The following is a 57,671-nucleotide window of genomic DNA, read 5'->3' as shown; positions in this document are numbered from 1 at the left end:
GGATAGAGATTGAACTGCTGGAACACCATGCCGATCTGGCTACGCTGTTTGGCGATAGCACGGTCTGACAATGGCAGCAGGCGGTCGTTTTTATATTTATAACCGATCTGCTGCTCATCGACAAAAATCGAACCTTTGTCGATGGTTTCAAGCCGGTTGATACAACGCAGGAAGGTGGATTTGCCCGAACCGGAAGGCCCGAGAATGACCACAACCTCGCCCGAGCGCACTTCCAGATCAATGCCGCGCAGCACTTCAATACCGTGAAAGGCTTTGTGCACATTATGGGCATGAACAAGAGGTTTTTGCATATTGGTGGTCTTATCCATCATGCATTCTCCTGTATCTGAACCGGTGTTTCATCTTTGACCGCATCGCCGCGTTCACCACGGTTATAATGACGTTCAATTGCACTCTGTCCGACATTCAGCACGGATGTAATCAGCAGATACCACACAACCGCCACCAGCAGCATCGGGATAACCTCGAATGTGCGGTTATAGATCGACTGAACGGAATAAAGCAGATCAGCCATGGCGATAACACTGACAAGTGATGTCGCTTTAATCATACTGATCAGCTGGTTCCCTGTCGGCGGTACGATAGAACGCATAGCCTGCGGGATGATGATACGACGCAAAGCGCGTGCCCGTGTCATACCAAAAGCGGCTGCGGTTTCGCCCTGTCCTTTATCAACAGACAACAGGCCGCCACGGATAATCTCCGCCATATAGGCCGCTTCATTCAGCGCCAGACCAACAATCGCAGCGGTCAGCGGTGTGATGAGGTCGTTGGTATTCCAGCTGACAAGTGTCGGGCCGAACGGGATAGCCAGCGAGATTTTCGGAAACAAGGTTGAAAGATTGTACCAAAAGATCAACTGCACCAGCAGCGGTGTGCCGCGGAAGAACCAGATGAACAGATTGGACAGCGAGCTTGCCAGCCTGTCCTGCGACATGCGGGCAATTGCCAGAATAAGACCAAGCGCGACACCGATAATCATCGCCACAACGGTCAGGCTGAGGGTGATATACAGCCCTTCCATCACTGTTGAATCAAAGAAATAAGCGGCAACGACCGGCCAGCCGAAATTCGGATTATTGGCAACAATAATCCCGAAATCGAGTGCCACACCCAGAACAACAGCCCACAGGATCACACGTTTCAGCGGAAAGGGTGCGCGCGCACGGGCGACGTCGAAACGTTCGACATCACCCACGGCTGCGCCTGAACCACGCAACTCACTCATTGCGCGGTCTTTCCAGCGAGATTGATACCGGCCTTGTCAATCATGTTCTTTTCCAGACCCCATTTTTTCATGATCGTGGCATAGGTGCCGTTGTCGATCAGCATCTGGATACCATCGCGGAACACTTCGCTCAGCGGGGAGTCTTTTGGCAGAACTGCGCCCTGATACAGGTCGTCAAAGCCGTTTTTCTGGCCGGTTGCAGCCAGTTCCAGCTGACCATTGGACTGCTGAACAAAATAGGTCAGAGGTGCCTGTGATGAGAAAAACGCATCGGCGCGGTTTGAGCGCACAGCCAGAATGGAGCTTGGCTGGTCATTATAAGACTGCACTTCAATCGGCTTGCCGTCTGCTGTGCATTTCTCATTCTGCTCCTTGATCACTTTTTCAGCCGAACCGCCTGCCATTACAGCAATACGCTTGCCGCAGGCTGTATCCAGCGATGTGATGCCTTCCGGATTGCCGTGCTTCACCGCGAAAACCACATATTCACGCACCCAGTCGACAAAATCATTGGCGCCCTGACGGGACGGGAAGTCACCGTTCGGCCCAAAGCCAAGCTGGTAACGTCCGGCAGAAATACCGCTCAGAACCGATGGCAGACCGCTGACTGTCGAATGGGTGATTTTGATACCGAGCAGCTGACCGAGTGCATCGGTCATGTCCGTCGCAGCGCCGTTCACGTCCTTACCATTGATGATCTGGTAAGGAGGGAAGGAACCGGAATTCACATCATTAATAACACCGGCCTTGATGATGTCTTCCGGCAGACGGGCGCGCAGCGCCTCATTCAATGCCTGTTCCGGAATTTTCACATCCTCGGCCAAAGCCTGTTGTGCAAAAACGCTGCCAAATACAGCAGCTGCCAGTATAGTTTTTTTCATCTCACTCTCCCAATAGTTCAGAGCATTTCCAGCTTATCTTCCATGACAGGAAATGCTCTGTCTGTTTGTTTTTACGCGTATCTTATCCGAAAACCGCTTCGCACTTTTCGGGATACGCTTTGGCTGGCGCAATCACGCCTTGTTCGCATAAAACGGAAACAGTTCTTCAACGCTCAGTTTGCGCTGCAAAATACCCTGCAAATGCAATTCCTCAGCAAAATCATTGATCATCGCCTCATTGGCGGCGATACCGCTGACATTCCAGTTTTCCGGCAGATCCTGTGCGCATTTCAGCAATTCATCGAGCATCCAGGGCGTGGTTTCCGCATATTTGCGGCGCTTTGCTGTCCACACACGCTGGCTTTCATCCAAGAGATCGCTCAGTTCCTGCGCCGCCCACGGATGTTCTGCCAGAATTTCCGGCTTGATACCCATCAAATGCATACCCGGCACGTAACCGACATCATTATAATAGGCCAGTTCCGCACTGCGGAAATCGGCCAGCACCTGACGGAAACCGGAATTTTTGCCAAAATAGCCATCTGGCATAAAGGGTGTGAATACCGCATCCAGCACACCTTCGCGCAGGGCATCCATCATCGGTTGCTCACCCGGCATAGCTTCAATCCGGCCTGCACGGCCAAAACCGTCCAGACGATCTGTAACCGGATGCGCTTCTGTCAGACGGCCTGCATACCAATAGGCATCCTCAACCCCGATACCATGACGGCGCAGTGCCGCACGTGTCCATGTATTGCCGGAATCACGCCAGCCGGTGACGCCGATCTTCTTGTCTTTCAGCTGTTCAAAACCGGTAATACCGCTGTCTGTACTGGTGATGATGCAACGATGACGGAAACCGCGCATGATGAAATTCGGAATGCCGGTAATGCTGGTATCACCCTCATCACGCAAAGAAACGTAACGGCTGAATGACATTTCGGATGCTTCATGAGCCTCATCTTCTCCCGGATGAGAAACCAGCGTGCCCACACGATCAACAATCACATCAAGTTTGTCAGAACGCACATCACCCAAAGCCAGCGGTGTCAGATAATCCCAGTCACGCACAGCGATACGCAATTTAACCGGCATAAATATTCCCTCAAAATTTCCTCTGTACAAATGAAGTTAAATGTTCAAATTGAACCGATCAAACGTTATTATGTTACTGAACATTAAATCGGATAAATAGTTATGGTGCCTGATTTCTCCAGCGAGTGGTTTGCCCGCCACCTTGAAGACCGCACGATGCGCGGCATTGCCCGCGACATGGCAGGATTAATCAGACGCGGCGCATTGCCGGTCGGCACTAAATTACCGCCGATCCGTGATCTGGCTTATGTTCTGGGGATCAGCCCCGCCACTATTTCCGAGGCCTTGAGCGAATTGCGTAAGCTCAAGATTATCAATGGCAAAGGCCGCAACGGCACATGGGTCAGCGGCGATCATTTTGCAGCAAAACCGGCACGATTGATGAGCTTCGGCAATTACGGTGATGATGTGCTGGATCTTTCAATGGCCATACCGGACACAGCTTTACTGCCATCACTGGAACAGGCTTTGCGCCATGGTGCGCAGGCGGATGGTCTCAACAGCTATCAGCGTGTGCGCATATTACCTGAGCTTGAAGAGGCTGTGCGCCGCGACTGGCCTTATGAGCCGGAAGCCTTTCTGGCCACCAATGGCGGATATAATGCCACTTATACGCTTATTCATGCCCTTGTAACGCCCGGATCATCCATCGCCATTGAAGATCCGACAGCGATGCGCCTTCTTGATATTCTTGAAGATTTCGGTGCTAAAATCATCCCAGTCACCTGTGACGATCAGGGCCCGCTACCCTCTTCTCTGGCATCCGCTCTGGAGCAGAAACCTGCCGCGTTTCTGTTTCAGCCACGGGTTCATTCCGTGACCAGCCACTGCATGAGCAAAGAACGGTTGATGGCATTAGGTGATGCTCTGGAAGGGCATGATACACTCATCATTGAAGATGACGGTGTTGCCGATATTGCTATGGCTCCACGGCAGACACTCGGCGCACGTTTTCCTGATCGGGTGGTCCATATTCTGTCTTATTCCAAGACTTTAGGTCCTGATTTGCGTCTGGCAGTTCTCTCCGGCTCAGCCAGCCTTGTTGAACAAATCCAGTCTTACCGTAGTTTCAGTTCCGGTTGGACAAGCCGTATTCTGCAATCGGCAGTGGCATGGCTGCTCAAAGATGAGGCAACGCAACATAGTCTGGAACAGGCAAAACAGATTTACCGGCAGCGTGCCAGCTATTTTCAGCAAGCATTGGCCGCTCACGGCAAAAACATTCCGGACAATCATGGTCTGTGCTGTCTGATGCCGGTAGAATCCGAACAATTTGCACTGATTACGCTGGCCGCCCGTAATATTGCCGTGGCACCGGGTTCCAAATTCTCCGTCCGCCCGCTGGCAGCCGTGCGTATTGCAACCAGCACATTACAGGATCATCAGGTGGAGGATGTCGCGCGAGCTGCATTTCTCGCCAGCAAACCGGTTTAGAAACAGCCGGACTTCGCTATACTCATAAGACCTCTGCTCTCTGACATTCAGCAAAGGTTCATAAAACGTGAACTAACCATTTCCTCATATCGCCGAAATTTGCCATAAATCAGCAAATAATAAGCACCGGCAATTAAGTGTTATTTCGATCGGGAATTGACGAAATGCAACCTATGCAATTTCTGCCTTCCTAAGGAGAGGGATTATGAGTTTTCGTTCTAAACTGCTCGCAACAGTTGTTTTTCCGGCTTTCTCGGCTTCCATCATGATGCAGCCTGTTCAGGCCGGCACATCAGAAGCCCCGATCATCCTCGCACAGGAAAACAGCGAACAGCCGGCTGACGACCAGATGCTGCGTCAGCAACAGGCTGAGGAACAACAACGCGCAGCCGAAGAGGAAGCGCGACGGGCAGCTGAAGAGCAGCAAAGAGCTGCTCAGGAAGAAGCTGAACGACAGGCTGCAGAACAGCAACGTGCCGCCGAGCAACAGCGCGCAGCTGAAGAAGAGGCAAAACGCGCAGTTGAAGAGCAGCAAAAAGCCGCTCAGGAAGAAGCTGAACGACAAGCTGCAGAACAGCAACGTGCCGCTGAGCAACAGCGCGCAGCCGAAGAAGAGGCAAAACGCGCAGCCGAACAGCAGCAAAAAGCCGCTCAGGAAGAAGCTGAACGACAGGCCGCTGAACAGCAACGTGCCGCCGAGCAACAACGTGCGGCCGAAGAGGAGGCAAAACGTGTAGCTGAAGAGCAGCAAAAAGCAGCGCAGGACGAGGCTGCCCGACAGGCAGAAGAACAAAAACAGGCTGCAGAACGGGCACAGCAGGACGCTGCGGAACAGCAGAAAAATGCTGTCCAGCAAAAAGCTATAGACGAAGAAGCAGAAAAGCAGGCCAAAGAGGCAGCAGAGCAATCCAAGCCCAAGGAAAGCCCGGAGCCGAAGCCAACGCCAGAACCAAAGCCTGACCTTAAACCGGAGCCTGCGCCTCAGCCTGCTCCATCCGAAGAAACACCTCCTGCACCAACCGAACAGGAGCCTGTAAAACAACCGGAAGAACAGCCTGTCCCTCAGACAACACCTGAGCAACCTGCCCCTCAGCCGCCTGAGACGGATGAAAAGCCTCAGGAACAAGAGGCTGAACCGGCCAAACAACCGGATCAACCGGTGCAGCAACCACAGCCGGAGCAGGAAGTTCAGCAGCCTGAAAACACACAGCCTGCCGAACCTAAAGCTGAAATTATTGACGAGCGTACACCTGAGCAAAAACAGGAGATTGCCAAAGATCCTGCCAGCACAGATGAAACCATTGTTCTGCCCGTTGAAAACGGAGCCGCCATTCTTGACAGTGATAAGGATGCGGATAATTTCGGCGGCAACCAATCCAGAGAAGAGCGCCGTAAACAGCGTGAACAACAGCGTGCAGCCGAGGAGCAGAATACGCCTCTGCCTGTGAATGATGCCGCTGCTCAGGTTGAAATTCCGGCCACGATCTCTGAAAACCTGCCGCAGCAGATTGAAGCCAATCTCAAAGAAGAAGGCACGCGCATCAAAGATGCACCAGCCTTTGTGGTTCCGGACACTACAAATATCATCAATAATACGGTTGTGAATAATACCGTTATTAACAACACGACAATCAACAATATCACCAATGTGAAAGTTGTTGAGGAAGTTGATAACCGTATCATTCTGGAGACCGGCGACCGCATCTTCGTCCGTGGCGATGATCGTCCCCGCCTGCGTCGTGATGCCGAGCGTTCCTATTATGATGAATTGCCGCGCGGCCGCCTGCGTGAAACCATTGTGCGTCCCGGTGGCTACGAGATCGTAACCATCTATGACCGTTACGGTGATATTCTGCAGCGCTCACGTATCGACCGTGACGGCAATGAATATCTGATGATTTATGCACCTGAATATGATGACACTCCGCGTGCGGCGATCTTCGATGTCGGATATGATCTGCCGCCGATGCGGCTGACCATTCCTGTCAGTGACTATATTATTGATGTCGCTGCAGATCCGGAACGTGACTTCTATGACTTCCTTGCTCAGCCGCCTGTAGAACGGGTTGAACGTGTCTACACGATTGATGAAGTCCGTCACTCAGCGCGTCTGCGTGACAAGGTGCGCCGTATCGACCTGGATACAATTCACTTTGCTACCGGCAGTGCCGAAGTTTCACTGTCGCAGGCCAAAACCCTGCGCAAAGTTGCAAGTGCAATGCAAAAAGTGCTCGCCAAAGACCCTGGTGAAACCTTCTTCATTGAAGGGCACACAGACGCTATCGGCTCTGACCGCTCAAATCTCGTGCTGTCCGACCAGCGCGCGGAATCTGTGGCCAGCCTGCTGACAGAAGTCTATGACATTCCGGCAGAAAACCTTGTAACGCAGGGATATGGCGAGCGATTCCTGAAAATCCGCACGCAAGCTGCCGAGCAGGAAAACCGCCGTGTCACCATCAGACGCGTGACACCATTGGTCCGCCCAGTCGCACGCAAATAAAATGCAAAAACAAGCCGGTCAGGCGTCAATTCCTGACCGGCTTTCTGAAATTTACACCGCATCCTGCAAGATTCTACAGTAGTAAGAGCGACCACAACCCGTAAACTTTAGCCAGTAGATTTCACACTGACAAAGCTAAGCGGGATAAACGCCATGACTATTAAGAGTCTTCTTCTTGGCTCTGTTGCTGCACTTATTGCGGCAACCGGAGCGCAGGCCGCCGACGCTGTTATTGCGCCGGAACCGGAAGCCGTGGAATATGTGCGCGTTTGCGATGCTTACGGCGCGGGCTATTTTTACATTCCCGGCACAGAAACCTGCTTACGCATCGGCGGTTATGTTCGTTATCAGGCAGCTGGCGGCGATGATCCCTACACCGGCAGCAAGCTCGGTTATGTTGATGCGAATGGCGACCATCAAGACACTTGGGATAAACTCGCACGTTTCACTCTGCGCACCTATACCACTTCGGAAACCGAACTGGGCACGCTTAAAACTTTTACTGAAAACCGCTTCAACTTCTCAAATGGTTCACAGGGCGCCCATACGCTGAATTATGCTTATATACAGCTTGGCGGCCTGCGGATGGGGCTGGATGAATCCGCATTTCATACTTTCACCGGATATCTCGGCGACATCATCAATGATGATGTGGTTGCAGCCGGTTATTACCGCACCAATCTGATCAGCTACACTTTTGCCGGCGGCAATGGTTTCTCAGCCATCATATCGCTCGAACAAGGCGGCGATAAAGGGCAAGATAATTATTATGATGATGCCTCCGGTGTTTGGCTGCAGCGCGATTTCAACAACCGTATCGACAGCTATATGCCGCATGTGGTTGGCGGCCTGAAATTTGAACAGGGTTGGGGTGCTATTGCAGGCACTGTCGCCTATGACTCCAATCTTGAAGAATGGGCCGGTAAAGTTCGCCTTGATGTGAATGTAACAGACACACTCTCCCTGTGGGTGCAGGGCGGTTACGCTTCTTATGAAGAGAATACCGGCATGTATGGAAACTGGGGTGGGGACTGGGCTGTCTGGGGTGGTGCGCAGTACAAAGCAACCGACAATGCGACTTTCAACATTCAGGCTGCTTATGAAGATTGGGGCAAAACTGCTTTTGCTGCGAATGTCGCCTATCAACTGGTTCCGGGTTTCACCATCACTCCGGAATTCAACTACACCACATGGAAAAAAGACCATCCTGTTCGTATTCTCAGTGGTGAAAAAGATGCTGTCGGCGGTGTGGTTCGTTTCCAGCGCTCCTTCTGATGAACAGTATTAAGGAGATTTTTCAACGACAAGTCTCTTTAACAAACGTGGATATTTAATAGTTGTTCTGACCTCCAGTCTTTGAAAAACTAATAATGAAAGCCACGTTGGGAGGACACGGTGAAAAGGAGACTTTTCACCGTGTTCTTTTGTATCTGCCCCCTGCCGATCATTTATCTCCGGCGAGGCATTTATTAGCTGGATACAAATACATAGATTAACTTGATTATTTAAGTCATATTTACTACACACATAAAATTCCTGACAGAATCCTTTATGCGGTAGCGGTAGTTTTTGACCTGATAATGTGGAATTTCACCTCCCTTTTTAGAAATTACAGCGCAGAACTGCAACGTTTCCTGCGCCGCCGCGGTGCTGCGCAGGATGTGGCGGCAGACCTGACTCAGGAGACGTTTCTGCGCCTGATGACAGCAGCGCGTAAAAATAAATTTGCAACCCTGCCCGATAATCACAAAGCCTATCTTTTCCGTGTGGCGGCAAATTTGCAGACCGACCATGCCCGCAGCCAGAAACTGAACCCGCTGGCAGGCCACACCGCCGCATTAAGCGAAACATTTGCCGATCCCGCGCCGTTGGCCGATGAAATTTTGATCAGTGCTGAATTCATGCGCATACTCGAACAGGCTTTGTCGGAAGTGCCGGATATTCCGCGTCGGGTTTATCTCATGCGGCTTGACGGCAAGACATTTTCTGACATTGCCCGTGAATTGCATCTGCCGCTGCAAACTGCCTATAGCCAGATGAACCGCGTGATGATCCATCTGCAATATCGCATCAGTCAGGCGGAAAACGGCCTGACAGGTAAGCGCGCATGACCACCAAATCAGATATCAGCGACAATGAACACTGGAGCGCAGAGGCCGAACAGGCACTCGATCCGGTGATGCGCAGGGCAATCGACTGGTTTACAGTGCTGAGTGACGGACAAGCCGATACCGAGACAATAGCCGCGCATCAGCGCTGGATTGCAGCCGATCCGCACCATGCCGAAGCCTATAGAAAAGCGGAAATACTCTGGGCAGGTACAGCGCAGATGCACCGGATGCAAAAACGCAAGACCACACGCTGCATGAACCGGCGTAATTTCGGCAAGCTGTTGTTGCTCGCCGCTTTTGGTGCAGGCAGCTATGGCGTGATGAAAACAACCGCACCGGATTTTCAAACTACCAGCGGAGAGCGTCGTATTGTGGACTTAGCGGATGGCTCACAAATTCATATGTCCGGCGGCACTGCTCTGTCCGTCAAAATAACAGAGACACAGCGCAATATTATCCTGCACCACGGCGAAGCCTATTTCAGTGTTGCACGCGGTCAGGCACCTTTCAGTGTTCAGGCAGCTTCCGGCCGCGTGACAGCGCTTGGCACAAAATTCAATATTGCTTTGCTCAATGATCTGGCTGAAGTTCTGGTGACCGAACATGCAGTGCGCATTGATTATGCTGCACAGTCTGTCACCTTGCAGCAGGGACAAAAACTCACCTATGAAAAGCAACAGATCAGTACCCCGCTACCTGCGGACGATCAGGTTGATTTGTCATGGCTGGAAGGACGACTGGTTTTCATCGACCGGCCTTTGAGCGAGATTGTTCAGGTGCTCAATCGCTGGTCGGCAGAACAGCTGATATTAATGGATAGCAACCTTGCGCAACGTCCGGTGACACTGATCATCAATATTCAGGACATCGACACGGTTCTGACGCAGCTCACTCAGACCTTGCCGATTAAGACCCGCCATATACCGCTATGGGGCACGCTGATTTATAGCGCCTAGAGCGCCATGTGCCAGATTGGGCACACATAGGTCGCTCTAACACTTTCAAATTAGCGGAAAACTGCGCTTTCAAATTATTTATTAAAATATGATTATTTTTATCAGAAAATCACAAAAGCTTTCCGTCTTACAGTCAGAACCTGTTTGCTGATCTGGAGAAACGGAATGCCATTGCCGGTAAAAAGCGGAAAACTTAAAAAGCGTATGATTTTGCGTCCGCAAATCTGGGCCTGTTCTGTGGCGATTGCTGCACTCATCATGCCTGCGGCTCATGCGCAGCAGCCTGAAGCAACTGCGACGGCTGCCGCAGAAGCAAAACGTGACTTTTCACTTGCTGCACAACCACTGTCTTCCGCGATTGTGCGCTTTGCAGCGCAAACCGGCACGAATATTCTTGTTGACGGCACCCTGCCCGCCAATATCCGCACCGCACCCGTGCGAGGCAAGCTGAGTGTCGATGCGGCACTTGCACAAATGCTCAGCGGCACAGGCTATTCCTATCGCCGCAATGATGCGCGCTCTTTCACCCTGATCCGCCCCGGCGCACAGAATGCAGTAAAGGCAGGTGATGCGGGTGTGCAGCTGAATGTGATTACCGTCAACACCGGCACGCCGAGTGTCAGCGGTCTGGTTGCCGGTAAAGATGCTCCTTATGAAACAACTGCGGCGGTAACCTCCATTGATGCGGCTACACTTCAGGAGAAGAATGCCGGTAATATTGATAATGCCCTGCGCGCATCTGCAGGCACATTTACCCGCAAGGCAATGTCCGGTGCCGGTGTTGCGGTCAATATACGCGGCATGGAAGGCTATGGCCGTGTGAATATGATGATTGACGGTGCCCGCCAGAATATCCGCGTGATGGGACATGGCGTGTCCGGCGGCTCTGCTTTTGTCGACAGTGATCTGCTGGCCGGAATGGATATGGGGCGTGGCTCTCTGGGTGGTGCTGCCGGTGTCGGCACGCTGGGCGGGGCGGCCAATTTCCGCACTCTGGGTATTGATGATGTGATCTTGCCCGGCAATTCCTATGGCGCCATGTCGACCATTAAATTCGGCAATAATGCCTATGACTGGTCAAGAATGGCTGCAGCCGGTGCACGCACGCAAAATGGTATCGGTTTTATGGGCGCTTTCAACCGTCGCGACTCCGGCGCACCGAAAAGCGGGGTGGATGAAAAAGGCCGCCGCCTGATCAATCCCAACCAGCAGGAAGATCTGAAGTCCGGCCTTGCCAAACTGGAATTTGGCAATGGTGAGGATCACAAGCTGCTGCTGGGCGGTGTCTGGTATAATAATAAATCCACAATCCGCAGTGAACCGCAGACCTATCGCAATCAGACTTATACGGCGCGTTATGATTTCACGCCCGATAATGACCTGATCGATCTGACCGTTAACGCCTATTATAATGATGCGCAGGTCAGATTTACGAAAGGAAATTATGCAGGGCAGTTCACCCGCGATAAGGGTATGGGGATTGATGTCACCAATCGCAGTCATCTGGATCTGACCAATGATATTGCGCTGAAACTGACCTATGGCGGCGCATACTACCATGATGATGTGACCAATGGTCAGTCCTGGGGCACAGGCGGCCCCGGAGACGGCAAAATCGGCATTGGCAGCCTGTTTACTGATGCGACTTTTTCCTATGGCATGTTCGATCTGACAACCGGATTCCACTATGACACATTCCGGCTGCAGGGTGATGTTGCCAGAAAACGCGGCAGCGAAACCGTGCTTGAAGCGATCGATCGGTCTGACAGCAGCCTCAACCCGCGGGTAACACTGGCTGTAACACCTGTGGACGGCATCCAGCTCTACAGCACCTATGCGAAAACCTTCCGTCCGCCGACTGTGACTGAAACTTTCTTCCCTGGCGCACATGGCAAGACACCAAACCCGACCAGTCCTAATCCTGACCTCGAAGGCGAGACCAGCAAGGGTTGGGAATTCGGTGTGAATGTGCTGGAGAAGGATGTGCTGGCTTCCGGCGATGCCCTGCGCATGAAAGCCAATTATTTCAGCAATGATGTTGAAAATTACATCACATCGGGCCCTTACTCGATGAAGAATATGCCGATGCTGAAATTCATCAATATACCGGGTAAAACCCGTATCAAAGGTTTTGAACTGGAAGCCAATTATGACAGCGGTTTTGCTTTTGCCGGTATTTCCTATTCAAAAACCAAAACAGATCTCCCTTATGGCATGTGGTCGGACGGTTTTGGTATTGGCGAGCTGAACGGTCTGCCGGACTATACTGTGACCATTAATGCCGGTTTCCGCGCATTGGATGAAAAACTGACAATCGGTGGACAAATCCGCCGTGTCGGCAAGACCAAAGCGGTGAAACCGCCGATGGGACCTCAGCTGATTGATGTTGAAGGCTATATGCTTGCAGATGCCTATGCATCCTACAAATATAATGAAAATGCGACCTTCTTTCTCAATATTGAGAATATCACCAATCAGGCTTACAAGCCTGCGCAATATATGGATGCACAAAAACTCGGCCGTGGCCGCACGGTTATTGGCGGCATGACACTGCGTTTCTGATCCGCATAAAAACAAACGGAGCGCTGATGATACTTCAGCGCTCCGCTTAGAGCATAATTTAAAATGCCAGAGCGAGTTTTGTGCGCCCCTTGTGCGTCCAACGGGGGCACGGAGCTTTAGTGTGCAGCACCGACATAGAAATATGTACCGGCCATTGCACCGTTCAAACCGCAATAAGGCACAGTGCCGGAAGGCCCGTTTTCCGTGAGCTTCAAGACTGAACCTGCACGGATCAGCTCTATCGTCCAGCCATTATCGACAGCAACTTTCCCTTTTGTTTCGCCGTCAGGCTCTACAACACCTTCAGCATTACATGTCCAATAGCCTGTGACCTGTTCAGTGCCATTGCCGTCGAATGTAAGCTTGCCCGCTTTATCGGCAGAGATTGTGAGCAGCGCATTATTGTTACGCCATGTACCCTGCAATCCCGCCGGAGGCGTTGGCTCAACAGCACTGAGAATTTTCTCCCTGTTGGTCAGCGTAAACTCAAGCCGTTCCGTCAGCCTCTCCTGCGTTTGTGTGGTCAGAGTGAAAAGTTCATCTCTGTCTGCAATGAACTGCCGCTGATCATTCCTCAGGGCTGCGGCCGCTTCATTGTCCAGCTTCTTCAGCAATTCCGCATAGGTTTCAGCGAGTTTCTTATCCGCTGCAGAAATCTCCGCAGATGCACAAATAGCCTTCTCGGCATCACCGGATGCTTTTGCACAATCAAAGGAAGGCGCAGCCTGAGCCGTCATCAAACCTGCGGTTAAAGCCGCCAGCGCCCAGCCGGATTTATGCATCAAAGAAATCAGCATTATGAAAGCCTTTCAGTGCAAATATGAACCGGTCGTCAGACCGAATATCAACAACCTATACAAAAATGAATTTCCATAAAACCGCATCAGCGCATCACAATAGATTACACAATTTCATCAGCAACAATTTTGACATCGAAACAATAATTGCAAAATTATATCTTCCGGCAGTTTTTGTTGTTTCCTGTTGCGCCAGATATAAAAACAATGCTCTTTATGAGCCCCGTAAAATTTACGCCAACACAACAACATTATTGGAGTCGCGGTTATATGAGATATCGCAATATTACCCTCATTTGCGGTCTGGCTACTTTCCTGACAGTTCCGGCAGTTGCAGTCTCTGCTCAACCCCTGTTTGAAATAACAGCCGTAAACCGCGATGTCGTTCCCGCCGGTGTGCCCGCAGCCTTTGAAGTTGCATTCCCGAAAGCTGCGCGCAGTGAGGCCAAAGTCACAGTCGGCGATGATAATTTCCTTTTTGTGCCTTTAGCATTCATCCCGTTATCTGATACCCGTGTTGCCCTTGTGAGCACCGGTGCCAATGAATGCACCAGTCAGGCCTGTTCAGGTCTCAATGCTGTCCATTATCTGGATCATGATGCAGGCGAACCGCGATATCCCTATACATCTCAGGGTGAATGGCTGAATGTCGGCATGACAGGCGTTGTCGGCAATCCCGCAGACAGTTGGGGATGGAGCGCAGATATTGCTGACGCGCCGGTTCTCTACACGGAAGGCGGCGGCGGCGGACAGGGACTTTTCTGCTCATTCGGCGTTCTGACCGAACTTGGCGCATCCGGTCCTGTTGAAATCGCACGCATCCCAGTCGCTTTCTCCGATGCCCGTGATGAAGCAACAGCCAAAGAAGTTACCGGTATGATTACTGCCGCTGAAAAGGGCAAGAGCATTACGGTTTCCTACAAGAGCGGATCAGAGAGTTTTCAGGAAGTCTATAAGCGCGGCACAGACGGGCGCTTCACCCTTGAAGGTCAGAGCCGCGTTCCTTCCTGCTGAACTGCCGGATGAAAACACCCGCAAACCGGCCGGAGGGGATTTCCCCTTCGGCAATTATATTGACCGCAATACAAAAATAATGTCTTTTTATATAAGCAATACTTAAAATCCAACATTCGGAACGGAGCGTCTATGGCAGCAGAAGGGCTTGGACAAACACTCGGACCGGCAGTGGTACTTCTCGCAGCAGGTGTGGCGGCTGTACCGCTTTTTCGCAGACTTGGTCTGGGCTCTGTACTTGGCTATTTCGCTGCCGGTGCTCTTGTCGGACCATCCGTTCTGGGACTGTTTACTGACCCTGCCACAATACTGCATTTCTCCGAACTCGGCGTTGTCATGTTTCTCTTTGTCATCGGACTGGAGATGCGCCCAAGCAAACTCTGGACGATGCGGCATCAGATTTTTGGCCTTGGTCTGGCACAGGTTCTCGGCTGTATCGCCCTGCTCAGCGGTGTCGGAATGCTTCTGGGGCTTGCGCCCGTCACAGCCCTGATTGCCGGAGCGGGTTTTGTCCTGTCTTCGACAGCCGTCATTATGTCCATGCTACAGGAGCGCGGCGAGATCGCGACGCCTGAGGGGCAAAAAGCCGTTTCCATTCTGCTGCTTGAAGATCTGATGATCGTGCCTCTGCTGGCACTGGTGGCTTTTCTTGCACCCCAGCAGCAGGAGGCCAGCGGCCTGACCGGTATCGCAATTGCCGTCGGTGCCATTCTGCTGCTGATCGCTGTCGGACGATGGTTGCTTGATCCGTTTTTTGCCTTGCTGGCACGCGCCCGTGCCCGCGAAGTTCTGACTGCCGGTGCCTTGATTGTCGTGCTCGGCGCCGCATTGCTGATGGAAGCCAGCGGCCTTTCCATGGCAATGGGTGCTTTTCTGGCTGGCGTAATGCTTTCCGGATCAAGTTATCGCCACCAGATTGAAAGCGACATTGAGCCTTTTAAAGGGCTTTTAATGGGACTGTTTTTTCTTGCCGTCGGCATGTCGCTCGATCTCGGCATTGTCGCAACCGACTGGCCGACGATCCTCTTATTTCTGATTGCCTATATTCTTACCAAGGCCGTCGGAATTTACAGTGTTGCACGGCTTTTCGGCTCAAGTCACCATCATTCACTGGAACGTACCCTGCTCTTTGCGCAGGGCGGTGAATTTGCTTTCGTGCTCTACACTTCAGCTTTCGGCAACGGCCTTATCGATGCCCGCGACAATGCATTGTTTTCAACGGTGATCATTCTGTCCATGGCCGTAACGCCGCTGATCCTGCTGGCAGGCGCAAGATTTATGAAACAGGAAACCGCCTCCCTCGACGGCGTTGAGCCGGTTTGCAATCTGAAAGGCAGGGTTTTGCTGATCGGCTTCGGGCGTTTCGGACAGATTGCGTCACAATTGTTGCTGGCACATCAGACAGAAGTCGCCATCATTGAATCCGACCCGAACCGTATCCGTGAAGCGCAGAAATTCGGTTTCAGGATTTTCTATGGCGACGGCTCACGGCTCGACATTTTGCATCATTCCGGCGCAGATGAAGCTGAAATCATCATGATCTGTATTGATGATCCCAAAGTGACCAATCACATTGTTGATCTGATTAAACAGCATTTTCCCGTTGCAAAACTTCTTGTACGATCGTTTGACCGAACCCATTCCATTGAATTGCGCAAGGCCGGTGTTGATTTCGAATTGCGTGAGACTTTTGAATCTGCATTGCTTTTCGGCATGGAAGGGTTGCGCCAGCTCGGTCTTGATGACGAAAGCGCGGTTGATACGCTTTATGATATCCGCAGCCGCGATGCCAAACGTCTGACGGAACAGGTTCAGGGTGACATTTTTTCCGGACGCGAACAATTGCTCACCGGCACTCCTGTGCCGGAACCGCTGACCCAACCGGCAAGGACAAGCACCGGAGAAGAAATACCTCAATAGCCGTCAGCATGGCATCAGACTTCACCGGAAGCCCGCTGCGGTTATTTTCACTTCCCGCAGGTTCATATTCATCTGGTTTTGAAAACGGGCAACCGCCGCATCACTAAGACGGCGGATCATCACTTTGTCACCGCGTTTGAGCGCATCAATATAGGCCGCATGCTGGACAAGAAAATTCAGCATTGAGGTTTCTGCGAGCGCCTGACGCTCATCATTACCCAAGCGGGAAAATCCCGGATTATTGCTCAAGGCCTGCCGGACTTGCTGCCGCACAGCACTCGCTTGCTGCTGGTTATTATCGCTGCCATTGGCCATCATCCAGTTCAGGATCAGATAGGCAGCAACGGCATCAACCACATCGCCGGAGCGAAATCCGTCTGCCTTAACGATACTGACCCAGCTGGCGACCGGATTACGTTTGCGGAAGATTTCCCGCACTTGCTGTCCGGCCTGACGTCCCGATGTTTTTTCCACGAAATCCGTAAATTGTCTTTGCACCCGTAATGATACAGCCGGAGATGCACGATAGGTTGTGGAGACTACTGCTCTTTGCTTGCTTTTCCTCTGCGGTGCAGGGCGCTCCCGCGCAGAGGGCATCATGTTATCGCGCATGGACTGATGCATTTGCCCCAGAGCATCACTTGCCGCAAAATTCTGGAACAGATAATCCTGCGCCATGCCGGAATTCGGCACTCCGAGGAACAGGATAACCGCCCAGCAGAGGCGTTTGCTACTCATGCAATCTCTCCGTATCACGTTGAGGAAAGCTCAGAATATTCAGACCATGGTAGCAGATGATTTTTCTGTGTCCATAAAGTGGCCAAAGCTTCATAAAAGTCTATGGCCGCGTCTTTGATTAACGTCAGTTGAAACAATAAGTGTAATGTCACCACCGGCAAGCGCTGATATTGAATATTTCAGTCAATGGAACAATTTTACCTATTTCATAAGTTGAAACAGCTATGACAATCATTCGCAAAATACCGGTACTGAAAATCATTATTACAATTGCAACATTGTATAGTGCGCCGGTTTTTGCGGCCAATATCACATTGGACAGTTTCATCGGTGCAACAACCGATATCGATGCCGCAAAGCTTGAAAAACTGGCCGTTGCGGTTGAAGCAAATCTGGCGGAAACAGCCAATCATTTGCAGAGCAATATTGGCGGGCGCAAAGCCCTGCAACAATACGCATCTGCTATGCTGTCACATGGGCAGGCAGAGCGTTTGGGCAAGCAATGGGCGGGGCTTATTGCGAATAGCGCTATGCTGGACAAGGCTGAGAAGAAAGACGGCAGCGTATGGTTTCCCCATGCAAAAGATGCCGGTTTCTTTGCCGGTGGCATTGCCGCAGCGCTCAGCCAATACCCTCAGGCGACCGGAAATTTCAGCACCGGAGCCGGTCTGACTGCACCGGCAGCAGGGCAGGATATTGCGGAATGGTTCTCCCAATCTGTATCTGCGCTGTCGCGTCCGGCGCGTGCTGCATTCGACCAATCCCTGCGTGCCGCTGCCATGCACTGAATATGTTGTTCGGGGAAAAGTTTAAAGATGACAAATATTTATCCCGCTTATAGAAATGCGTAACAGCAAATTCCGTTACCATGAAAAGCGAGACCGGATATGGCCTTCGACATCATTCTTTCTCAGGGCCGTATTGCCGACCGTACATCGGGCGCAATTCCCGGTGCCGCCCTCACCGCCGCTATGGTTGGGGAGCTCATCCCCGCAACGGTCACCACGGTCGGAACACCTTCACCGGCCAGAGAGGATGACTGGTCAGAGAGCCTGCCTCAGGCGCATGACACATTAACCGCGATCAGCAATGCTGTGGCAAACAGCCTTCGCCAAAACCGGATACCGGTTTTGCTTGCCAATACCTGCTCAGCCAGTCTCTCCAGTCTACCTGTGGTTGCACGCGAACGGCCGGACAGTGTGGTGTTGTGGATCGACGCCCATGGCGATTTCAATACCCCTGCCACAACCGGCTCCGGTTATCTTGGCGGCATGGTTGTCGCTGCGGCCTGCGGCCTGTGGGACAGTGGCTCAGGCAGCGGCTTGCGACCAGAACAGGTGATTATTGTCGGCGGACGGGATATTGATGATGAAGAGGCTGCATTGCTGCAAAAAGCCGGTGTCAGAGTTATTCCGCCATCCGACGCAACACCGGAAGCCATTATGAAAGCCACCGGCGATGCACCGGTCTGGATTCATGTCGACTGGGATGCGCTTGAACCGGGCTTTGTTCCTGCCGCGTATAAAGTGCAGAACGGCCTGCTGCCGGAACAGCTCCGCGCGTTATTTGCAGCGCTGCCGCGTGAGAAAATTGCAGGAATAGAACTTGCGGAATTTGAAGCATCGGACGACGATCAGGCCAATGCCGCAGCGCTCGGCATCCTGAAAGAGATTGTCACTCCTTTATTCACAAAAGGGTAATGTCCAACCTGCTGACTACTCACAGGCAATCTCAGGGCTTAGCGATGACGCGCCGTCGCTTCTGATCGTGCTGCCTATGAATACCTGCATGAAAGCGCAGTTCCGGCAATTGCGCTTTCACTGACACAGCCTGTTCCGCCAAATTACGCGCTACCTCTGCACAGGCCTGTTCATAATCAGCCGCTTCCAGCCATATTTCCAAGAGTTTCTGGCCGTCCTGTACAGTCCGGTAATCGCTGATACCGGTCTTGGCTGTCGCCATCGCCTGCCGGATAAGATCAGACGGGATCATACGCAATGTGCCGTCTGCTGTGCGCCAATAGAGAATATCATCGCAGCGCCCCTCAATCCGCTTCAGACGAAGACTGGCACAACCACACGGACAAGGTTCATTATCGGGGATTAATATATCGTCGAGACGATATTTCAGCACCGGCTGTGTCTCGCGCGTCAGATCTGTAATGATTGGAGCAAATGCGCCGCTGGCTTCATCAATGATATCACGCTCAATATGCATATAGGCTTCGTTAAGATGCAGATTACCGGCGCGGCAGGTCATGCCCAGAACACCTTCCGTGCATTGATAGACCTGATCGACCCGTATGCCAAACACCGCTTCAATCGCGCTTTTGTCCTCCGGCGACAGCACTTCCGCCACGGAGATAATACAGCGCGGGGCGATATTGATTATCCGCTTCTTCTGCGCCTGTGCCAGCAGACCAAGAATTTGTGCCGGTGCAATCAGCACTGTGGGCTGCTGATCCGCAAGTCTTTGCAAATGGCTGTTAAATGATTGTAAAAGATCATAAAATTCAAAACTGATCAGCGCATTGCCCAGCCGCTCATAGAGCATATTATTGGCGCGCAGAAACAGAGACACACGCTGCCGCTGCAGAAATGACGGTGAAAAACGTCCCAACATCAGCGCAGCCCATAATGCCCGCTCGCGCTTATTCGAGGCAAAAAGCCCGCGTTGTCCCGATGTGCCAGTAGAAAGCCCCACAGCAATATTGCGGATCATCGGTGCGAAATCGCGTTCCTGCTCAGAGGTCAGCGCAATATGCAGCGCTTCTTCCTTCGTGATACCAGCGGTGTTGATATCAGTGAAATGCTCCATCATCAGAGCTTTACTCATCAACGGCCAGTCAGACAGCGGCTTACCGGCATAAGGCGCATAAAAAGGGGAGCGCGGCATGATATTGCGGCGCAAATGCTGAAACGCCTTTTGCTGATGCTGCGAAATCGCCTCACGGGATGCAAAACCTTTGCCATATCGGGCACGGAGAAAGACGGAAAGCGGGGTCATCCTCTCTCCCCGTGGCTGTTCAGAGGATAGGCTTCCATGCAATGCGAAGCCATAATCCGCACCTGCGGATTGGCCAGATGGAATGCGCGCAGCTTTGCAAAAGTATCGATAAAAGCATTGCGGTCGCCAAGACGGCGCAAAGTCATATCGGGTGGCAACCGGTTTTGTCTCAGTGCTTCAAGGCTCCAGATCGCGTCCGCCACCAGAAAAATTGCACCTTGTGATGTGGCAGGCAGAAACAAACCTGTCTGGCCGAAGCCATGCCCCGGAAGTTCCACAACCAGCGCCGACTGATCGCCCAGAAGGTCATAACCATTGCCGAAAGCCTCAAGCCCGTAAGTTGCAAGGTTGACGCAAGGCAATGACTCGACGGCCTGCAAATTCAGAGACTTCAGGCTGTCGCGGATGAGCGCCGGACATCCTGCCTGTAAAGTCGCAAGACGGGGCGCGGCCAGTTTCTCAATCGCCTGACGCGATGTTATAACCGGCGGCATTGCAGACAGATCGAACAGGCCCGACACATGATCGGCATGAAGATGCGAAAGAAAAACAAGATCCGGTTGAGCAATGCCACGCTTTTGCAACTGTTTTGGCAGGCTGTCATCAGCATCAAAGGCAACGGGTGTCAGCCAGCGATAAACCCGCTCGGGAAAAGCTGCCGTTGCCTCTTCGAACAGCTTTCCGTAACCCGTATCAAACAGAATTGTGCCGCGCACCGAATGGCGCAGCACTGCAATACCGGCAGGAAAACGCCCGATACGCCACGATGCACCGCGCTGCGTCATCGCCAGCGGCCCGCTGCAATAGCCGACATGAAAAGATGTAAAATCCAGAATGGTTTCAGAGATTGCCGGCATAATCTTTAATCCCGTCCTCAATCGCCACGGCTGGTCTGTATCCCAATTTTACCTGTGCTTTACTGATATCCAGTGTGAGACTACGACCGAGCGATGCCACCGCCTGACAGGTCAGCACCGGCTCGCGGTCAGGTGCGAAAATGCGATGCAAAAATTCCAGCCCTTTGGCCAGCCGCATGGCATTACCATAGGAAATATGAATTTCGCGCGGATGAGCACCGTTTAATGCACAGACTGCTGCCAGCAATTCCGAGAAACGATAAGCCTTGCCGGACGTGATATTGAAAACCTCACCACACGCATTTTCACTGAAACCGGCCAGCGCCATAGCCTGTGCTGCGTCCGACACATGAGTGATATCGATCCGGCTTTGCCCGCCGCCGATCATCGGCACCCGCCCACGACGGATTGCCTGCAACAAACGCGGCATCAGCGAGCGGTCACCGGTGCCGTAAATCGCTCTGGGACGCAAGGCACTGGTGCGCATAGCTCCCGGCCGGTCTGCGGCAAGCACCAGACATTCCGCTTCATATTTGGTGCGGGCATAATGACTGGGGAAATTTGCAGGCATTTCCGCATCTTCTGCCAGATGAAACCGGTCTTCTCCGTTGGCATAAATACTCGGTGAAGATGCGAAGACAAACCGCGCCACATCCGCTTTGCGTGCAGCATCCAGCAGGCGCTGTGTCGCGGTTACATTGATCGCCTGAAATTCCTCCGCTTTACCCCAGGCTGTTGAAAGAGCGGCGCAATGAAAGACAATATCAACCTGCTGAAAGGCCTGTGCCGGATAGTTGGCGCGCAGGTCAAAAGGGATAAACTCAATCCCGTGCGCTTGTAGCAATTGACCGGTACGCGCATCACGCCCCTGTGCCAGAACCTGATGTCCCTGCGCAGACAGATATTTTGCCAGAGCGTTGCCGAGGCATCCTGTTGCCCCTGTCACAAGTATCTTTGCCATTAATACCGCAATATTGTCCCGCCGATGGAAATCCCTGCCGAAGTACCGGCAAGCAAGACCAGATCATTGCGCTTAAGCCGTTGCTCTGTCACCGCCATATGGAGTGCCATCGGAATGGACGTGGCGATCTGATTGCCGAAACGCGAAAATGTCTGAATAACCTTATCCGGATGAAGTCCGATCCGTGCCAGCCCGTGTGTCAGCGACGGGCCGCTCGCCTGATGGGGAATAATGCAGTCAATATCCGCAATATTCAGTTCACCTTGCGCGAATAAACGCTTCAAAAACCGTGGCAGATAACGCGCCGTTACGCGGAAAGCTGCCTGCCCGTTCATGCGGAAATAAGAGGCATCCGCTGCCGCCGCCGGATCAACCGCGGCTGATATCCGCGTGCCGCCACCGGCGAGAACACAGGCATCGCGCCCTTCCGAATAGGTTTCAAATCGGCTGGCAAGCAGACCTTCGCCGTCGGCTGTCAGCACAACCGCTGCTGCACCATCGCCAAAAATGGCGGCAACATCCGGCTCATTCCAGTCCAGACCGACTGAGGCAATATCTGCGGAAAAGATCAGCACATTGCGGGCAAGTCCCAGTTGAATTTTCATAGCGGCAAGATCAAGCGCCTGAATAAAACTGAGACAGGTTGCATTCACATCATAAGCTGCAATACCGGATTTCCCCAAACCCAGCCGGTGCTGAACCAGTGTAGCGGTTGAAGGAATAACCTGCTCCATAACCCCGCAGGCACCGAGGATGAGATCAAGCTCCTGCGGCGCAATACCGGCAGCATCCAGTGCCTGCAATGCGGCCTGCTCAGCCATGAAAGAACTGGTTTCCGCACCTTGCGCCACATAGCGGGCATTGAGGCCAAAGCGGTTTTCCACAGTACCGGACGGCCAGTCCAGCATCGCATCAATTTCCGTGGAGAGAACACATTTTTCAGGCAGATAAGCGCCGGTTCCTGCGATTTTCAACCCTGGTTTCAATCCGGGATTTCCCGCACCATTTTCAACGATGGCCATTGATACTCGCAATTAAATTATGGTGTTCCTTAACGGGGTCGCATGATAGCCGGTCTCCGTCAAGAGACGTTTTGTAACGGAGTTTAGTGACAATGACGGCAAAGTCAGGCTATTTAACGGGTCTGTGTTTCAGCGAAAGACCATGTTTCGCAGACGGGAAATGAGCGGGAGACCGGATGAATTCGCTGTATTTGCGCCTTTGGACTATGCTGACCGGCTGGGGTGCTGTCGGGCTGATTTACAGCCTGACCAGCAGTCAGGATCAGGCATCGGCCATCATGCTGCAACCGTCAGCGATTGATCTGTGGTTTGATTTCGACCCAAATGCTATCTGGCTATACTTGTCTTTTTTCCCGCTGGTGGCGATGGCATATCTGTTTTGCCCGCAAACACGGCTGGTCTGGCTGGCGAGATCCATGCAGCTTTCTGCCTTAGGCGCAGGGATCATTTTCACCTTCTGGCCGACAACAATGCAGTTTCCGCCGGTTACACAGGATACATTCAGCGCCTCGGTTCTGAAATTGCTGATCCAATATGATTCATTGCAGAACTGCCTGCCGTCCCTGCATGTGACGCTCACAATACTGGCAGTCTGTGCGCTCTGGCAAAAAACGCATATTCTGCGCAGCTCCGTTATAGCGCTGTGGGGCGCAGCGATTACAGTGTCTATTCTGCAATTACATCGCCACCAATTCGTAGACCTGCTCGGCGGTGCGGCTCTGGCTATCTGCGCAGGCCTGCTCACGCAACGGGTGCTGAATATCAGAGCGGAAATGGCTGTGAGGCGCGCCACATGATCGCTATTACCTTTCCGATTTTTCTGCTGATTATCCTTGTGCTTAGTGAAATGATTATCCTGAGCAAAACGGGTAAGGAAAAAGTCGATTGGCATGATGTGGTGTTCAACCTCAATTCCGGCCATCTGATGCTCTGGCTGTTTCGTGGTCTGGAACTTGCCTGTTACGGTTTTATCGTTGCGAATTTCAGCCTGAATATTGTGTCGGGCTGGCCGCCGGTCTGGCTGTGGCTGTTTGCTATTCTGATATGGGATTTCTGCTTTTACTGGCTGCATCGTCTGCATCATAAATTCGCGCTGCTCTGGGCTGTGCATGTGGTGCATCATCAGGGAGAGCATTTCAATCTGTCGCTGGCTGTGCGCAATTCATGGTATTCCTCTCTCGCCTCCATTCCCTTCTTTATTCCAATGGCACTGCTGGGTGTTCCGCTGTCCGTCTTCATCACGGTTTCGGTGCTGCATTATGCCATTCAGTTGATGAACCACAGCGCTCTCACACCAAGACTTGGTTTTCTGGAATATATTCTGGTCACACCGGCACATCACCGCATCCATCATGTGGATGACAGAGCCTATTCGGACTCGAATTATGCGGGAAGTTTTGTGTTCTGGGACAGGCTGTTCGGCACCTATCGTCCGGATCTGCCCGAAACAGATTTCGCCTATGGCGTAAAAGGCAACAAATCTTCTCAGAACCCGTTTATTGCCAGCAATGAGCCTTTCCGCCAATATTTGCAGGCACGCAGAGAGAAGAAACAACAGAAAGCGCCGGATTTTGTCAGCTCCGGTTTTATTATCCTAAGCGGTGCCGTCATCCTGTTTGCGCTCGTTACCGGCTATATCTGGCTCTATGGCTATCAGCTCAGCCAATCTGTCACAGAACAGGCTTTGCTGTTTATTTTCCTCGCAACCGGCTCCATTGCTTTAGGCGGTATCAGCGAGGGCAGACAATGGGCAGTTCTAGGCTGGTTTGCGATTACATGGCTGATGCTGCTCAGTTTTGCTTTGTACTTTCAATGGCACGGCCTGTTCTGGATGATTTTTATGGCTGCCTTAGCCGCACACAGTACCGCAGTATTATTCGGCTGGGGGCGCACTACCGTAATCCACAGCGCTGACACCCTGAAATAATCTCTGCAACCTATCCGGTAAAACATCCGTCTTAGTCGCATTGACTCTCCGGCGAAGAAGCCGTATCGAAAGATGATTAATCGTTTAATCAAGATCGTCTTATGTCCGATTCCCTGCAACCAAAACAAACGGTCAATCTTAGCGATGTCGCTAAGGCTCTTGGCGTGTCAGTTGCAACGGTGTCCAATGCCCTGTCCGGCAAAGGACGCGTATCGGCCAGTCTTATCTCCCGCATTAAAACTAAAGCTGTCCAGATGGGTTATGTCCCGAGCCATACAGGGCGGGCTTTACGTACAGGGCGCAACAGCGTGCTCGGTCTGGTTTTGCCGGATATTGCCAATCCGCTGTTTCCGCAGATTGCGCAGGCGATTGAAGCAGCGGCTGCGGCTGCCGGTTATGGTATTCTGATTGCAGACTCGCGCGGCGATGTCAGTCTGCAGACTGAGGCGATCAACCGCTTGATTGAATATGGTGTCGATGGTCTGGTGATTGTACCGCGTCTTGGCACCCGCATTGCGGATCTGGATATTCCTGTCGCGGTGATCGACAGCCCTTCAACCCCCGGCAATACTGTTGCGGCGGATCACTGGCAGGGCGGCGAACTGGTAGGACAACATCTGCTGTCCGGCGGACACCGTAAAGTGCTGCTGATCGGTAAAAATCCGGCCTCTATCGTGCAAAATGACCGCTTAGGCGGTATTCGCGCAGGATTAGGCAGACAAACAGACATTGATGTTCTGTGGATCGAACATCACGAGGCTGAATTCGGCAAAGGTGCCCATCTCGGCCTGAATGAGAAAATTGCATCCGGCACAACGGCCATTGCCGCCGTGTCCGATGTGCATGCCCTGCGTGCGATGACAGAGCTGTATCACAGCGGTTACCGTGTGCCGGATGATGTCAGTGTTATTGGTTTTGATGACTTGTTCTGGGCGTCAGGTATTACGCCTGCGCTTTCCACCGTGCGTATGGATTTGCCGCGCATCGGTGAAATTGCCATTGCCTCACTGGTACAGGTGATTGAGAGCAAAAGTGAAAACCGCAAAGGACCGGTGCCGACTTTCGGCACCTCCCGCGTACCGATGACACTGATTGCCCGCCAAACATGCCGTTCTATTCTGTCTGATCACTCATCAGAGCATTTCCAGTATCAATGAAAATATCAGAAATGCTCTGTCTCTTTGTTCTTATCGCATTATCCGGACGAAAAACCGGTTCCCACTTTTTCTGGAAATGCTCCAACTCCGCAAAAGGACTTTAAAAGTGCTGAAGAAACTCATCGCCGCATCCACCATGGCGCTTCTGACCACAGCGTCTTATGCCGCTGACAAGACCCTGACCATCTCGGTTTACGCTTTTGCGCAGGATGACTTCAAAGAAATCCTCTACAAGCCGTTTGAAGAAAAATGCGGCTGCAAACTGGTTGTTGAAACCGGCAACAGCGTAGAGCGTCTGGCTAAAATGGAAGCCAACAAAGCCAGCCCAGTTGTGGATATGGCTGTTGTTTCTATGGCGGATGCGCTGCAAGCCTCCCGTGCCGGTCTGATCGACAAGATCGACACAGCCAAGTTGTCCAACTTTGACAAGCTCTACGACATTGCCAAAGACCCGAACAAAGACGGCATGAGCGTTGGCTACACCTTCTACGCGACATCCATCGTCTACCGCACCGACAAGATGAAAATCGAGTCTTGGGCAGATCTGCTGAAGCCTGAATATGCACCGCATATTGCTTTCCCGAATGTGACCACCAATCAGGGCCCGACAGCACTCTATATGCTGGAAAAATCCCTCGGCCATAATGAAGCTGATCTGAAAAACGCCATTGCTGCGGTTGGTGAGAAATCCAACGATATCGTAACTTTCTACGTTAAATCCTCGCAGCTCGTTCAGCTGATGCAGCAGGAAGAAATCTGGGCAGCGCCAATCGGCCGTTTCTCCTGGGCGCCTTTCACCAAGCTTGACCTGCCGCTCGGCTGGGCAACACCGAAAGAAGGCCAGACCGGCGGCATGAATGTGATGGTTGTTGCCAAGGATTCCAAGAACCGTGATCTGGCGCTCGAATTCATGGACTTCTGGCTCTCCACCGAAATTCAGACCAAGATTGCTGAAAAGCTGGTCGACAGTCCTGCCAATAAGGAAGTCAAGGTTTCCGACGAAATTGCCAATAATCTCACCTATGGCGAAGAAACCGCTAAAAGCCTTCAGCTCATTCCGTCCGATGTCGTTCTCGATAACCGTGACACATGGCTGAAAGAATGGAACGCCAAAATCGGCCAGTAATCCGGCCACAATAACAGCAGCTGCCCGTAACATTTTCAGTTCACGGGCAGCTTTCTTTTTTGATCTATGCCCCCGCCTCCAGCTAGAGCGCCGGGCGCCCTCTCGGGCGCACAAAGGTCGCTCTAATACACTATATTTACAGCATAATTCCTTAAACTGTTTCAAATTTAAGGAATTATGCTGTAGGCCACCTGTCTTATAGGAAAGCTTATGTTCAACAACCGCACCGAAGCCATGTGGCTGGCCTTGCCGGCAGCGCTTTTCGCGGCACTTGTCTTCCTCGTCCCTGTTATTCTTCTGCTGTCTGAAGGTTTCAGATCGACAGAAGGATGGACAATTGCCCCATGGATTGATTTCTTCTCCGAACCGATGAACCGTACCGTGTTCTGGCGTACCCTGCGGCTGGGGCTGGAAGTAACCGTTGTCGCAGCGATTATCGGCTATGCCACCGCATGGGCGATTGTCGGCCTGCCTGCCAATTCCAAAGGCCGGATGATCGGTCTGATCATGCTGCCGATGATGATTTCACCGGTTGCCCGTACCTATGCGTGGATCGTTATTCTCGGCCGCACCGGTATTATCAATCAGGCCTTGCAGGCTGTGGGCTTGAGCGATGCACCGCTGCGTATTCTGTTCACCGAAACTGCGATTTTTATCGGTCTGTTGCAGCTGTTTTTGCCGCTTATGGTGATCTCGCTGATCAGTGCGCTGGAAAACCTGCCGAAAGATGTGGTGCCTGCAGCCCGCGTGCTCGGTGCCAGCTGGTTTACCGTTTTCTGGAAAATCATTCTGCCGCTGACCAAAGAGGGTCTGGTTGTGGGCGGTACTCTGGTTTTCACCGGTTCGCTCACCGCCTATATCACACCGGCCATTCTTGGTGGTTCCAAGGTTCTGATGCTGGAAACCCTGCTTTATCAGCACGTAACCGTATCCAATAATTTTGCTGCGGCCAGCGTTATCGCTCTCATTCTCGTGGTGATGAGTTTCGCCGCTAATATTCTTCTGAAGCGTATTGCGACAGTGAAGGGCAAAAAATGAACTCGAATTTGCTTTCACGGCTGATTAATCCGGCCAATCTGGTTCTCTGGCTCGTCATTGTCTTTCTGATCGGCCCGTTCCTCATCATCGTTGCCGCCTCTTTCTCGGCCGGTGACACACTGGCATTCCCGCCGCAAGGCTTCTCGCTGAAATGGGTCTATAAGGTCTTTACCATCGAGAGCTTCCAGCAGAGCTTCGTCACCTCCATGGTTCTGGCGGTCGGCGGCACTCTGGTGGCTTTGGCGCTCGGTGTACCGGCAGCCTATGCGATGGCGCGCTATGACATGCCATTTTCCGAAACTGTGCGCACAATCGTCTCTTCGCCGATCATTGTGCCGGGTATCATCGTCGGCTTAGCACTTCTACGTTATTTCGTGGTGCCGGTTGGCATGTCCATCACGCTGGCACTGTTTCTGGCGCATACGGCACTGGTGCTGCCTTATGCCGTGCGTGTGGTGTCTGCCAGCCTCAACAACCTGCGCTCTGACATGGAAGAAGCGGCTGTACTGCTCGGCTGCTCGCGCGCCGGTGCTTTCTTCCGCGTGGTGATGCCGAATATCAAAGGCGGTATTCTTTCCGCTTTCATTCTCGGTTTTGTCACCAGCTTCAATCAGGTGCCGGTGTCACTGTTCCTCTCCGGCCCCGGTGTGCGCACCCTGCCAATCGATATGCTGGGCTATATGGAAATCGTGTTTGATCCTTCCATCGCCGCCCTCTCCTCTCTGCTTGCTTTTCTGTCCATGGGCATTGTCCTTCTCGCAGAACGTTTCCTAGGATTCTCCCGCTATGTCTGATCAAGCCTTTCTTACTCTCGACCAGCTGACACTGCGTTACGGCAACACCACGGCCGTAGATAAGCTCAATCTCACGATCAACAAAGGTGAGTTGCTGGCGCTGCTCGGCCCTTCGGGTTGTGGCAAAACCACCACCATGCGTGCGATCGCAGGCCTGATGGATGTGGCAGGCGGCACCATCCGTCTTGACGATAAAGACATTACCCGTGTTGCCGCCAATAAGCGCGAAATCGGGCTGGTGTTTCAGTCCTATGCGCTGTTCCCACATCTGACCGTGTTCGACAATGTTGCCTTCGGCCTCAAGCTCAAAGGCATCAAGGGCGATGAACTGCGCCAAAAGGTTGAAAGCGGCCTGAAATCTGTTGGTCTGGCCAAATTCGCTGACCGTAAGCCGCCGGAATTGTCCGGTGGTCAGCAGCAGCGTGTTGCCCTTGCCCGCTCGATGGTGATGGAACCGAAAGTGTTGCTGCTCGATGAGCCGCTGTCCAATCTGGATGCACGTCTGCGTCTCGACATGCGCACCGAATTGCAGCGCGTGCAGCAGGAAACCGGCGTCACCATGATCTTCGTGACCCACGATCAGGCAGAAGCGCTGGCGCTCGCTGACCGTATCGTGGTGATGCGTGCCGGTGCTATTGAACAGATCGGCACACCGGAGGAGATCTATAATCATCCGGCATCGCGTTTTGTGGCTGACTTTGTCGGCTTCGAAAATGTCTATGCGATCCGCGACGGCAAACTCTATTCCGAAACTGCTGAAGTGCCGCTCAATGCACCACTGCCGAAAGCTGCCGGTCTGGCGTTCCGCCCGAAGATCGTCACGCTTGGTACCGGCCCGCTCAAAGGTATTGTGCGCGGCGCCGCATTTGCCGGCAACACCCGTGAATATGTGCTGGAAACACCATTCGGCTCGGTGAAGGCCGATGTTGATGCCACATTGCCTGCCTATGCACTGGGCGATGAGGTTGCCTTTGATCTGCCAATTGATCAGGCGGCAATTCTGGAACGGGAGTAAATTTCAGCATGGGTGTCTGGATTGATACGGATATGGGCTTTGATGATATCGCCGCCATACTGGTGGTGAAACATCTGGGTCTAGAAATCGACGGTGTGTCTCTGGTTTTCGGAAATACGGAACTTGGTCAGGTCTGCCGCAATGCGGCGGGCGCGACACAGGTTTTCGGCTGGGATTTTCCGATCTATCGCGGACGGCATAAACCGGTTCTGGCGGAGATTGAAACTGCCGCCGGAATTCTCGGTGAAACCGGCATTCCGACACTCGGCCTGAACCTTCCTGTCTGTGAAGATAATACACAGGGTTGTGCCTTCACCGCCCTGTGCAACTGGCTTGAAAATACCTGCGGCACCAAGCGCGTTCTTGCACTTGGCCCCCTCACCAATATTGCCGCACTGGCACTGGCACGCCCTGATCTGGCAGCACGGATTGACGAACTGGTCTGGATGGGCGGCGGCGTTGGCAAAGGCAATCACACGGCCTCGGCCGAGTTCAACGCGCTTGCCGATCCGGAAGCGCTGGCGATTGTGCTTGCCCATGAGCTGCCGCTGAAAATGGTAGAGCTTGATTTCTGCCGTAAAATTCTCGCCACACCCGATGATGTGCATCCGATCCGTGCAGCCGGTGGTACCAATGCCGCTTTGATTGCCGATATGACCGGCGGTTTTATCAATATTGCGATCTCGCGTGGCCGCACAGCCATGGCGCTCTATGATCCGGCGGCCGCTGTGGCTTTTGCCCGTCCTGATCTGGTGCGTTTTGACAGGGCATTCATTGGTGCGGAACTTTGCGGCTCGCTGACACGCGGCCGCACCGTGGTAGAAACCCGCTCCAGCCATGCCGCCTTCAACGCGGCCTATGCAGCTGACGGCGATGCGGAAGCCATTCTCGGCATTATTTTCGATGCCCTGAGAACAGAGGCGGCCAAATCATGACACATGCAGAACCCTTTGATCTGAGTTCTCCTGAACTGCGCCTTAGAGCCGCAGCCGCGGCACGCGGTGCGGAAGCTTTTGACTGCCTGATTATCAACGGCACCGTCATTGATATGGTGACCGGAGAACATCGCCGTGCCGATATCGGCATCACCGGCGCTCTGATTGCCTCCGTTCATGCACCGGACAGCCGCAAAGATGCGGCCAAAATCATTGATGCCAAAGGCGGTTATATCACGCCCGGTCTGATCGATACGCATATGCATATTGAAAGCTCGATGATTACCCCTGCCACCTATGCCAATGCCGTGGTGCCGCGTGGTGTGACAACCATTGTCTGGGACCCGCATGAATTCGGTAATGTGCATGGCGTAGCCGGTGTTGACTGGGCAATTGCGGCGACCCGTGATCTGCCGCTGCGTACCATTATGCTGGCACCTTCCTGTGTGCCCTCCGCACCGGGGCTGGAACTGGCCGGAGCGGACTTTGATGCTGACGTGCTGAATGACTTGCTGGCGCGACCTGAAATCGGCGGCATTGCCGAAGTCATGACCATGCGCAATGTCATTGACGGCGAACCACGGATGAGTGCCATTGTCCATGCGGGACTTGCAGCGGGCAAGCCGGTTTGCGGCCATGCACGCAGCCTTACCGGCTCTGATCTCGCGGCCTTTATGGCTGCGGGTGTAACCTCCGATCATGAGCTGGTTTCCGGCCAAGATCTGATGGAAAAACTGCGCGCCGGTCTCACCATTGAAATGCGCGGTTCCCATGATCATCTGTTGCCGGAATTTGTGCAGGAACTGAACCGCCTCGGCCATCTGCCGCAGACTGTTACACTCTGCACGGATGATGTGTTCCCTGATGATCTGCTCAATGCCGGTGGTCTTGATGATGTGGTGCGCCGCTTGGTGCGCTATGGCATGAAACCGGAATGGGCTTTGCAGGCGGCAACACTCAATGCAGCGCGCCGCTTTGGCCGTGATGACCTCGGATTGATTGCAGCAGGTCGCCGTGCGGATATTGTGATCTTCGACAACCTGTCTGACTTCACTGCGCAGACCGTATTGGTCAATGGTACGGTAGCTGCTTCAAACGGTACTCTCGCGCAAAAGCTCACAGACACCAGCGCCGGTGATTTCCTGCAATCCATGAAGATCGGTGCTTTAAGCGCCGATGATTTCCGCATTCGCAGCGATGCCAAGCGCGTTGTGGTGGCAACCATTGATCGTCCGCGCTTTACCCAATGGGGACAGGCGGCAACGGAAGTTGCCAATGGTTTTGTAGTGCCGCCGCAAGGTGCAACCATGATTGCCGTTGCCCATCGCCATGGCCGCGCAGAAGCGAAGCCGCGCGTTGGCTTTCTGCGTGAATGGGGCAGCTGGCACGGTGCTTTCGCCACTACAGTTTCCCATGACAGCCATAATCTCACAGTCTTCGGCGGCAATGAGGAAGATATGGCACTGGCAGCCAATGCCGTGGTCGCTGCCGGTGGCGGCATGGCTGTTGCGCTGAATGGCAAAGTCACCGCCCTGCTGCCGCTGCCGGTTTCCGGTCTGGTGTCTGAGGCATCGCTGGCCGATGTTGCCGCACAGTTTGCAGCTTTGCGCACAGCTATGGATGATGTGGTGGACTGGCAGCCGCCTTATCTCATTTTCAAAGCCTGTTTTGGTGCAACACTGGCCTGCAATGCCGGCCCGCACCAGACTGATCAGGGCATTGCCGATGTTAAAACCGGACAAGTGCTGGCCTCCCCTATTTTGCTAGAGCGTGTCGCGTTTAATCTCACTCATGGCGCTCGCCCTAGTTTTTCTTAATTGTCGCATGTTCGCGAACGCTAAATGAGTCCATTTAGCTGCGACATGCTTTAGTGACAGAGTAATACCTATGACTGATCCTATCCTCGACGATATTGCTTTTCTGACCGAGCTGCGCCGCGATCTGCATGCGCATCCTGAACTCGGTTTTGAAGAAGAGCGTACCTCGGATATTGTTGCCAAACTTCTGGAAGAGGCAGGTATCACCATTCATCGCGGTCTTGGCGGCACAGGTGTGGTCGGTACTTTGCAGATCGGTAACGGCACCCGCACCATTGGTCTGCGCGCAGATATGGATGCGCTGGCCATGCCGGAAATGGCAGATCGTCCTTATAAATCAAAATTCGCCGGTAAAATGCATGCCTGCGGCCATGACGGCCACACCACGCTTCTGCTGGGTGCAGCCCGTGCGCTGGCAAAAAGCCGTAATTTCTCAGGCACTGTGCATTTCATCTTCCAGCCTGCAGAAGAAGGTCGCGGTGGCGCCAAGCGCATGGTTGAAGAAGGACTGTTCAACCTGTTTCCATGCGATGCGGTTTATGGCCTGCATAACATGCCGGGTCTTGATCCTGATGAAATCGCCGTGGTTGAAGGCCCCCAGCTCGCCTCTTCCGACAGCTGGCGCGTCACCTTCCGCGGCACCGGCACCCATGGTGCAAAACCGCATCTCGGCAAAGATCCGGTCACGGCAGCGGCTACTTTCATCACCTCATTGCAGACAATTATCGGCCGCGTGGTCGATCCGTTGCAACCGGCTGTCGTCAGCGCCTGCTCTTTGCAGGCGGGTGATCCGAAGGCGCTTAATGTTATTCCGGATATTGTAGAAATCGGCGGTACGGCCCGTGCTTATACCCCGCATGTCCGTGACCAGCTTGAAACGGAAATCGGCCGTCTCGCGCAGGGTACTGCGATGATGTATGGCATTGCCGCCGAATATGATTTTATCCGCCGCATCCCACCGGTCGTCAACAATGCCGACGCCACAGCCCGTGCATTACGTGCAGCACAGGATGTGTTTGGCAGCAAAGTGCGCACCAGCTTCCCGCCTTCCACTGCGGGTGATGATTTCGCCTTCTTCGCCGGTGAAGCTCCGGGTTGCTATGTCTGGCTCGGCAATGGCCCCGCTGTAGACGGTGCTCTGCATCACAATACTGCCTATGACTTCAATGACGATGCCATTGAACACGGCGTGCGCTTCTGGACACGTCTCGTGGAGCAGGAATTGTCGGGAGACCATGATGCAACCGCATGAATTCTGGCAAAAGCTCTATGCACCTGAAACATTTGATGTGCAGGGCGTGCATGAAACCTTCTTTCCAGCAACGCTGGATGACGGCCGTCAGCTACAACTGCCGATCCGCCCGCTCTCGGATAAACAACATGCTCTGGCATCCCTGATCGTCAATCAGGCTGCCTTTGATGTTGTTGACGCTTTGTCAGACGATCTGGCCACTAAACTCAAAGTTTTTGAGCCGGATGTGATTGTCGGCCTGCCGACACTGGGTCTGACCCTTGCCAGTGAAGTGGCGCGCAAGCTCGGCCACAGCCGCTATGTGCCTTTGGGTACCTCGCGCAAATTCTGGTATGAAGAAGAACTGTCGGTTCCGCTGTCTTCCATCACCACACCGGATCAGATCAAGCGGCTCTATATCGACCCGCGTATGCTGCCACTGCTCGATGGCCACCGTATTGCTCTGGTGGATGATGTGATCTCCAGCGGCACGTCGATTGTGGCTGCGCTCAATCTGCTGAATTCCCGTGCACTCAAGCCGGTCGTTATCGGTGCAGCAATGCTGCAAACCCAGCGCTGGCATGCGCCGCTTGAGCAACTCGGCGCAGAATTTGCCGAGATGACACGCGGCTGTTTCACCACACCGATGCTGAAGCACGGTGAAAACGGCGGCTGGACGATCGCCGCCTGACAAGACCATTTACAGGTCAGATGCATTCACAGGCTCAGTCAGCAACAACATAGCCGGACTGTAAGTTTCAGGATCAAGGCGTCTGGTCAGGATTGCCGCAATAGCAATGCTGACCATGTGCCATTTCCAGCCTGCAGCAAAACTTCCGGTCTGCTCATGCAGCACGGAAACAATCAAAGGCGGCAGCGCTGCCAGCAAAAAACCTCCGCCCTGCATGACTGCGGAGAGCGCTCCGGCCTGTAACGGGTAAGGAATATGCTCCAGAGCCACCACCAGCAGCAGTGAAAAACAGCCCCCCAGTCCGGCACCGACAAGCGCAACATAAAGAAACGGAGCGCTTGCTGGTGCAAAAGCAAAACCGGCAAATCCTGTAAACTGCATCGCAAGCGCCAACCACAGCCACGGTCTGCGATCCCTGCTGTTGCCCTGCGCCAAAGCAGGCATAATCAGCGCGGAAACAGCCTGACACAGTGCCATGACGGCAAGCAGACTACCGCTCGCCGTAACACTCCATCCCGCTTCCTGATAATAAGGCGCAAGCCAGGCTATGACGGATGAATAGCCGCCATTCACCAGCCCGAATGCAATCATCAGCAACCATGTCCGCGGACGGGAGAATAATTTTGTCAGGCTTTTACCGGCCTGAACCGAGGTTGAAGCGGGGAGTACCGCCCAGACCAGAACAGTTGCAAAAAGTCCCAAAATTGCAAAATAACCAAAGCCTGCCTGCCATGTTCCGGTCAGTTGCACAATGACAGGTGACAATTGCGCGCCAAGCGCGCCGCCTGCCAGTAGCATAGCGGAATAAAGCCCCATAATATTGGCAAAACAGTCAGGAAAACGCTGCTTGATAATTGCAGGAAAAAGCGCCTGCACCGCCGCAACGCCAAGGCCGATAATAGCTGCTGTCATCAGCAATGCAGGCCCTGTGGTAACAGCCAGCCGCAACAAAGTACCGACAGTGATACAGGTCAGTGCCGCGAGAAGAATGCCGCGCATCTCACCCGTGCGTAACAATGCGGGACCGGCAAATGCCACACAGCCCATCAGCGCCATAGGTATCAGTGTCAACAGCGCCATACCGTGATGGCTCAGTCCGGTTGCGTGGCTGACATCTTCTGCGAGAGGGCCGATAGCCGCAATAAAGGGTCGGAGATTGAGTGCTACAACGATAACAGCCATCAGGAAAATATAATTTCTGCCTCCCTTCATATGCGTCTTTCTCCTGATCATTTTGCCTGCGGGCATAGTGAAGCAGGCAGCCGCGCACCACGCTCATAGCGCCCTGAAAAACTGCCTGCTTTACCGGAATCTTGTCTTATATGTCAGCTGATACGTGCGTAATGTTCAAAGCCGACGCTCTTCAGCGGAATTGCCTCATGCTGATAGCCGACCGGACGGATCGGGCTTTTGAGTTCACGGGACAAAAGCTTACGTTCACGACGTTTCTCCGGATGCACAATCGGCACCGCGTCCAGCAAGCGCCGCGTATAAGGATGCGCCGGCGTGCTCAGAACAGCATCACGCGGGCCGATCTCGATAATCTCACCCAGATACATGACCGCGATGCGATCACTGACTTTTTCAACCACCGCCATATCATGGGAAATGAAGAGGATGGAAATGGCATATTCCTCCTGAATTTCCTCCAGCAAATCCAGAATTTGCTCCTGAATGGACACATCCAGAGCGGAAACCGGCTCATCGGCGATAATCACTTTCGGGTTCAGAGCCAATGCGCGGGCAATGCAGATACGCTGCCGCTGACCACCGGAAAACTGATGCGGATAGCGGTCTGCCTGTGCTTTTGTCAGCCCCACCCTGTCCAGCAATTGCAAAACCCGTGCCTGTATTTCAGCGGCAGTTCCCATACCATGAATATGCAACGGTTCCGCAACAATCTGCTCAACTGTCATACGTGGGTTCAAAGACGCATAAGGATCCTGAAAAACCATCTGGATACGTTTGCGTGTTTCGCGCATATCCGAGGCATTCATATCTCCCAGTTTACGCCCCTGCAGCCATATTTCACCGCTATTGGCCTGTATCAGTTGCATGATTGCTTTGCCGGTCGTGGATTTACCGCAACCGCTTTCGCCAACCAGTGATAATGTTTCTTTTTCCCGCAGCTCAAAGGAGACATTCTCCACGGCGTGAACATTGGCAACAACGCGCTGAAACATGCCCTGACGCACCGAAAACCGTGTCACGAGGTTGCGCACACTCAGTACAGCATCCGATGTATTCTCAACAGCAATGACATCATTACCGCGCATTTCGCCAAGTTTAGGCGTGGCATCCAGCAAACGACGGGTATATTCATGCTGCGGATTGTTGAAAACAGCGTGAACCTCCCCCCTTTCAACAATTGCTCCGTTCAGCATCACCACAACCTTGTCGGCAATCTCAGCCACAATGCCCATATCATGGGTAATCAGCAGAATGGCCATGCCGGTTTCCTGCTGAATAGTTTTCAGCAGAGCCAGAATTTCCGCCTGCACAGTCACATCCAGTGCAGTCGTCGGCTCATCAGCAATCAGCAAATCTGGCTTGCACAGAATGGCCATGGCAATCATCACACGCTGGCGCATACCGCCTGACAGCTCATGAGGATATTGTTTCAACCGTCGCTCGGCTTCCGGAATACGCACCTGATTAAGTGCCTCCAATGCGAGGCGCCCCGCCTCAGCCTTACTTACCTGCCGATGCCGGATAACAACTTCAGCCAGTTGCGCCTCAATCGTCAGAACCGGATTGAGCGATGTCATCGGCTCCTGAAAGATCATGGCAATCCGATCACCACGCAGCGCCTGCACCTGCTTTTCATCCATCGCGTAGAGATCAACGCTCTGCCCCGCTTTGTCATAGAGCAATGCCTGCCCGCCGGTGATTGTGCCGCCCATAAATCCGACCAGCCGCATCACCGACTTGGCCGTTACCGATTTGCCGGAGCCGGACTCACCGACCAGCGCCACGATCTCCCCGCGCCCGATGGCAAGGTCTATGCCTTTCACTGCAAAAGTTGCGGCATCCATGCCCTTAAACTTTACAGCGAGGTCAGAAATTTCGAGCAATTTTTCGGTCATCATAATCTCCGGCAAACAGGCTTTTATAGTCTCAGCAAGCGGCGTAAGCGCGAATTTCGACGGCGCAGTCACGCCGTGCCGCATGTCCCGTTACGACCGACAATGCCGGAACACCTTCAGGATCAATCCAGTCATTCCACACTTCGCAAAAAGCATCATATTCGCTGATATCGAACAGCCAGACCTGCACCATCAGAATGTCTTTGCGCGATGATCCGACACTCTGAAAATAGTCATCAATAATATTCAGGATCTGCAAAGACTGGTCTTTGACATCTCCCCCTTTATCCGGTGCTGTCAGACAAACCGAAGCCAGTTTGTCGGATGCTTTTCCGAGACATATTCTCGGCTGATGTCCTGCTCCGTCGATCCGGCCAAGCTCTCTCAGTTCCATAGGGTTCTCCAGTTCTTAAGGCTTGAGTTCGGTCTGTGTTTCAGCTGCGATAAGCAATCACAACAGCTTCCACGAGCACATCGGAACGGTAGAGTTCTCCGCTGACGCAGGTACGTGCCGGCGGGTTGGCAGGGTCAGCCCATTCATTCCACACAGAATTCATGGCACCGAAATAGCGCATATCTTTCAGCCAGATATGAACAACGAAAATGGATTTGTGATCGGAGCCTGCGCTTTCCAGAAGCCGGTCGATCTTCTGCAGCACTTCTCTCGTCTGCTCTTTAATATCGCCGCTTGTGTCGGTTGCATGCACACCGGACAAAAACACCATATCATTATGAACAACGGCCATGCTTTTCAGAGCGCCATCAGTCTTTGAGATTTCAATACGTTCGACCAAAGTAGTTGTTCCTTCTTTTTAAGTTGCAGAATTTTTGGATAACGAAGTTCAGATCATCTCGTGCTCAGACGAGGATCAAAATGCGTTCTGAGAACATCACCAAGCAGATTGATGGCCAGCACCGTGGTGAAGATGCAAAGGCCGGGGAAGAATGCCATCCACCAGGATGTGCTGATGTAAGAGCGCGCATCCGCCAGCATTCCGCCCCATGTCGGTGTTGATGCAGGCACACCCAGCCCCAGAAAACTGAGACTTGATTCAGCAATAATCGCTGTCGCCATGGCGAAAGTACCGACAATCAGGGATGACTGAATGAGATTAGGCAGAATATGCTTCCACAGGATGTGACCGTCCCGCGCACCGAGCGACCGAGCGGCCACAACAAAATCCCGTTCACGCAAGCTCAGTGCCTCGGCGCGTGCCAGACGGCAATAGGGAATCCAGCGCTGTGAGGCGAGCGCGATAATCAGAATGCCGAGGCTCTGGCCAAGGAAAGCGACAATGGAAATCGCCAGCAGCAAGGGCGGGAAAGCCCAGACGACCTCCAGAAATTTCTGAATGACAGAGTCAACACGACCGCCGTAATAGCCGGAAACCACACCGAGTGTGACACCAACCAGACCAGAGAAAATAACCACGGCAACGGCAATAATCAGCGAGACACGCGAACCGTAAATGATGCGGCTTAACAGATCCCGTCCGACATGATCCGTGCCGAGAAAATGCGGGCCGGTCGGTTGCGGCGGCATCAAAGCCAGCATCAGATCCTGCTTGTTCGGATCAAACGGTGCCAGCAGTGGTGCAAAGAGGCTGGCGATCAACAACAGGCTGACAACACCCAGACCAAAAACAGCTTTCGGCGTTTTGACAATCTCTGTGAGTTTTTCTGTACTGAAGCGGAAAGTCATCGGCATTACCTCAGACGGATACGCGGATCGACAATCGTGTAAATCATGTCAATCACGAGATTAATGAAAACGAAAAGCGAGGTGTAGACGAGGACAAGGCCGGTAATCAGCGGAAAATCGCGGAAGGTTATGCCCTGTAGCAGCAGATAGCCGATGCCGGGCCAGGAGAAGACCGTCTCGACAATGATCGCGCCGCTGATGAGTGTGCCGAATTCAAGCCCGATGATGGTGACAACGGAAATCAAAGCATTGCGGAAAGCATGGCGCCACAAAACGACACGTGCCGACATACCTTTGGCGCGGGCGGTCATGACATAATCTTCCTGCAGATTTTCCAGCACGGATGCACGGGTAATCTGCATAATGATGCCCGCCATATTGGTGCCCAATACGATAACCGGCAATGTCAGATGACGCACTGCATCCCAAAGCGCATCCCAACGCCCTGCAAGCAGTGCATCGATTGTCAGGAAGCCTGTAATAGCCGGAACATCCATGCCCCATGTTGCACGCCCGCCCGATGGCAGGAGATTGAACATACCTGCAAAGAGCAGGATCAGGAGAATCCCCAGCCAGAAATTTGGCAGGCTGATACCGAAAAATCCGCCTATTGAGCCGATCGTATCGACAAAGGAATTCGGCTTGCTGGCAGCCCAGACACCAAGCGGCAATCCCAGAATGACGGCAAGCAGTGTGGAATAGATGGCAAGCTCAATACTGGCCGGCAAACGCTGTAAGATGAGATCCATGACAGGTTCGCGATAGCGGAAGGATTCTCCCAGATCTCCCATCAGTGCATTCTTGATAAAGGTCAGATACTGAATATAGACAGGCTGATCGAGCCCCCAGGCAATACGGATATTCTGCCGGATCTCTTCAGTTACCTCATCGCTGACCAACATATCCACGGGATCGCCGGGTGCGAGTTTTATCAGTACAAAAATCAAAAGTGTCACCATGAAGAGCACAGGAATTGTGCCCAACACGCGCTTCAGCGTATAGCCCAACATGGAAAATCCTCGGGAATTGACCGGAGCATGCCACGGCGAAGCGGAAGCAAACTTCCGGCTGCGGCATACGCAATATTAAAAAGACGGGTACATAGTCTGATCAGTGCAACCGGATCGGCCGGCTCCTGAAACCGGACAGGAATATCCCTTATCCGGCTTCAGGAAATCCGCATCGGAAATCAGCGCAGGTGGATTTCCCAGCCATTCACACGGTCGGCTTTGCTCGGTTTGAAATCGATGCTTTTGGAAACACCCCATGCCAGACGGTGCAGCCAGAGGAAACAAGCCGGAGCGTCTTCCGTGATTTTCACCATGGCTTTATTCAGCATGGAGACCCGTTTGGTGAAGTCAAATTCTTCACGCTCGGCCTGCAGCAGCTTATCGACTTCCGCATTGGAATATTTCAGACGCGGTGATGCACCGGTTTCAAAATATTGCGCCAGCGCAGGGGACGGATCCAGCATATTGCCACGCCCCATATAATAGAATGGTGTGTCGCCGCGCTGTACATTCGTCCACAGAGTTGCCCATTCCGGTGTCTTCAGCGTTGCTTTAAAGCCCGCCTCTTCCAGCATCGGAATAATCGCCTCGGTAATCTGGCGGTCTGCAATATAGCGTCCTACCGGCGTATAAAGATCAACCGCAACACCGGTTGCACCGGCCTCTGCCAATAAGCTCTTTGCTTTTTCCGGATTATAATCAAACGGTGTTTTGTAATCTGCATCATAGCCAAGCTGACCTGCACCGACCGGTCCATTCAGCAAGGTTGCCTGATTACCGAGAATAGCGCGGGCAATACCCTCACGATTGATTGCATGACATACCGCTTTACGTACCCGTGCATCATCCCATGGTTTGGTCTCAGGGCTCATGGCAATGAACATAGCCTCTGCGGAATCGACCATTTCAACTGTCGCATTCGACATTTGCTGCACGCGGTTAATCAGTTGCGGCGGAATTCCCTGCGCGATCTGCACCTCGCCATTGGCCAGCGCGGTCACACGCTGCTCCGGCTCGGTCATCATCCGGTAGAGAATGCGCTTCGGATTTGTCTCACTGACCATCGGATGGCCATCCACGCGCTCAATCACAATATGGCTGCCGATACCGACTTCCACCAATTTATACGGGCCTGCACCAATCGGATGCTGACGATCAGCTTCCTGTGCGCCGTATTTGTCATAGATGGATTTGGATGTGATCTGCATGAATGCCAGATAATTCGGCAGTGTGGAGATTTTTTGCGTTGTTGTAATCCGCATACGCAGATCATCAAGCGCCTCGACATTTTTAATATACTGGACAGAGGCTTGCGACATGCTCTGCGGGTCGTTACGCGCGCGCTCCATCGAATGGATCACATCTGCAATGACAACCGGCTCGCCGTTATGACGCTTCTGATCCGGCCGCAATGTCAGAATCCAGTTCAGGTCATCTTCAGGCTCAAGGCTTTCGGCCAGAAACGGAACGAATTTTGCCTGTTCAAAATCCCAGCGCGTCAAGCAACCATAAATCTGACACCAGATCGACCCGATCAGCACAACGGAATCCGCATAAGGATTATAGCCCGTCACACCTTCTGTAATCGCAACAGTAATCTGATCAGATTTCTGAGCCTGTGCCGGTGATCCCGCGACACTGACAGCCAGTGCAGCACCCAGCAGCAGGGCCTTTTTAATTCCCTTAATCATCTTTCCCCTCCTCTTTTTATGTCATGCGTGACAAGAAGTAGTTTTTTTTAAATAAGTAAGCTATTACTTACTTTCTTGTCAATTACCCTCATTGCAAAATGCGTAAATATACGCTCTGAAATGTCAGAGCGTTGGAGGATTACAGAATGAGTAAAGTGGATATGAGCACTTCCAAAGCTGTGCGCTCGCGCAATGCACAAGCCACAAGCCAGGCTATTCTCGAATCAGCCATTGTTGAATTTTGCGAATATGGCCTGAGCGGCGCCAGCACATCGCGTATTGTCGAGCGTGCGGGCTGTAATATCCGCATGCTTTACCATTATTTCCAGAACAAAGAGACGCTGTATAAAGCGGCTCTGGAACAGGTTTATAATCAGCTGCGCGGCAGGGAAGCAGAGCTGAGCATACTCGACCGCGACCCGATGGATGCTATTAAAACCCTGACCGCATTCACCTTTGATTATATGCGGGACACCCCCGCCTTTATCAAACTCGTGCTTGGTGAAAACCTGTTGCAAGGGGAGTTCATCCGTACCATCCCGAGCATACCGCGCTCGTCACGCCCTTTTATCCAGTCGATCCAGACACAACTCGACCGTGGGGTTGCTGCCGGAATATTCCGCTCGGGGATCGATGCCACCCAGCTTTATATTTCCATCGTCTCTCTCAGCTTCATGTATCTTTCCAGCCAATATACGCTGTCCGTTACTTTTGGCGTCGATATATCCTCGGAGGAGAATATCCGCACACGCCGCCTTCACGTTGTTGATATGATTGAGAAATATCTGAAACTAAGCGCTGAATAAGCCATGTAAAACAAAAACTGCCGTCAGATCGCTAAAATCTGACGGCAGAATAAAAAGCGCAAGCAGTATTTACCAGTCCATGACAACTTTGCCGGAATTACCGGAGCGCATGGCCTCGAAACCGTCGCGGAATTCATCAATCTTGATACGATGCGTAATAACCGGAGACAGATCAAGCCCGCCCTGCACAAAGGCGATCATCTTGTACCAGGTCTCAAACATCTCCCGCCCGTAAATGCCTTTCAGATTGAGCATTTTGAAAATGACCTTGTTCCAGTCGATTTCAAAACCGGCAGGGGCGATACCGAGAATAGCAATCTTGCCGCCATTATTCATCTTGTCGATCATATCACGGAATGCAGGAGCAGCGCCGGACATTTCCAGCCCGACATCAAAGCCTTCTGTCATGCCGATGGACTTCATCACATCATCAAGATTTTCTCTTGAGGCATCCACCACATAATCAATGCCGACTTTTTTGGCGAGATCCAGGCGCACCGGATTGATATCGGTGATGACAACCTTGCGTGCGCCCGCACGTTTGGCGACCATTGCCCCCATGATGCCGATCGGGCCTGCACCGGTAACCAGCACATCCTCGCCGATCAGATCGAAAGACAAAGCCGTATGCACAGCATTGCCGAAAGGATCGAAAATAGCAGCGATTTCATCCGGCACTTCATCCGGGATAGCCACCACATTATATTCCGGCAGGCAAATGAACTCTCCGAAAGAACCCGCGCGGTGCACACCTACACCAAGCGTATTGCGACACAGATGGCCACGACCCGCACGGCAGTTGCGGCACTTGCCGCACACAATATGCCCCTCACCCGAGACGCGTTCACCGATTTTATATTTGGTCACAGCCGAGCCGATCTCTGCGATCTCGCCCATAAATTCATGACCGACAACCATCGGGACAGGCACGGTGTTTTGCGCCCACTGATCCCAGTTCCAGATATGCACATCCGTACCGCAGATAGCGGATTTTTTGACCTTAATCAGCACATCATTCGGGCCAATCTCAGGAACAGGGACGTGCTCCATCCACAGACCCGGTTCTGCCTTTGCTTTCACCAGGGCTTTCATCATATTTGTCATTGGAGTTCCCTCAGATAATGCCTAATTCACGGCCGGTTTGTTCAAAGACCGCAATGGCTTTGCGTACATCCTGCTCCGAATGGGCTGCCGACATTTGTGTACGGATACGGGCCTGACCTTTCGGCACCACAGGGAACGAAAAGCCGGTCACATAGACGCCTTTTTCAAGCATTCGTGCGGCCATTTCCTGTGCCAGCGCAGCATCACCCAGCATTACCGGAATGATCGGATGGCCGTCACCGGCAAGTGTAAAGCCGAGCTTAGTCATTTCACGGCGGAACAATTCTGCATTCGCAGCCAGACGGGCGCGAAGTTCCGCACCGTTTTCGATGAGATCAAAAACTTTCAGTGATGCCGCAGCAATAACCGGCGCGAGTGTGTTGGAAAACAGATAAGGCCGTGAGCGCTGTCTCAGCCATTCCACAGTTTCAGCTTTGGCAGATGTATAGCCGCCGGATGCACCGCCAAGCGCCTTACCGAGCGTGCCGGTGATAATATCAACCCGTCCTTCAACGCCGCAATATTCAGCAGAGCCGCGACCATTTTTGCCGACAAAACCAACCGCATGGCTGTCATCGACCATGACCATTGCATTATATTTGTCTGCGAGATCACAAACGCCCTGCAGATTGGCAATAATCCCGTCCATCGAGAACACGCCGTCTGTGGCGATCAGTTTAAAGCGGGAGCCTTCCGCCTTCTTCAGCTCTTCTTCAAGCGCGGCCATATCATTATTGGCGTAACGGAACCGTTTTGCCTTCGACAGGCGGATACCGTCAATAATCGAGGCATGGTTCAGCGCATCAGAAATAATTGCGTCTTCTTCACCGAACAGTGTTTCAAAAAGCCCGCCATTTGCATCAAAACAGGAAGAATAAAGGATGGTATCTTCCATACCGAGAAATGAGGAAATGCGGTCTTCCAGCTGTTTGTGCTCTTCCTGCGTCCCGCAGATAAAGCGCACCGACGCCATGCCGTAGCCATAACGGTCGAGCGCCTGCTTGGCAGATTCTGTCAGTTCTTCATTATCCGCCAGTCCGAGATAATTATTGGCACAAAAATTCAGAACGCGATCTCCCGAGGCCACTTCGATTTCACCGGCCTGTTTGGAGGTAATAATACGCTCGGTCTTATACAGGCCGGATGTTTTCAGGCCATCCAGCTCGGAACGGAGATGTCGAAGAAAATCATGTGTCATGCTTGAAGCTCTCTCACAATTATACCGGCATCTGCCCCGCATTTTATCAGTATTTTCCGATGCAGGGCAGACAGAATGCAGATCAGTTATTGACCGGTTGCATAGCCATTTTTGCAAAGTCCGGTCAGGTCAGACAGGGAAAGCGCATCCATATCCAATGCGTTCAAAAGGTCATTTTCAGCGGTAAAATCCCGTCCGTACATTGCCGAGAAGATTTTAACGCCTGCTTCATGCAATTCGGCAGGCTTACCTGCAAGGCGAGCCAGTCTGGCAGTCATCACCAGACCAAACGGCACATCTTCCGTGACATAGCGGCTGTCCGCTGTGGTCGGGCCGGAACCGCCATTGCCTGCGGCATGCATTTCCTGATTCATCTGCGAAATCGAGCTGACAGGAACATGGAATGAAAGATGGAAATGCTCGAAAATCGTCCGCACTTGCAGCCCCAGAGCGGTGGCAACATTGATGCGCTCCTGATCCAGATCTTCCAGAAGACGCCCGACATTCGGCGTTACATTCTGCCCCTGACTCCAGCTTTCACCGCGTTCCATACGGGTCATATTCCCCAGTGCAATACCCATGTGGTTTTGCGGGTTGAGATTGGACAAGGCAATGGCCAGCAGGCTGCCGCGATCCACGAAACGATCCCCGAACAATGTCTGGCAAAGTGCCAGCCCTTCTGCGCTGCGCGACTCCGGCACTGTCGCAAGATCAATACGTTTGCGCACAGTATTTACATTCACTTCCGTCTGGCTCAGCTGACGGCCTGAGACAACTGTTGTTCCCCACGCAATAACCGGAACGCTGATATCACGCGCAGCCAGCAGGCGGGACAGATAGAGCGCACCAAAGGAGGCATGGGAGCTGATGATAACGCTCTGCTCCGCACGGATATGAGGTGCCACAGCATCCAGCACTGCCTTGTGCCCATAGGCAGGCAGAGCCACCACAAGCACATCAGAACCTTCGGCCAATGCACGCGCATCCGCAGCCACCTGCGGCCGGAATGTGCCGGTCACAGCACCGGAGGCAGTCAGCGCCTCGCCTGCGGCCAGCGCCTTTGTGCGCTCCCCCGATGGTGACCAGAGAATAGCTGTGTGGCCTGCCTGTTCCAGAAATGCTGCCATACCAAACGCGATTGATCCGGCGCCAATAATCCCTACCCGCATAGTTTTTTGTTCCTCACTCATAATCATTCAAATTATTCTGCGGTTGTTCCGCATTTTGTTATTTGGGTCGTAAATTGCTGCCAAAGCCGCCATTCACACCGGCAAAGGCAACGACCAGAAAGGCTTTGGCAGGCTGGCTGCCGATACTGGTCAGGCAATGCGGCACCTCTGCCGAATAACGGGCTGTTTCACCCGCCCTGACCACCGTTTGTGACGCTGTGTTGGAAACGTGGATTTCACCCTCAAGACAATGCAGATGCTCCATTGTTCCCGGACTATGCGCCTCACTCTCCAGCTTACCGTTGAGATCAAAGTTCAGGAGATACCATTCGATCAGTGCAATCATGCCGGCCGGTGCCAGAATCTGCAAAGTACAGGTACCGTCCGGACTGCGGATCGTCGGTGTCAGATTGCCGGGCAGCAGATGAATCTGATCTGTCCGCTCATTGGTCACGCCGCCCATCAGGCAATCCAGATTAACCCCAAGCGCCTGTGTCAGATGCCACAGCGTGCCATAGGTCGGATTGGCATTACCGCGCTCGATCTCGGAAAGAATGGAACGCGATACGCCTGCCATAACGGAGAGATCTGCCAGTGTAAGTTTTCGCTCTTTACGCAAAGCCTGCAAACGAGGCCCGATTTCCGGTGGTGTCAGCTGCTTCATTTGCTCACTCCTCAAACTATGCCGCAGACCTATTCCTCTACAGGCTCTCCCAATGTATGCATCAGTCTGTTTGCCCAGCCGAAAAGCGATGCAGACAGAATGAGATCAAGGATTTCATTCTGATCCAGCCCTGCTTCGGTCAGCGCCTGCATGTCGGTCGTATCAGCCTGCGGCGGGCAGGCCGACAGGCGAACTGCAAAATTGAAAATTGCTTTCAGCCGCGGTTCAATATCCGCATTCACACCATCACGAAAAATGGCGGCAATGGTATCCTCTTCCTTTGCCAGCTGATTATAGCGGCTTGCATGTACCGCCGCGCAATAGATACATTGGTTTACAACCGAGGCTCCCACTGCCCCGATTTCCCGCTCTGCGCGGGACATACCGCCGCGATTATACATCACGCCGTTAAACAACGGAGACCGGTGCTTCAGCGTTTCAGCATCATGTGCAAGCACCAGAAGATAGTCCGAAACCTTGGTATTGGAAGGCGTGACTTTCAGCGCATCCAGCTGCTCCGGCGTTGCATCCGCCAGCACAACCGGCGTCACATAGGGTTTCCAGACCGGCACTGTTGTCGTGAATTCATGAATGGTCTTACCCATGTAAACCTCTCATCAAACGCAAACCGGCTGCAACGCGGATCTGATAGCTGACAAATGCCAGAAGCTCCGAAAGCCGTACAATATCAGCGTCATTCACACCGGCCTGACGCAGCTTCTCAATATCGGCACCCGTGGCATCTTTAGGAGAGCGCGTCACAATATCCGTATGCCGGATCAAAGCCTGCAAACGCTGATCGTCACCGCCGTTGAAATTCAGATCAGCGATCAGAGCCGCTTCTGCAGCATTATCCGCCTGTTCCAGCAAAGTTGTGAAATGCTGTGTCAGCGCTTCGTCCTGATTATGTCTGGCAACTCGCACCGCAATGGCAGCGCGTTCGGCACGGGACAACCCACCCGCATCGGCAGGCATTAAGGCACTGTCATGGGTTTGCTGTGTCAGCGCCAGAATATCCGCACGGCCTGCCAGTACCTCACGCAGAGGATCTGTGGCTCCGATACCGGCAGCGCTGATAAGAATATCCGCAGTTTCCGTCATTATACCTCCTCCGCCTGTTGCGACTGTATCTGCTCAGCATCCGGTAAAGGTGAAGCTTTCCACTCATCGCCCTGCAGTTCCGGCGTGCTGTAATCCAGCAAGGCCTGCCAGTGCTGCTCAAAATTTTCCTGATAAAGCCGGGCTGCAATCTCGCGGGCGAGAATGGCCGCGCCTTCGCTGATGCCCGGAATATCGCCGCTCAACTTGCCAAGACTGGCCGCCGCACCGGCATTGAAACTGTAGATATTAGCCAGCCACGGAGCCGTGCCCGCCTCTTTCTCACGGAAAGAAAAGTCAGCGGAAAGATAAGGATGATTGCCGAGTTCTTTATTTTCTTCACCGGCCGGAGGTGTATAGCAATCGCGCCAGAGCAGGATTTTATCCGCATAGGCTTCCAGTTCTTTGCGTGCCAGCGGGTCAACGGTGAAGCCGGTGCCAAGGATCAGGAAATCCGTAACCAGCCGGCTACCGTCCTGTGTTGTGATAATGAGTTCATCACCGCTCTGCTCGACCGATTTCACACCGGCATTAAAATGAAAATACGCATTGTCATGACGGCTGACCCGCAGCGTTGAGCCGCGCGGTGCAGGGGTCTGGGTGCGCAATGAATAATTCATGATCTGCCAGCGGCGTGCATCATCCAATTTGGAAAAAGCGGCCGTAAAACCAAAGGAGCCAATACCCATCAGCTTGTTAATCTGCGGCATTTCCTTGCGGCGGATAAGATGGCGCACTTCTTTGGCACCGGCTTCCAGTGCCTCAGCGGCATTATCCACCGCAGAGGCTCCCACACCGACCACAACCACCCGTTTGGAGCGCAGTGCCTGAAAATCAATCGCATCAGAAGAATGCGCCCAGAACTTCCTGTCCAGCCCCGCTACAAAGTCCGGAATATTGGGATGCCCCATACCGTCACGGCCAGTCGCCATGACAATTTTGCGCGCCAGAATTGTCGCCTCTTTGGCACCGCTGCCCGCCAGTGTCAGGCGCATCAGCGGCCCTTCCGGCAGGATGGATTTGACCTCGATATTATTCTCAACCGGCAGAGACAGAACTTTCCGGTACCAGCGCAGATAGTCCATCCACATCGGGCGCGGGATTTTATCCATCTCAGCCCATGCATCATTGCCGAATTGCGCCACGTACCACGAGCGGAATGTCAGCGAAGCAATACCATAGGCAGGGCCTGTCAGCTGTTTTGGCGATCGCAGTGTTTCCATACGCGCATAAGTGAGCCACGGGCCTTCAAAGCCTTCAGGACTGCGGTCGAAAATACGGATATTACGGATGCCGCCCGCCAGCAGTGAAAATCCGGCAACGAGCCCGCACATGCCGCCGCCGATAATCACGACATCATGCACTTTCTCTGCACCATCAGTTGTTTCCACCCAGTTTGCAGGCGGATAACACAGACAGGCCAAATCATCGCGGACACGATGTTCCAGCCCTTCAAGAGTGGAAGCGGCAACCTTAAGCGGTGCCTGCACGTTATATTGCATAACTCATTTCCATCCGGTTTTCTCAGATAATGATGAAATTCCGGTCACATCAAAGCGACCGGAATGATCTGCATGACCTCAGTTCGAAACAGGTAAGACTGTTGCGCTTTCCGGCTTCCAGCTGACCCAGATGTCATCCCCGACGGAAGAAGTGATATCTGCCGGATGGCTGAGCGCATTGAGAACCGTACCGCCGTCCACCTCAACAAAGACAGACGTATGATTGCCTTTGAACACCAGCTGACGGATGCGGCCTTTCAAACGGTTCTGACTTTCCGGTGCTGTTTGTGTGCAGCGGATCGCTTCTGGGCGCAGAGCAATGAAATAGCCGTCCTGCGCTGAAACGCTCGCAGTGCCGCGCGGAGCCGTCAGAATATTGTCGTTCCAGTTCAGCTTCAGCATATCATTTTCAACGCCGGAAACCTGACTGCGCAGCAGATTGGTTTCACCGATAAAATTGGCAACAAAAACGCTCTTCGGCGCACGATAGAGTGTATGCGGATCACCCATCTGTTCAATGCGACCTTTGTTCATCACAATAATCTGGTCAGACATTGTGAGTGCCTCTTCCTGATCATGCGTAACAAAGACAAAGGTCTTGCCGGTTTTTTCCTGAATGGATTTCAGCTCGATCTGCATCTGCTGGCGCAGTTTTGCATCCAGTGCCGAGAGCGGTTCATCCAGCAGCAAAACCTGCGGATCCGGTGCCAGCGCACGCATCAGAGCCACACGCTGACGCTGACCGCCGGAAAGCTCTGACGGCAGGCGATGTGCATAATCCTGCAACTGCACCAGTTCCAGCAATTCAGTCACCCGCTTGTGAATAAAGTGCTTGTCGCGGCCTTTTAGCTCCAGACCGAAGGCAATATTCTTAGCAACGGACATATGCGGAAACAGCGCATAATCCTGAAACACAATATTCACATCGCGCTTGTTAGGCGGCAGCTTTGTCACGTCTTTGCCTGCGATGATAATGCGGCCGGATGTCGGTGTTTCAAAGCCGCCGAGCATGCGCAAAGTGGTGGATTTACCGCAGCCGGAAGGCCCGAGCAATGTGATGAATTTGCCTGCTTCAATGGTCAGGTTAAGCTCTTCCACCGCAACAAAAGAACCATAGCTTTTTGTTACATTCTCAAATTTAACGATCGGTTCCATTAGCGTGTCCTCGAACGGCGGGTTTTATATTCTGCATAGAGGCCAACGGCTGCGGTCACCAAAAGGACAAGCGTTGCCATGGCGTTGATTTCAGGAGACATACCGCCCTGCACCTTGGCGAAAATCAGCATCGGGAGCGTCGGCTTGTAGCCACCCAGAAAGAAGGTGCGCACAAAGTCATCAATCGACAGCAGCACGCAAAAGATCATACCGCCCATGATTGCAGGCCAGAGATAAGGCAGTGTCACACGGAAGAAGGCCACAACGCTGTCTGCACCGAGATCACGCGCCGCATCCACCAGATTGCCCGGCATTGTGCGCAGTCTTGTCAGCACCATCACCACCACAAAAGGCACGGCGTGCACTGTGTGCCCCAGAATAATGGCGGCTGTACCTGTCGGCATATCAATGGACGAGATGAAAATGCGCATCGAAATCGCCGAGATCATCCCCGGCACGACGGCAGGCAGACAAGCAAGCGCAAAAATAATTGCCTGACCTTTAATCCCTTCCGCCACAATCAGCATGGCAATCCATGTGCCGATCGTCGTAGCCGCCAGCGTGGTCGCCGCAGCAATCAGAACGGAATAGATAACAGCTTCGAGAAATTGCTTGTCCTGCATGACCTTGACATACCAGTCAAAGGTCCATTCGCTGATCGGAAAAGCAATGAAACTGGCATCTTTAAAACTCATCGCCATCATCAGCATCAACGGCAGCATCAGATAGATGACAAAGGCCCAATAGGTTGCTGTCAGAGCCGTGCGCGGTGCATCATGAAACAGGTTACGCATCAGATCACCCTCCGTTTACGGCCGCCGACAAGGCGCATGAAAATTCCGGCAGCTGTTAAAGCGGTTACCAGCATGATGATGGCAAAAGCCGCACCTACCGGCCATTTATTGCTGGCGCCGTGGAAGAAGCCGCTGATGGTTTCAGGGAACATCACTGTACCGGGCCCGCCAAGCAGCATCGGCGTGGCGAAAACACCGACTGTTGTGAGAAAGACCAGTGAGCAACCCGAAATAATGCCTTCCTTGGACAAAGGCAGAATAATTCTGCGGAACCGTGTCCACGGGCCTGCACCAAGATCGGCAGCGGCATCGAGATAGGAGGACGGGATTTTCTCAATCGCGGAATAAAGCGGCAGCAACATATACAGGCACACGAGATAGATCAGACCGAATGTCAGAGAGAACGGGCCGTAAAGCATCTGGATCGGCCGGTCGATCAGACCGATTTCCCGCAGAAAAACATTGAGCGCACCACGGTTTGCCAGCAGCATAATCACCGAGAATGTGCGGATCAGCTCCCCTGCCCAGAATGGCACGAGCAGCAGCAGCAGTGCTTTGGAACGGCCTTCCGGACGCACAATTTTCGCAACATAATAAGCAACCGGATAAACCACGATCAGGGTGGCTGTAGTTGCAAAAAGTGAGAAAAAGAAGCTGCGGATCAGGGGCGTGAAGTAAATCGACTCCTGAAAGAAGATCGCATAATTATCCAGCGTATATTGCGGCTCACTGCCCGCAGGCAGCGGATATTGCGACATCAGGCTGATTTTCAGCATCTGATAAATCGGCCCGACATGCAGAAAAATGAGCCAGAGCAGAGGAAAACCTGCCAGCAGGATCACGCGTCCGTAACGCGAATTGACCGCGGCTCCCAATGTTTTCTGATACAAGCCGGAATTCATGACTTTTGCTATCCGTGTCGAATAGCGCGGCATTTCCGCTTTTTGGCTTATACCAATATCGTCCCTGATAGAGGTGTCAGACATATAGCTTTCCTGTTCAGCCCTGCGACGCATGTCGTGCTGTTTCATCAGACAGTCATTTTACGGGAAGGATGTTTGCGCCGGATCGGGCGCAAACATTCATTCAGAACGCAGAGCCGTCAGGCGGCTTTGACCTCGGCAGTTGCACGGTCGACCAGTTCGTTTTTCATATCGCGGTTGACGGAGCTGAAGAAGATAACCCGCTCAAGCTGGTTCTGTGGCAAGGTTGCTGCCATCTTCTCACGGTCATTCAGCAGATCAGCCACACCATTGATGGTGGAACTGTAGCCGGACTGACGGGTCATCGATGCACCGACTGCCGGATCTGCCAGAACTGCATTAAGCAGCTTATAGGCATTTTCCTGATTAGGCGCATTATTGACGATGTTCAGCGTATATACGAAGCCAAATGTGCCTTCTTTCGGTGCAGAAAGCTGGATCGGATGGCCTTCCATAATCAGCTTGGCAACCGGACCCGACCAGGAATGCGCCAGATAAATATCTTCATTGATAAACATCTGCTGCACTTCGGAACCGGCATCGTAATATTTACGCACCATATCCTTGTGTTTAATCAGGAGGTCGCGGGCATCATTGGTGGCCTTTTGTGCAAGCTCACGATTATCCGTATAGCTGACAAAGTCACCGTCATAGCCAAGATATTGCATGGCCAGCGTCAGGAAGTCGCTGACGATATAAGAGGTCTGCCCCTTATATTCCGGATCAAACATGATCTCCAGACTGTCCGCTTCCTTAACGTAATCAGTATTGCGTGCAAGCCCCTCATAGCCGGCCAGAATTGGCAGCCCCCAGAGCTTGTCCTCAACGCGCGCCCATTTGGCATCCTGATAGACAGAATTGAGGTTTTTCCAGTTGCTGATTTTATCTGTATCAATTGCAGAAATCAGCTTGGACTGGATGAACTGGCTATAGCGGTGCCCTGCAACCGTTACGATGTCGGTTGACGGATTGGCGCCTTCTGCAGTCAGCAGGTTATATTGCTTGCCCTGATCGTCTGTCAGACGAACGCGCACTTCAATACCGGTATCCTTCTGGAACTTGTCCAGAAAGTCCTGCGGCAGAAATTTGTCATAGGTTGTAACATTCAGAACGCCGTTTTCAGCCCATGCCGGACGCGGTCTGATGATATATGGTGACGACAGCACAGCTGTCCCTGCCGCAACCAGCTTCAATGCTGACCGGCGGTTAACCAGAAGAGTCTTCCTCATTATGTTCCCCTGAAGATATTTGTTTTTTATTATCAGGCGCAGATCAGGCTCACCCACAGGATCAATTGAAAATACTTCGCCGCTTCCCTTCGGCAGAAATATCGGATCTGGTGGAAAAATGTCCGCTAAAATGGATAATTCCGATAAAGCAGAAATATGTCAAGGGCTTTATTATAAAGAAATAATTTTTAGCATTATAATCAACGACTATAAACAAAGGCCCTTAAAATGCAAAGCAAATCAAAATTGCATTTGATTTAACATCATAATTTTGTTGATGAATTTTGCCAGAGAATATTTTTTTAGTCACGCCTGATTTACGCAGGGCAATTGACAATTCTGCTCTGTGCAACCCAAACTGAAAAATCTTTTATAGCGGATTTTTTTTCCGCTGCTTCCGCTTCTGCACAGCTCAACAATGAGACCGGATAATTCTCGCAGAGAGAATCTCCTGACCTGCATGCGCCATTTCGACGCAAATTAAACCATCTGTACAAAAATCTAACACAAACGCCCTGATGCCGCCGATTGCAGGAAAAACGGTTGCAGGTAGGCAAGTTATTGAATTGCAGTAAATTTTATGCAGCACGCCGGGCAAGTACAAAAAACGGTATCATGAGTTACAAGCCTGTCTCGTTGTCCGGCAGCATTCCCGCGAAAAGGGGTTGGGTTCCCGCGACCGATACTATATGAAGCCCTTACAACTTTAGATCTAACTCAATTAGGCAATGCTTCAATTGCTAATTGTCCCGATCTTAATCACTTCGTATTAATTTATTCAGTTTATACGTTCCTGTGTCACGGCATCGGAACAAAGGTTCACACGAATGCAACTCTTCTCCGCAAAGATCCTCGCGGGTCACCGTAATCGCATGCCTTTCAAATCCACAACACTCGCTCTTACAGCCGTTCTGGCTGGCAGTCTGGCCATTGCCGGATGCAGCACTGGCTATAATGTTGCTGAAACACAGGCAACGTCTGTCACCAAAGTCGGTTATGGCCTGCCTGCAAAAACCACTGCCATCGCCAAAGCAGATGATATGCAAGCCCCGCGCACGCAACGTGCACCGCGTGTTGCTGCTACCAAAACAGTGACATCTTCAAAATCAGTCAGAGTGGCTTCCGCAAACTATCTGGGACGTGCGCCTTATATCTGCACACCAAGTGGTTTCGGCAGCAAAACACGCTGCTTTAACAGAAGCTGACGGCAAACAAGATATCTGGCGCCAGCTTCATAGTCAGTTGGATGCCATAGTCGGCATCATGCGATCCAGTTGTCTGCTCACATAATCACCCCGGCGGAATTTGGTGATTTCATCACCTTTTCTTGCCGGTGCATGTTTGAAAATATACCAGTCACCATTCGGCTCTTTTCGTTGATAAATAACGCCGTTCTTTTCGCGGTGGCTGAAGCAGGTTGTTGCCGGAAAACTGGTACCTTTTTCATACCATGTCGCACGGAAACATAATTTTCCGGGATCGGTGATAAACCAGATCCCCTGACCGGCAGAAGCATTGCTGCCCCTGCCGGACCATGCCTTGAATTGCCGTTTTGACACGGCAAAATAACCGGCGCCGTCTTTCCACATCCATGAATTATGGCTGTAAATCCGGTAAATTTCGGAACTGCTGAGTGGCTTAGCCGTGTCTGCACCTGACGCTGTCTGAGCCGCTGCCGGAGCCGCAAGACCAGCGGAAACGCTCAAACCCAATCCGCCGGCTACCGCTATTATAAGTGTCATTGCACGAAACATTGACATAATCGCCTCCCTCACGCTCAGACAGCGTGGTTCAGTTGGTTGGTGTATTCACAACGCGCCATTCAGGCTTCCCGAAACCGTTCGCCCATGGATAAACTTCACGGTCATTGAAATAAACCACGGTTTTCAGTTCAGGAAATTCCGGATGAGCCTTGGCAACATTCTCAGCCCAGTTCCGGTCATATGCGGCATCGCCGTCATAGCCCAGCTCGGCGACCCAGATCGGTTTGCCGAAGCCTTTTACACGGTCATAGCCCGGTGCCAGACGTTCAGAAAAAGTCTGATCCCCGCCCTTGGTTGCACGGTCGTATTTTTGGTAACCGAAGACGGAAAGCCCAACAATATCAACATAGTCATCGCCGGGATAAAAGGCCTGAAGCCCCTCATTGCCTTTTGGTGACCACATATATTTGGCATTTGGCAGACTTTCTTTGCATACACGCACCATACGCTGATACGCCTTTACATATTCATCGGGCTGCCAATGCGCCCAGGTAAACTGGTTATCCGTTTCATCCATTTCCTGCGCCCAACGGATGATAACCGGACTTTTCAGTTTTGCCGCTTCTGTGCAGACCTTTGCCATATACACATCCCGCTCTCCTTTCAGAATACTCTGCAAAAGCTGCGGTGAGGAAATACGCCAGTCCGGCGACCACGACCATGGTTCGACTGAAATCAACAATGTGCGGCCGCGTTTGAGCGCGTAATCATCGGCAAGTGCCAATGACCCCAGCTCAACATCTTCCCATGGCAGAAACAGATGTTCGATTTTTGAATTCTTGTCATCACCGAAATCGCCATGCGGGTCATAAGCACCAAAACCTATAGAGGATGGTGTTATCACCGGACGTTTCGTGGACGGCTGATCCTGAGTTGCTGACATCTCGTTAGGGATACCAAGCGGAGTGCTGCTTGCGGCATGAGCAGTACCGGACAACATGACCCCGACGAATGACAATGCAATAATTTTGGATATCCTATCCATTGCCTTTCTCCTGCATTAATTTGTACCGTTCGGAGCCTGTGCAGAGAACGGTTGCTGTTTGGCATCTGCCTGTTGCGTGAACGGCTGCAGCTTTGCCAGCTGAGCGCTCACCGTGTCTTCAGCAATGAGTTTTTTGAACTCATCACTGTCTGCGGCCTTGGCATGTTTAAAAACATACCAGCTGCCGGAAGGTTCTTTTTTCTGATAAATCGTGTCTTCATAAATACGGTGGCGGAAACAGGTTTTATTGGCCTGTTTTGTCTGTACGCCATGCCATTCAGCTTTCAGACACATCAGCCCCGTATCACTCAGCACCCACCGCCCTTCAGCCCAGCGGGTATCATTCCCTGAGCCTGACCAGCCGATAAAGGTGCGGTCTTTTTCCTGCATACGGCCTGCGCCGTCCGGCCATTGCCAGGTTTTATTCCGGTAAAGCACATAGAGCTCTGCAGCGGACATTGCTCTTGCCTGTGCGGGCACTTTGACCGGTTCTGCGGCACCGGCCGGTATAACGGGCACACCCGTCATTGTCAGTGCGGCCAGCATAACACTAAATCTGCGTAAGCCTGCACCATATTTCTGAATTCTGGTCTTGTTTTTATCTCTGCTCATAGCCTGCTTCTCCCTGCTGTTCCGGCTTTTCCATCATTGCCGGTGTGAAGCCTGCCTCTTACGCCCCCTCCTGCCGTTACAGCAGACTTTGCTTCCTTCTCTGCCAGAGCGGCAGAATGTGTTTCCTTGTTATTTCGAACCGGTTTACCAATCATCGTGATACGGAAACCCGCTGCCTCTGCACTTTCCTGAGAAACTGCATTGCGCAGATCAACAAGAACGGGTGCGTTCATGAGTTTTCTCAAGCGGGTCAGATCCAGCCTGCGGATACAATCCCATTCTGTCA

Annotated in this window: 55 protein-coding genes (2 of these 55 cut by a window edge); 23 read left to right on the top strand and 32 right to left on the bottom strand. The window is 52.6% G+C overall.

All coding sequences use genetic code 11. The features are described 5' to 3' along the window. From BKD14_RS03620 to BKD14_RS03605, 4 genes are all read right to left on the bottom strand, one after another. Nucleotides 1-329, bottom strand: the beginning of a protein-coding gene (locus BKD14_RS03620) for an amino acid ABC transporter ATP-binding protein (protein WP_075654768.1). The gene continues 454 nt to the left of window position 1, outside the view; only the first 329 of its 783 coding nucleotides appear in the window; the start codon lies at nucleotides 327-329; its stop codon lies beyond the left edge, outside the window. After that, nucleotides 329-1,249, bottom strand: coding sequence for an amino acid ABC transporter permease (locus BKD14_RS03615; protein ID WP_075654302.1), 921 nt, complete (start codon nucleotides 1,247-1,249; stop codon nucleotides 329-331). The genes BKD14_RS03620 and BKD14_RS03615 overlap by 1 nt, the downstream gene beginning before the upstream one ends. Next, on the bottom strand, nucleotides 1,246-2,130 hold the full coding sequence (locus BKD14_RS03610; protein WP_075654301.1) for an ABC transporter substrate-binding protein: 885 nt from the start codon (nucleotides 2,128-2,130) through the stop codon (nucleotides 1,246-1,248). Before BKD14_RS03610 ends, BKD14_RS03615 begins: the two co-directional genes overlap by 4 nt. 132 nt (nucleotides 2,131-2,262) lie before the next feature. Beyond that, entirely contained in the window at nucleotides 2,263-3,225 is a 963-nt protein-coding gene (locus tag BKD14_RS03605) for a nitrate ABC transporter substrate-binding protein (protein ID WP_075654300.1), read from the bottom strand. 102 nt (nucleotides 3,226-3,327) lie between these two features. On the opposite strand from BKD14_RS03605, the gene BKD14_RS03600 reads away from it, so the two are divergent. The 6 genes from BKD14_RS03600 (at nucleotide 3,328) to BKD14_RS03575 (ending at nucleotide 12,788) form a co-directional block, all read left to right on the top strand. Then, nucleotides 3,328-4,659, top strand: a complete 1,332-nt coding sequence (locus tag BKD14_RS03600) for a PLP-dependent aminotransferase family protein (protein ID WP_175576052.1) — start codon at nucleotides 3,328-3,330, stop codon at nucleotides 4,657-4,659. A gap of 205 nt (nucleotides 4,660-4,864) precedes the next feature. Next, nucleotides 4,865-7,159 (top strand): OmpA family protein, encoded by a 2,295-nt coding sequence (locus tag BKD14_RS03595; protein ID WP_075654299.1) that lies wholly within the window; start codon nucleotides 4,865-4,867, stop codon nucleotides 7,157-7,159. A 153-nt stretch (nucleotides 7,160-7,312) separates the two neighbouring features. Then, the gene (locus tag BKD14_RS03590; protein ID WP_075654298.1) at nucleotides 7,313-8,434 is read left to right on the top strand and encodes a porin; all 1,122 of its coding nucleotides are present in this window, start codon (nucleotides 7,313-7,315) and stop codon (nucleotides 8,432-8,434) included. Nucleotides 8,435-8,739: 305 nt separating this feature from the next. Then, nucleotides 8,740-9,270, top strand: coding sequence for an RNA polymerase sigma factor (locus BKD14_RS03585; RefSeq protein ID WP_083646773.1), 531 nt, complete (start codon nucleotides 8,740-8,742; stop codon nucleotides 9,268-9,270). Beyond that, a complete protein-coding gene (locus tag BKD14_RS03580; protein WP_075654296.1) occupies nucleotides 9,267-10,226 on the top strand; it encodes a FecR domain-containing protein in 960 nt (319 codons plus the stop codon). Before BKD14_RS03585 ends, BKD14_RS03580 begins: the two co-directional genes overlap by 4 nt. 165 nt (nucleotides 10,227-10,391) lie before the next feature. Then, on the top strand, nucleotides 10,392-12,788 hold the full coding sequence (locus BKD14_RS03575) for a TonB-dependent receptor (RefSeq protein WP_075654295.1): 2,397 nt from the start codon (nucleotides 10,392-10,394) through the stop codon (nucleotides 12,786-12,788). Between the two features lie 116 nt (nucleotides 12,789-12,904). Here the strand turns inward: BKD14_RS03575 and BKD14_RS03570 are convergent, their stop codons facing one another. Beyond that, nucleotides 12,905-13,585: a lysozyme inhibitor LprI family protein gene (locus BKD14_RS03570; RefSeq protein ID WP_075654294.1), complete on the bottom strand. Its 681-nt coding sequence runs from the start codon at nucleotides 13,583-13,585 to the stop codon at nucleotides 12,905-12,907. Between the two features lie 270 nt (nucleotides 13,586-13,855). On the opposite strand from BKD14_RS03570, the gene BKD14_RS03565 reads away from it, so the two are divergent. Then, a complete protein-coding gene (locus BKD14_RS03565) occupies nucleotides 13,856-14,599 on the top strand; it encodes a hypothetical protein (RefSeq protein ID WP_075654293.1) in 744 nt (247 codons plus the stop codon). Between the two features lie 132 nt (nucleotides 14,600-14,731). Next, a complete protein-coding gene (locus tag BKD14_RS03560; protein WP_075654292.1) occupies nucleotides 14,732-16,519 on the top strand; it encodes a monovalent cation:proton antiporter-2 (CPA2) family protein in 1,788 nt (595 codons plus the stop codon). 21 nt (nucleotides 16,520-16,540) lie between these two features. Here the strand turns inward: BKD14_RS03560 and BKD14_RS03555 are convergent, their stop codons facing one another. Beyond that, a complete protein-coding gene (locus BKD14_RS03555; RefSeq protein WP_075654291.1) occupies nucleotides 16,541-17,257 on the bottom strand; it encodes a DUF6683 family protein in 717 nt (238 codons plus the stop codon). Nucleotides 17,258-17,481: 224 nt separating this feature from the next. On the opposite strand from BKD14_RS03555, the gene BKD14_RS03550 reads away from it, so the two are divergent. Both BKD14_RS03550 and BKD14_RS03545 read left to right on the top strand, forming a co-directional pair. Beyond that, on the top strand, nucleotides 17,482-18,045 hold the full coding sequence (locus BKD14_RS03550) for a hypothetical protein (RefSeq protein WP_075654290.1): 564 nt from the start codon (nucleotides 17,482-17,484) through the stop codon (nucleotides 18,043-18,045). 99 nt (nucleotides 18,046-18,144) lie between these two features. Further along, the gene (locus tag BKD14_RS03545; protein ID WP_075654289.1) at nucleotides 18,145-18,957 is read left to right on the top strand and encodes an arginase family protein; all 813 of its coding nucleotides are present in this window, start codon (nucleotides 18,145-18,147) and stop codon (nucleotides 18,955-18,957) included. A gap of 31 nt (nucleotides 18,958-18,988) precedes the next feature. On the opposite strand, the gene BKD14_RS03540 is transcribed toward BKD14_RS03545, so the two are convergent. From BKD14_RS03540 to BKD14_RS03525, 4 genes are read right to left on the bottom strand one after another with little or no spacing between them, the layout of a single operon-like run. Further along, complete coding sequence (locus tag BKD14_RS03540) at nucleotides 18,989-20,263, bottom strand: F390 synthetase-related protein (RefSeq protein ID WP_075654288.1); 1,275 nt, start codon at nucleotides 20,261-20,263, stop codon at nucleotides 18,989-18,991. Beyond that, nucleotides 20,260-21,120, bottom strand: a complete 861-nt coding sequence (locus tag BKD14_RS03535; RefSeq protein ID WP_075654287.1) for an MBL fold metallo-hydrolase — start codon at nucleotides 21,118-21,120, stop codon at nucleotides 20,260-20,262. Before BKD14_RS03535 ends, BKD14_RS03540 begins: the two co-directional genes overlap by 4 nt. Then, complete coding sequence (locus BKD14_RS03530) at nucleotides 21,104-22,081, bottom strand: NAD(P)-dependent oxidoreductase (RefSeq protein ID WP_075654286.1); 978 nt, start codon at nucleotides 22,079-22,081, stop codon at nucleotides 21,104-21,106. Before BKD14_RS03530 ends, BKD14_RS03535 begins: the two co-directional genes overlap by 17 nt. Beyond that, nucleotides 22,081-23,067: a 3-oxoacyl-[acyl-carrier-protein] synthase III C-terminal domain-containing protein gene (locus BKD14_RS03525; RefSeq protein WP_083646879.1), complete on the bottom strand. Its 987-nt coding sequence runs from the start codon at nucleotides 23,065-23,067 to the stop codon at nucleotides 22,081-22,083. Before BKD14_RS03525 ends, BKD14_RS03530 begins: the two co-directional genes overlap by 1 nt. A gap of 212 nt (nucleotides 23,068-23,279) precedes the next feature. Here BKD14_RS03525 and BKD14_RS03520 point away from each other — a divergent pair, with 212 nt between their 5' ends. The 11 genes from BKD14_RS03520 to BKD14_RS03470 all read left to right on the top strand — a co-directional run bounded on the left by BKD14_RS03520 (nucleotide 23,280) and on the right by BKD14_RS03470 (nucleotide 34,834). Then, nucleotides 23,280-23,900 (top strand): phosphatase PAP2 family protein, encoded by a 621-nt coding sequence (locus tag BKD14_RS03520; RefSeq protein WP_075654284.1) that lies wholly within the window; start codon nucleotides 23,280-23,282, stop codon nucleotides 23,898-23,900. After that, nucleotides 23,897-25,030, top strand: a complete 1,134-nt coding sequence (locus BKD14_RS03515; protein WP_075654283.1) for a sterol desaturase family protein — start codon at nucleotides 23,897-23,899, stop codon at nucleotides 25,028-25,030. Before BKD14_RS03520 ends, BKD14_RS03515 begins: the two co-directional genes overlap by 4 nt. Nucleotides 25,031-25,131: 101 nt before the next feature. Then, complete coding sequence (locus tag BKD14_RS03510) at nucleotides 25,132-26,187, top strand: LacI family DNA-binding transcriptional regulator (protein ID WP_075654282.1); 1,056 nt, start codon at nucleotides 25,132-25,134, stop codon at nucleotides 26,185-26,187. A gap of 109 nt (nucleotides 26,188-26,296) precedes the next feature. Then, a complete protein-coding gene (locus BKD14_RS03505) occupies nucleotides 26,297-27,313 on the top strand; it encodes an ABC transporter substrate-binding protein (protein ID WP_075654766.1) in 1,017 nt (338 codons plus the stop codon). Nucleotides 27,314-27,523: 210 nt separating this feature from the next. Then, nucleotides 27,524-28,351 (top strand): ABC transporter permease, encoded by an 828-nt coding sequence (locus tag BKD14_RS03500; RefSeq protein WP_022709509.1) that lies wholly within the window; start codon nucleotides 27,524-27,526, stop codon nucleotides 28,349-28,351. Then, nucleotides 28,348-29,145 (top strand): ABC transporter permease, encoded by a 798-nt coding sequence (locus tag BKD14_RS03495; RefSeq protein ID WP_075654281.1) that lies wholly within the window; start codon nucleotides 28,348-28,350, stop codon nucleotides 29,143-29,145. Before BKD14_RS03500 ends, BKD14_RS03495 begins: the two co-directional genes overlap by 4 nt. Then, entirely contained in the window at nucleotides 29,138-30,160 is a 1,023-nt protein-coding gene (locus BKD14_RS03490) for an ABC transporter ATP-binding protein (RefSeq protein ID WP_075654280.1), read from the top strand. The genes BKD14_RS03495 and BKD14_RS03490 overlap by 8 nt, the downstream gene beginning before the upstream one ends. An 8-nt stretch (nucleotides 30,161-30,168) precedes the next feature. Further along, entirely contained in the window at nucleotides 30,169-31,095 is a 927-nt protein-coding gene (locus tag BKD14_RS03485) for a nucleoside hydrolase (RefSeq protein WP_075654279.1), read from the top strand. Next, the gene (locus BKD14_RS03480; protein ID WP_075654278.1) at nucleotides 31,092-32,912 is read left to right on the top strand and encodes an adenine deaminase C-terminal domain-containing protein; all 1,821 of its coding nucleotides are present in this window, start codon (nucleotides 31,092-31,094) and stop codon (nucleotides 32,910-32,912) included. Before BKD14_RS03485 ends, BKD14_RS03480 begins: the two co-directional genes overlap by 4 nt. A gap of 70 nt (nucleotides 32,913-32,982) precedes the next feature. Further along, nucleotides 32,983-34,164 (top strand): M20 aminoacylase family protein, encoded by a 1,182-nt coding sequence (locus tag BKD14_RS03475; protein WP_139316317.1) that lies wholly within the window; start codon nucleotides 32,983-32,985, stop codon nucleotides 34,162-34,164. Next, complete coding sequence (locus BKD14_RS03470; protein ID WP_075654765.1) at nucleotides 34,151-34,834, top strand: phosphoribosyltransferase; 684 nt, start codon at nucleotides 34,151-34,153, stop codon at nucleotides 34,832-34,834. Before BKD14_RS03475 ends, BKD14_RS03470 begins: the two co-directional genes overlap by 14 nt. 9 nt (nucleotides 34,835-34,843) lie before the next feature. Here BKD14_RS03470 and BKD14_RS03465 read toward each other — a convergent pair whose 3' ends face one another. From BKD14_RS03465 to BKD14_RS03435, 7 genes are all read right to left on the bottom strand, one after another. Further along, nucleotides 34,844-36,046 (bottom strand): cyanate transporter, encoded by a 1,203-nt coding sequence (locus BKD14_RS03465; RefSeq protein ID WP_075654276.1) that lies wholly within the window; start codon nucleotides 36,044-36,046, stop codon nucleotides 34,844-34,846. A gap of 113 nt (nucleotides 36,047-36,159) precedes the next feature. After that, nucleotides 36,160-37,920: an ABC transporter ATP-binding protein gene (locus BKD14_RS03460; protein WP_075654275.1), complete on the bottom strand. Its 1,761-nt coding sequence runs from the start codon at nucleotides 37,918-37,920 to the stop codon at nucleotides 36,160-36,162. Between the two features lie 31 nt (nucleotides 37,921-37,951). Next, the gene (locus BKD14_RS03455; protein ID WP_022709500.1) at nucleotides 37,952-38,314 is read right to left on the bottom strand and encodes a Rid family hydrolase; all 363 of its coding nucleotides are present in this window, start codon (nucleotides 38,312-38,314) and stop codon (nucleotides 37,952-37,954) included. 40 nt (nucleotides 38,315-38,354) lie between these two features. Further along, nucleotides 38,355-38,714 (bottom strand): RidA family protein, encoded by a 360-nt coding sequence (locus tag BKD14_RS03450; RefSeq protein ID WP_210215498.1) that lies wholly within the window; start codon nucleotides 38,712-38,714, stop codon nucleotides 38,355-38,357. A 53-nt stretch (nucleotides 38,715-38,767) separates the two neighbouring features. Further along, nucleotides 38,768-39,622, bottom strand: coding sequence for an ABC transporter permease (locus BKD14_RS03445; protein WP_075654763.1), 855 nt, complete (start codon nucleotides 39,620-39,622; stop codon nucleotides 38,768-38,770). A 5-nt stretch (nucleotides 39,623-39,627) separates the two neighbouring features. Further along, on the bottom strand, nucleotides 39,628-40,632 hold the full coding sequence (locus tag BKD14_RS03440; RefSeq protein WP_022709497.1) for an ABC transporter permease: 1,005 nt from the start codon (nucleotides 40,630-40,632) through the stop codon (nucleotides 39,628-39,630). A 179-nt stretch (nucleotides 40,633-40,811) separates the two neighbouring features. Further along, a complete protein-coding gene (locus tag BKD14_RS03435; protein WP_075654274.1) occupies nucleotides 40,812-42,323 on the bottom strand; it encodes an ABC transporter substrate-binding protein in 1,512 nt (503 codons plus the stop codon). 146 nt (nucleotides 42,324-42,469) lie between these two features. Here BKD14_RS03435 and BKD14_RS03430 point away from each other — a divergent pair, with 146 nt between their 5' ends. After that, nucleotides 42,470-43,129 (top strand): TetR family transcriptional regulator, encoded by a 660-nt coding sequence (locus tag BKD14_RS03430; protein WP_075654273.1) that lies wholly within the window; start codon nucleotides 42,470-42,472, stop codon nucleotides 43,127-43,129. 69 nt (nucleotides 43,130-43,198) lie between these two features. Here the strand turns inward: BKD14_RS03430 and tdh are convergent, their stop codons facing one another. The 11 genes from tdh to BKD14_RS03375 form a co-directional block, all read right to left on the bottom strand. Beyond that, complete coding sequence (gene tdh, locus BKD14_RS03425) at nucleotides 43,199-44,233, bottom strand: L-threonine 3-dehydrogenase (protein ID WP_075654272.1); 1,035 nt, start codon at nucleotides 44,231-44,233, stop codon at nucleotides 43,199-43,201. 10 nt (nucleotides 44,234-44,243) lie between these two features. Further along, complete coding sequence (locus BKD14_RS03420; RefSeq protein WP_075654271.1) at nucleotides 44,244-45,431, bottom strand: glycine C-acetyltransferase; 1,188 nt, start codon at nucleotides 45,429-45,431, stop codon at nucleotides 44,244-44,246. A gap of 86 nt (nucleotides 45,432-45,517) precedes the next feature. Continuing rightward, a complete protein-coding gene (locus tag BKD14_RS03415) occupies nucleotides 45,518-46,600 on the bottom strand; it encodes an NAD/NADP octopine/nopaline dehydrogenase family protein (RefSeq protein WP_210215497.1) in 1,083 nt (360 codons plus the stop codon). Between the two features lie 58 nt (nucleotides 46,601-46,658). Further along, nucleotides 46,659-47,264, bottom strand: a complete 606-nt coding sequence (locus tag BKD14_RS03410; protein ID WP_022709491.1) for an XRE family transcriptional regulator — start codon at nucleotides 47,262-47,264, stop codon at nucleotides 46,659-46,661. Between the two features lie 29 nt (nucleotides 47,265-47,293). Next, complete coding sequence (locus BKD14_RS03405; RefSeq protein ID WP_075654270.1) at nucleotides 47,294-47,869, bottom strand: peroxidase-related enzyme; 576 nt, start codon at nucleotides 47,867-47,869, stop codon at nucleotides 47,294-47,296. Continuing rightward, nucleotides 47,862-48,365 carry a hypothetical protein gene (locus BKD14_RS03400; RefSeq protein WP_075654269.1) on the bottom strand — a complete coding sequence of 168 codons (504 nt, stop codon included), beginning with the start codon at nucleotides 48,363-48,365 and terminating at the stop codon, nucleotides 47,862-47,864. Before BKD14_RS03400 ends, BKD14_RS03405 begins: the two co-directional genes overlap by 8 nt. Then, nucleotides 48,365-49,864: an NAD(P)/FAD-dependent oxidoreductase gene (locus BKD14_RS03395; RefSeq protein WP_075654268.1), complete on the bottom strand. Its 1,500-nt coding sequence runs from the start codon at nucleotides 49,862-49,864 to the stop codon at nucleotides 48,365-48,367. The genes BKD14_RS03400 and BKD14_RS03395 overlap by 1 nt, the downstream gene beginning before the upstream one ends. 78 nt (nucleotides 49,865-49,942) lie before the next feature. Then, entirely contained in the window at nucleotides 49,943-51,019 is a 1,077-nt protein-coding gene (locus tag BKD14_RS03390) for an ABC transporter ATP-binding protein (RefSeq protein WP_075654267.1), read from the bottom strand. Beyond that, nucleotides 51,019-51,813 carry an ABC transporter permease gene (locus BKD14_RS03385; RefSeq protein ID WP_022709486.1) on the bottom strand — a complete coding sequence of 265 codons (795 nt, stop codon included), beginning with the start codon at nucleotides 51,811-51,813 and terminating at the stop codon, nucleotides 51,019-51,021. Before BKD14_RS03385 ends, BKD14_RS03390 begins: the two co-directional genes overlap by 1 nt. Beyond that, nucleotides 51,813-52,799 carry an ABC transporter permease gene (locus BKD14_RS03380; RefSeq protein ID WP_033315823.1) on the bottom strand — a complete coding sequence of 329 codons (987 nt, stop codon included), beginning with the start codon at nucleotides 52,797-52,799 and terminating at the stop codon, nucleotides 51,813-51,815. The genes BKD14_RS03385 and BKD14_RS03380 overlap by 1 nt, the downstream gene beginning before the upstream one ends. A gap of 116 nt (nucleotides 52,800-52,915) precedes the next feature. After that, nucleotides 52,916-54,025, bottom strand: a complete 1,110-nt coding sequence (locus tag BKD14_RS03375) for an extracellular solute-binding protein (protein WP_022709484.1) — start codon at nucleotides 54,023-54,025, stop codon at nucleotides 52,916-52,918. Nucleotides 54,026-54,852: 827 nt separating this feature from the next. On the opposite strand from BKD14_RS03375, the gene BKD14_RS03370 reads away from it, so the two are divergent. Next, nucleotides 54,853-55,230 (top strand): hypothetical protein, encoded by a 378-nt coding sequence (locus tag BKD14_RS03370; protein ID WP_245293549.1) that lies wholly within the window; start codon nucleotides 54,853-54,855, stop codon nucleotides 55,228-55,230. A gap of 33 nt (nucleotides 55,231-55,263) precedes the next feature. Here BKD14_RS03370 and BKD14_RS03365 read toward each other — a convergent pair whose 3' ends face one another. The 4 genes in view from BKD14_RS03365 to BKD14_RS03350 are tightly spaced (at most 31 nt apart) and all read right to left on the bottom strand, a layout consistent with a single transcriptional unit that may run on beyond the window. Next, the gene (locus BKD14_RS03365) at nucleotides 55,264-55,785 is read right to left on the bottom strand and encodes a DUF995 domain-containing protein (RefSeq protein WP_075654266.1); all 522 of its coding nucleotides are present in this window, start codon (nucleotides 55,783-55,785) and stop codon (nucleotides 55,264-55,266) included. Nucleotides 55,786-55,816: 31 nt separating this feature from the next. Then, entirely contained in the window at nucleotides 55,817-56,773 is a 957-nt protein-coding gene (locus tag BKD14_RS03360) for a glycosyl hydrolase (RefSeq protein ID WP_022709481.1), read from the bottom strand. Between the two features lie 15 nt (nucleotides 56,774-56,788). Further along, a complete protein-coding gene (locus BKD14_RS03355) occupies nucleotides 56,789-57,385 on the bottom strand; it encodes a DUF995 domain-containing protein (protein WP_075654265.1) in 597 nt (198 codons plus the stop codon). Beyond that, a protein-coding gene (locus BKD14_RS03350; RefSeq protein ID WP_075654264.1) for a UDP-glucose/GDP-mannose dehydrogenase family protein crosses the window boundary here: on the bottom strand, nucleotides 57,382-57,671 show its final stretch. The gene runs 913 nt beyond the window's last position; only the last 290 of its 1,203 coding nucleotides appear in the window; its start codon lies off the right edge, out of view; the stop codon is at nucleotides 57,382-57,384. Before BKD14_RS03350 ends, BKD14_RS03355 begins: the two co-directional genes overlap by 4 nt.

The sequence above is a fragment of the Pseudochrobactrum sp. B5 genome, from assembly GCF_001939785.1.
Classification (GTDB): Bacteria; Pseudomonadota; Alphaproteobacteria; order Rhizobiales; family Rhizobiaceae; genus Pseudochrobactrum; species Pseudochrobactrum saccharolyticum.
The sequence above is the reverse complement of the archived record's forward strand: the minus strand, read 5'-3'. Positions and strand labels throughout refer to the sequence as shown.

Bases quoted from the DNA above. Each gene is read 5' to 3' on its own strand.
- BKD14_RS03615 (WP_075654302.1), bottom strand. From the start codon at position 1,249: ATGAGTGAGTTGCGTGGTTCAGGCGCAGCCGTGGGTGATGTCGAACGT.
- BKD14_RS03610 (WP_075654301.1), bottom strand. From the start codon at position 2,130: ATGAAAAAAACTATACTGGCAGCTGCTGTATTTGGCAGCGTTTTTGCA.
- BKD14_RS03605 (WP_075654300.1), bottom strand. From the start codon at position 3,225: ATGCCGGTTAAATTGCGTATCGCTGTGCGTGACTGGGATTATCTGACA.
- BKD14_RS03600 (WP_175576052.1), top strand. From the start codon at position 3,328: ATGGTGCCTGATTTCTCCAGCGAGTGGTTTGCCCGCCACCTTGAAGAC.
- BKD14_RS03595 (WP_075654299.1), top strand. From the start codon at position 4,865: ATGAGTTTTCGTTCTAAACTGCTCGCAACAGTTGTTTTTCCGGCTTTC.
- BKD14_RS03590 (WP_075654298.1), top strand. From the start codon at position 7,313: ATGACTATTAAGAGTCTTCTTCTTGGCTCTGTTGCTGCACTTATTGCG.
- BKD14_RS03585 (WP_083646773.1), top strand. From the start codon at position 8,740: ATGTGGAATTTCACCTCCCTTTTTAGAAATTACAGCGCAGAACTGCAA.
- BKD14_RS03580 (WP_075654296.1), top strand. From the start codon at position 9,267: ATGACCACCAAATCAGATATCAGCGACAATGAACACTGGAGCGCAGAG.
- BKD14_RS03575 (WP_075654295.1), top strand. From the start codon at position 10,392: ATGCCATTGCCGGTAAAAAGCGGAAAACTTAAAAAGCGTATGATTTTG.
- BKD14_RS03570 (WP_075654294.1), bottom strand. From the start codon at position 13,585: ATGCTGATTTCTTTGATGCATAAATCCGGCTGGGCGCTGGCGGCTTTA.
- BKD14_RS03565 (WP_075654293.1), top strand. From the start codon at position 13,856: ATGAGATATCGCAATATTACCCTCATTTGCGGTCTGGCTACTTTCCTG.
- BKD14_RS03560 (WP_075654292.1), top strand. From the start codon at position 14,732: ATGGCAGCAGAAGGGCTTGGACAAACACTCGGACCGGCAGTGGTACTT.
- BKD14_RS03555 (WP_075654291.1), bottom strand. From the start codon at position 17,257: ATGAGTAGCAAACGCCTCTGCTGGGCGGTTATCCTGTTCCTCGGAGTG.
- BKD14_RS03550 (WP_075654290.1), top strand. From the start codon at position 17,482: ATGACAATCATTCGCAAAATACCGGTACTGAAAATCATTATTACAATT.
- BKD14_RS03545 (WP_075654289.1), top strand. From the start codon at position 18,145: ATGGCCTTCGACATCATTCTTTCTCAGGGCCGTATTGCCGACCGTACA.
- BKD14_RS03540 (WP_075654288.1), bottom strand. From the start codon at position 20,263: ATGACCCCGCTTTCCGTCTTTCTCCGTGCCCGATATGGCAAAGGTTTT.
- BKD14_RS03535 (WP_075654287.1), bottom strand. From the start codon at position 21,120: ATGCCGGCAATCTCTGAAACCATTCTGGATTTTACATCTTTTCATGTC.
- BKD14_RS03530 (WP_075654286.1), bottom strand. From the start codon at position 22,081: ATGGCAAAGATACTTGTGACAGGGGCAACAGGATGCCTCGGCAACGCT.
- BKD14_RS03520 (WP_075654284.1), top strand. From the start codon at position 23,280: ATGAATTCGCTGTATTTGCGCCTTTGGACTATGCTGACCGGCTGGGGT.
- BKD14_RS03515 (WP_075654283.1), top strand. From the start codon at position 23,897: ATGATCGCTATTACCTTTCCGATTTTTCTGCTGATTATCCTTGTGCTT.
- BKD14_RS03510 (WP_075654282.1), top strand. From the start codon at position 25,132: ATGTCCGATTCCCTGCAACCAAAACAAACGGTCAATCTTAGCGATGTC.
- BKD14_RS03500 (WP_022709509.1), top strand. From the start codon at position 27,524: ATGTTCAACAACCGCACCGAAGCCATGTGGCTGGCCTTGCCGGCAGCG.
- BKD14_RS03495 (WP_075654281.1), top strand. From the start codon at position 28,348: ATGAACTCGAATTTGCTTTCACGGCTGATTAATCCGGCCAATCTGGTT.
- BKD14_RS03490 (WP_075654280.1), top strand. From the start codon at position 29,138: ATGTCTGATCAAGCCTTTCTTACTCTCGACCAGCTGACACTGCGTTAC.
- BKD14_RS03485 (WP_075654279.1), top strand. From the start codon at position 30,169: ATGGGTGTCTGGATTGATACGGATATGGGCTTTGATGATATCGCCGCC.
- BKD14_RS03480 (WP_075654278.1), top strand. From the start codon at position 31,092: ATGACACATGCAGAACCCTTTGATCTGAGTTCTCCTGAACTGCGCCTT.
- BKD14_RS03475 (WP_139316317.1), top strand. From the start codon at position 32,983: ATGACTGATCCTATCCTCGACGATATTGCTTTTCTGACCGAGCTGCGC.
- BKD14_RS03470 (WP_075654765.1), top strand. From the start codon at position 34,151: ATGCAACCGCATGAATTCTGGCAAAAGCTCTATGCACCTGAAACATTT.
- BKD14_RS03465 (WP_075654276.1), bottom strand. From the start codon at position 36,046: ATGAAGGGAGGCAGAAATTATATTTTCCTGATGGCTGTTATCGTTGTA.
- BKD14_RS03460 (WP_075654275.1), bottom strand. From the start codon at position 37,920: ATGACCGAAAAATTGCTCGAAATTTCTGACCTCGCTGTAAAGTTTAAG.
- BKD14_RS03455 (WP_022709500.1), bottom strand. From the start codon at position 38,314: ATGGAACTGAGAGAGCTTGGCCGGATCGACGGAGCAGGACATCAGCCG.
- BKD14_RS03445 (WP_075654763.1), bottom strand. From the start codon at position 39,622: ATGACTTTCCGCTTCAGTACAGAAAAACTCACAGAGATTGTCAAAACG.
- BKD14_RS03440 (WP_022709497.1), bottom strand. From the start codon at position 40,632: ATGTTGGGCTATACGCTGAAGCGCGTGTTGGGCACAATTCCTGTGCTC.
- BKD14_RS03435 (WP_075654274.1), bottom strand. From the start codon at position 42,323: ATGATTAAGGGAATTAAAAAGGCCCTGCTGCTGGGTGCTGCACTGGCT.
- BKD14_RS03430 (WP_075654273.1), top strand. From the start codon at position 42,470: ATGAGTAAAGTGGATATGAGCACTTCCAAAGCTGTGCGCTCGCGCAAT.
- tdh (WP_075654272.1), bottom strand. From the start codon at position 44,233: ATGACAAATATGATGAAAGCCCTGGTGAAAGCAAAGGCAGAACCGGGT.
- BKD14_RS03420 (WP_075654271.1), bottom strand. From the start codon at position 45,431: ATGACACATGATTTTCTTCGACATCTCCGTTCCGAGCTGGATGGCCTG.
- BKD14_RS03415 (WP_210215497.1), bottom strand. From the start codon at position 46,600: ATGCGGGTAGGGATTATTGGCGCCGGATCAATCGCGTTTGGTATGGCA.
- BKD14_RS03410 (WP_022709491.1), bottom strand. From the start codon at position 47,264: ATGAAGCAGCTGACACCACCGGAAATCGGGCCTCGTTTGCAGGCTTTG.
- BKD14_RS03405 (WP_075654270.1), bottom strand. From the start codon at position 47,869: ATGGGTAAGACCATTCATGAATTCACGACAACAGTGCCGGTCTGGAAA.
- BKD14_RS03400 (WP_075654269.1), bottom strand. From the start codon at position 48,365: ATGACGGAAACTGCGGATATTCTTATCAGCGCTGCCGGTATCGGAGCC.
- BKD14_RS03395 (WP_075654268.1), bottom strand. From the start codon at position 49,864: ATGCAATATAACGTGCAGGCACCGCTTAAGGTTGCCGCTTCCACTCTT.
- BKD14_RS03390 (WP_075654267.1), bottom strand. From the start codon at position 51,019: ATGGAACCGATCGTTAAATTTGAGAATGTAACAAAAAGCTATGGTTCT.
- BKD14_RS03385 (WP_022709486.1), bottom strand. From the start codon at position 51,813: ATGCGTAACCTGTTTCATGATGCACCGCGCACGGCTCTGACAGCAACC.
- BKD14_RS03380 (WP_033315823.1), bottom strand. From the start codon at position 52,799: ATGTCTGACACCTCTATCAGGGACGATATTGGTATAAGCCAAAAAGCG.
- BKD14_RS03375 (WP_022709484.1), bottom strand. From the start codon at position 54,025: ATGAGGAAGACTCTTCTGGTTAACCGCCGGTCAGCATTGAAGCTGGTT.
- BKD14_RS03370 (WP_245293549.1), top strand. From the start codon at position 54,853: ATGCAACTCTTCTCCGCAAAGATCCTCGCGGGTCACCGTAATCGCATG.
- BKD14_RS03365 (WP_075654266.1), bottom strand. From the start codon at position 55,785: ATGTCAATGTTTCGTGCAATGACACTTATAATAGCGGTAGCCGGCGGA.
- BKD14_RS03360 (WP_022709481.1), bottom strand. From the start codon at position 56,773: ATGGATAGGATATCCAAAATTATTGCATTGTCATTCGTCGGGGTCATG.
- BKD14_RS03355 (WP_075654265.1), bottom strand. From the start codon at position 57,385: ATGAGCAGAGATAAAAACAAGACCAGAATTCAGAAATATGGTGCAGGC.